The 57,671-nt window shown below is 61.9% G+C and carries 41 protein-coding genes, 1 rRNA gene, 3 pseudogenes and 1 riboswitch (1 of these 46 cut by a window edge); of the genes and pseudogenes, 22 read left to right on the top strand and 23 right to left on the bottom strand.

Annotated features, from left to right (window positions below):
- Window positions 1-92: 92 nt before the first annotated feature.
- Complete coding sequence (tlpA, locus tag HCN50_RS21340) at window positions 93-770, bottom strand: thiol:disulfide interchange protein TlpA (RefSeq protein ID WP_376700307.1); 678 nt, start codon at window positions 768-770, stop codon at window positions 93-95.
- Window positions 771-911: 141 nt separating this feature from the next.
- Between tlpA and argH the strand changes: the two genes are divergently transcribed.
- From argH to HCN50_RS21320, 4 genes are all read left to right on the top strand, one after another.
- Window positions 912-2,303, top strand: a complete 1,392-nt coding sequence (gene argH, locus HCN50_RS21335) for an argininosuccinate lyase (RefSeq protein ID WP_171711644.1) — start codon at window positions 912-914, stop codon at window positions 2,301-2,303.
- A gap of 107 nt (window positions 2,304-2,410) precedes the next feature.
- A complete protein-coding gene (gene lptM, locus HCN50_RS21330) occupies window positions 2,411-2,677 on the top strand; it encodes an LPS translocon maturation chaperone LptM (RefSeq protein ID WP_171711643.1) in 267 nt (88 codons plus the stop codon).
- A gap of 13 nt (window positions 2,678-2,690) precedes the next feature.
- Complete coding sequence (gene lysA, locus HCN50_RS21325) at window positions 2,691-3,956, top strand: diaminopimelate decarboxylase (protein ID WP_171711642.1); 1,266 nt, start codon at window positions 2,691-2,693, stop codon at window positions 3,954-3,956.
- Between the two features lie 9 nt (window positions 3,957-3,965).
- Window positions 3,966-5,075 (top strand): hypothetical protein, encoded by a 1,110-nt coding sequence (locus HCN50_RS21320; RefSeq protein ID WP_171711641.1) that lies wholly within the window; start codon window positions 3,966-3,968, stop codon window positions 5,073-5,075.
- Between the two features lie 40 nt (window positions 5,076-5,115).
- On the opposite strand, the gene HCN50_RS21315 is transcribed toward HCN50_RS21320, so the two are convergent.
- The 4 genes and pseudogenes from HCN50_RS21315 to HCN50_RS21300 form a co-directional block, all read right to left on the bottom strand.
- Entirely contained in the window at window positions 5,116-6,135 is a 1,020-nt protein-coding gene (locus HCN50_RS21315; RefSeq protein WP_311968091.1) for an N-acetylmuramoyl-L-alanine amidase family protein, read from the bottom strand.
- Window positions 6,136-6,487: 352 nt separating this feature from the next.
- Entirely contained in the window at window positions 6,488-7,981 is a 1,494-nt protein-coding gene (locus HCN50_RS21310; RefSeq protein WP_171711640.1) for a L,D-transpeptidase family protein, read from the bottom strand.
- Between the two features lie 107 nt (window positions 7,982-8,088).
- Entirely contained in the window at window positions 8,089-8,997 is a 909-nt protein-coding gene (locus HCN50_RS21305) for an NAD(P)-dependent oxidoreductase (RefSeq protein ID WP_171711639.1), read from the bottom strand.
- 170 nt (window positions 8,998-9,167) lie between these two features.
- Window positions 9,168-9,547, bottom strand: a pseudogene (locus HCN50_RS21300) (carboxymuconolactone decarboxylase family protein).
- Between the two features lie 183 nt (window positions 9,548-9,730).
- On the opposite strand from HCN50_RS21300, the gene HCN50_RS21295 reads away from it, so the two are divergent.
- Entirely contained in the window at window positions 9,731-12,340 is a 2,610-nt protein-coding gene (locus HCN50_RS21295; protein ID WP_171711638.1) for a TIGR02302 family protein, read from the top strand.
- Between the two features lie 134 nt (window positions 12,341-12,474).
- Here the strand turns inward: HCN50_RS21295 and HCN50_RS21290 are convergent, their stop codons facing one another.
- Entirely contained in the window at window positions 12,475-12,852 is a 378-nt protein-coding gene (locus HCN50_RS21290; RefSeq protein ID WP_171711637.1) for a response regulator, read from the bottom strand.
- A gap of 41 nt (window positions 12,853-12,893) precedes the next feature.
- A complete protein-coding gene (locus HCN50_RS21285) occupies window positions 12,894-13,778 on the bottom strand; it encodes an MJ0042-type zinc finger domain-containing protein (protein WP_171711636.1) in 885 nt (294 codons plus the stop codon).
- A gap of 204 nt (window positions 13,779-13,982) precedes the next feature.
- On the opposite strand from HCN50_RS21285, the gene ftsE reads away from it, so the two are divergent.
- The 3 genes from ftsE (at window position 13,983) to HCN50_RS21270 (ending at window position 16,435) form a co-directional block, all read left to right on the top strand.
- Entirely contained in the window at window positions 13,983-14,642 is a 660-nt protein-coding gene (ftsE, locus tag HCN50_RS21280) for a cell division ATP-binding protein FtsE (protein WP_171711635.1), read from the top strand.
- The gene (locus tag HCN50_RS21275) at window positions 14,635-15,606 is read left to right on the top strand and encodes a cell division protein FtsX (RefSeq protein WP_171711634.1); all 972 of its coding nucleotides are present in this window, start codon (window positions 14,635-14,637) and stop codon (window positions 15,604-15,606) included. Before ftsE ends, HCN50_RS21275 begins: the two co-directional genes overlap by 8 nt.
- Before the next feature lie 115 nt (window positions 15,607-15,721).
- Entirely contained in the window at window positions 15,722-16,435 is a 714-nt protein-coding gene (locus HCN50_RS21270) for a YdcF family protein (RefSeq protein WP_171712020.1), read from the top strand.
- Window positions 16,436-16,502: 67 nt separating this feature from the next.
- Here the strand turns inward: HCN50_RS21270 and HCN50_RS21265 are convergent, their stop codons facing one another.
- On the bottom strand, window positions 16,503-18,335 hold the full coding sequence (locus HCN50_RS21265; RefSeq protein ID WP_171711633.1) for an adenylate/guanylate cyclase domain-containing protein: 1,833 nt from the start codon (window positions 18,333-18,335) through the stop codon (window positions 16,503-16,505).
- 428 nt (window positions 18,336-18,763) lie between these two features.
- Here HCN50_RS21265 and HCN50_RS21260 point away from each other — a divergent pair, with 428 nt between their 5' ends.
- Window positions 18,764-22,027: an AMP-binding protein gene (locus HCN50_RS21260; protein ID WP_171711632.1), complete on the top strand. Its 3,264-nt coding sequence runs from the start codon at window positions 18,764-18,766 to the stop codon at window positions 22,025-22,027.
- The gene (locus HCN50_RS21255; RefSeq protein WP_171711631.1) at window positions 22,024-22,419 is read left to right on the top strand and encodes a hypothetical protein; all 396 of its coding nucleotides are present in this window, start codon (window positions 22,024-22,026) and stop codon (window positions 22,417-22,419) included. The genes HCN50_RS21260 and HCN50_RS21255 overlap by 4 nt, the downstream gene beginning before the upstream one ends.
- Window positions 22,420-22,691: 272 nt before the next feature.
- Here HCN50_RS21255 and HCN50_RS21250 read toward each other — a convergent pair whose 3' ends face one another.
- The 3 genes from HCN50_RS21250 to HCN50_RS21240 are packed head-to-tail and all read right to left on the bottom strand — an operon-like array spanning window position 22,692 to window position 24,164.
- Complete coding sequence (locus HCN50_RS21250) at window positions 22,692-23,120, bottom strand: nuclear transport factor 2 family protein (protein WP_171711630.1); 429 nt, start codon at window positions 23,118-23,120, stop codon at window positions 22,692-22,694.
- A 22-nt stretch (window positions 23,121-23,142) separates the two neighbouring features.
- Window positions 23,143-23,916, bottom strand: a complete 774-nt coding sequence (mddA, locus tag HCN50_RS21245; protein WP_171711629.1) for a methanethiol S-methyltransferase — start codon at window positions 23,914-23,916, stop codon at window positions 23,143-23,145.
- Between the two features lie 50 nt (window positions 23,917-23,966).
- Window positions 23,967-24,164, bottom strand: coding sequence for a hypothetical protein (locus tag HCN50_RS21240; protein WP_171711628.1), 198 nt, complete (start codon window positions 24,162-24,164; stop codon window positions 23,967-23,969).
- Window positions 24,165-24,374: 210 nt separating this feature from the next.
- Here HCN50_RS21240 and HCN50_RS21235 point away from each other — a divergent pair, with 210 nt between their 5' ends.
- A complete protein-coding gene (locus HCN50_RS21235) occupies window positions 24,375-25,991 on the top strand; it encodes a bifunctional AfsR/SARP family transcriptional regulator/alpha/beta hydrolase (protein ID WP_171711627.1) in 1,617 nt (538 codons plus the stop codon).
- A 431-nt stretch (window positions 25,992-26,422) separates the two neighbouring features.
- Entirely contained in the window at window positions 26,423-27,382 is a 960-nt protein-coding gene (locus tag HCN50_RS21230; RefSeq protein WP_171711626.1) for a Bug family tripartite tricarboxylate transporter substrate binding protein, read from the top strand.
- Between the two features lie 255 nt (window positions 27,383-27,637).
- Here HCN50_RS21230 and HCN50_RS21225 read toward each other — a convergent pair whose 3' ends face one another.
- Window positions 27,638-31,048 (bottom strand): AAA family ATPase, encoded by a 3,411-nt coding sequence (locus HCN50_RS21225; protein ID WP_171711625.1) that lies wholly within the window; start codon window positions 31,046-31,048, stop codon window positions 27,638-27,640.
- Between the two features lie 640 nt (window positions 31,049-31,688).
- Between HCN50_RS21225 and HCN50_RS21220 the strand changes: the two genes are divergently transcribed.
- Both HCN50_RS21220 and HCN50_RS21215 read left to right on the top strand, forming a co-directional pair.
- On the top strand, window positions 31,689-32,207 hold the full coding sequence (locus tag HCN50_RS21220; protein ID WP_171711624.1) for a hypothetical protein: 519 nt from the start codon (window positions 31,689-31,691) through the stop codon (window positions 32,205-32,207).
- 119 nt (window positions 32,208-32,326) lie between these two features.
- Window positions 32,327-33,244: a hypothetical protein gene (locus tag HCN50_RS21215; RefSeq protein ID WP_171711623.1), complete on the top strand. Its 918-nt coding sequence runs from the start codon at window positions 32,327-32,329 to the stop codon at window positions 33,242-33,244.
- A 131-nt stretch (window positions 33,245-33,375) separates the two neighbouring features.
- On the opposite strand, the gene HCN50_RS21210 is transcribed toward HCN50_RS21215, so the two are convergent.
- Window positions 33,376-33,975 (bottom strand): gamma-glutamylcyclotransferase, encoded by a 600-nt coding sequence (locus HCN50_RS21210; RefSeq protein WP_171711622.1) that lies wholly within the window; start codon window positions 33,973-33,975, stop codon window positions 33,376-33,378.
- Between the two features lie 111 nt (window positions 33,976-34,086).
- Between HCN50_RS21210 and HCN50_RS21205 the strand changes: the two genes are divergently transcribed.
- A complete protein-coding gene (locus HCN50_RS21205) occupies window positions 34,087-35,274 on the top strand; it encodes a DUF2125 domain-containing protein (protein WP_171711621.1) in 1,188 nt (395 codons plus the stop codon).
- A 180-nt stretch (window positions 35,275-35,454) separates the two neighbouring features.
- Here HCN50_RS21205 and HCN50_RS21200 read toward each other — a convergent pair whose 3' ends face one another.
- From HCN50_RS21200 to HCN50_RS21190, 3 genes are read right to left on the bottom strand one after another with little or no spacing between them, the layout of a single operon-like run.
- Window positions 35,455-36,396 carry a prephenate/arogenate dehydrogenase family protein gene (locus tag HCN50_RS21200; protein WP_171711620.1) on the bottom strand — a complete coding sequence of 314 codons (942 nt, stop codon included), beginning with the start codon at window positions 36,394-36,396 and terminating at the stop codon, window positions 35,455-35,457.
- Window positions 36,393-37,490, bottom strand: a complete 1,098-nt coding sequence (gene hisC / locus HCN50_RS21195; protein ID WP_171711619.1) for a histidinol-phosphate transaminase — start codon at window positions 37,488-37,490, stop codon at window positions 36,393-36,395. The genes HCN50_RS21200 and hisC overlap by 4 nt, the downstream gene beginning before the upstream one ends.
- A 29-nt stretch (window positions 37,491-37,519) precedes the next feature.
- Window positions 37,520-38,398: a chorismate mutase gene (locus tag HCN50_RS21190; protein ID WP_171711618.1), complete on the bottom strand. Its 879-nt coding sequence runs from the start codon at window positions 38,396-38,398 to the stop codon at window positions 37,520-37,522.
- A gap of 161 nt (window positions 38,399-38,559) precedes the next feature.
- A riboswitch (SAM riboswitch) is annotated at window positions 38,560-38,639 on the top strand.
- An 87-nt stretch (window positions 38,640-38,726) separates the two neighbouring features.
- On the opposite strand from HCN50_RS21190, the gene metX reads away from it, so the two are divergent.
- Window positions 38,727-39,917 carry a homoserine O-acetyltransferase MetX gene (gene metX, locus HCN50_RS21185; RefSeq protein ID WP_171711617.1) on the top strand — a complete coding sequence of 397 codons (1,191 nt, stop codon included), beginning with the start codon at window positions 38,727-38,729 and terminating at the stop codon, window positions 39,915-39,917.
- A gap of 9 nt (window positions 39,918-39,926) precedes the next feature.
- Window positions 39,927-40,595, top strand: coding sequence for a methionine biosynthesis protein MetW (metW, locus tag HCN50_RS21180; protein WP_171711616.1), 669 nt, complete (start codon window positions 39,927-39,929; stop codon window positions 40,593-40,595).
- Window positions 40,596-40,693: 98 nt separating this feature from the next.
- On the opposite strand, the gene HCN50_RS21175 is transcribed toward metW, so the two are convergent.
- On the bottom strand, window positions 40,694-41,566 hold the full coding sequence (locus HCN50_RS21175; protein WP_171711615.1) for an alpha/beta fold hydrolase: 873 nt from the start codon (window positions 41,564-41,566) through the stop codon (window positions 40,694-40,696).
- A 256-nt stretch (window positions 41,567-41,822) separates the two neighbouring features.
- Between HCN50_RS21175 and HCN50_RS21170 the strand changes: the two genes are divergently transcribed.
- Window positions 41,823-42,686 (top strand): TIGR02594 family protein, encoded by an 864-nt coding sequence (locus tag HCN50_RS21170; protein ID WP_171711614.1) that lies wholly within the window; start codon window positions 41,823-41,825, stop codon window positions 42,684-42,686.
- Between the two features lie 79 nt (window positions 42,687-42,765).
- Here HCN50_RS21170 and HCN50_RS21165 read toward each other — a convergent pair whose 3' ends face one another.
- Window positions 42,766-43,614, bottom strand: a complete 849-nt coding sequence (locus tag HCN50_RS21165; RefSeq protein WP_171711613.1) for a phosphatase PAP2-related protein — start codon at window positions 43,612-43,614, stop codon at window positions 42,766-42,768.
- Between the two features lie 654 nt (window positions 43,615-44,268).
- Here HCN50_RS21165 and HCN50_RS21160 point away from each other — a divergent pair.
- Window positions 44,269-46,510 (top strand): annotated as a pseudogene (locus HCN50_RS21160) (TonB-dependent siderophore receptor).
- Between the two features lie 108 nt (window positions 46,511-46,618).
- Window positions 46,619-47,911 carry a siderophore utilization protein FsrB gene (gene fsrB, locus HCN50_RS21155; protein WP_171711612.1) on the top strand — a complete coding sequence of 431 codons (1,293 nt, stop codon included), beginning with the start codon at window positions 46,619-46,621 and terminating at the stop codon, window positions 47,909-47,911.
- A gap of 691 nt (window positions 47,912-48,602) precedes the next feature.
- Here fsrB and HCN50_RS21150 read toward each other — a convergent pair.
- Complete coding sequence (locus tag HCN50_RS21150) at window positions 48,603-49,388, bottom strand: MOSC domain-containing protein (protein WP_171711611.1); 786 nt, start codon at window positions 49,386-49,388, stop codon at window positions 48,603-48,605.
- Window positions 49,389-49,607: 219 nt separating this feature from the next.
- Between HCN50_RS21150 and clpB the strand changes: the two genes are divergently transcribed.
- Window positions 49,608-52,247: an ATP-dependent chaperone ClpB gene (gene clpB / locus HCN50_RS21145; RefSeq protein WP_171711610.1), complete on the top strand. Its 2,640-nt coding sequence runs from the start codon at window positions 49,608-49,610 to the stop codon at window positions 52,245-52,247.
- A gap of 71 nt (window positions 52,248-52,318) precedes the next feature.
- Here clpB and HCN50_RS21140 read toward each other — a convergent pair whose 3' ends face one another.
- The 4 genes and pseudogenes from HCN50_RS21140 to HCN50_RS21125 form a co-directional block, all read right to left on the bottom strand.
- The gene (locus HCN50_RS21140) at window positions 52,319-52,582 is read right to left on the bottom strand and encodes a hypothetical protein (protein WP_171711609.1); all 264 of its coding nucleotides are present in this window, start codon (window positions 52,580-52,582) and stop codon (window positions 52,319-52,321) included.
- Between the two features lie 74 nt (window positions 52,583-52,656).
- The gene (locus HCN50_RS21135; protein WP_171711608.1) at window positions 52,657-53,013 is read right to left on the bottom strand and encodes an SPW repeat protein; all 357 of its coding nucleotides are present in this window, start codon (window positions 53,011-53,013) and stop codon (window positions 52,657-52,659) included.
- A 132-nt stretch (window positions 53,014-53,145) separates the two neighbouring features.
- Window positions 53,146-53,466: pseudogene (locus tag HCN50_RS21130) on the bottom strand (NHL repeat-containing protein); the annotation flags it as partial.
- 91 nt (window positions 53,467-53,557) lie between these two features.
- On the bottom strand, window positions 53,558-55,627 hold the full coding sequence (locus HCN50_RS21125) for a M23 family metallopeptidase (protein WP_171711607.1): 2,070 nt from the start codon (window positions 55,625-55,627) through the stop codon (window positions 53,558-53,560).
- Window positions 55,628-56,472: 845 nt separating this feature from the next.
- On the opposite strand from HCN50_RS21125, the gene HCN50_RS21120 reads away from it, so the two are divergent.
- Window positions 56,473-57,671, top strand: a 16S ribosomal RNA gene (locus tag HCN50_RS21120); it runs 290 nt beyond the window's last position.

Raw genomic sequence — 57,671 nt, 5'->3', positions numbered from 1 at the left:
GCGTCTCGAACGTGGCCCGGCTGGTGCCATTCATCCTTCGAGACGCCGCTCACGCGGCTCCTCAGGACGGGGTCCGACAATCGTCGCGACCGCTAACTTCCCGCCTTCATCGGCTGCAGGGCGGCCTTGATCAGCTTGATGGCGTCGTCGCTGGCCCATTCGGCGGGGCCGGCGAGGTTCGCGATCTCGCAGCCCTGGGCGTCGACCAGCACCGAGGTTGGCATGCCCAGCGCCTTGCCTATGTTCTTAAGATCCTGAAAAACCTTGGCTTTTGAGTCGGAAAAATAGCCGAGCCGGGTCAGGTTGGCCTCTTTCAGGAAATTTTTCGGCTTCTCGGGATCGCGGGTGTCGATATTGACGGCGACCACCTCGAAATCCTTGCCCCCGAGCTTGGCCTGCAGGCTGTCGAGCGCGGGCATCTCTTTTCGACACGGCACGCACCAGGTGGCCCACAGGTTCAACAGCACGGTCTTGCCGCGCCATTCCGACAGTTTCCGCGGCTTGCCCTCGGCGTCTTCAAAGGCGAGATCGGGCAGCCGCAGGGGCGTCGTTGCCATGGTCAGTGCGGCGACCTCGCCATGCGCCAGTGGCGCGATCTTGCGGGCCAGCTCGACGGCCCCGCTGCAGGCCGGATCGCCGCCCATGCCCCGCTTGAAGCTGCCGAGCCCGTAAAACGCGCCTAATCCGACCACGCCCGCAGCCACCACCGCGCCAATGGCGATCGGGATCCGGCGCGTCTTGGCCGGGCGGGGCGGGGACATTTCGGGCATATCGTTTGTCATCCTGTGTCAGATACGGCTATGCAGGGCGCACGATTACGGTCGAGTTACGGTCGAAACCGGCGCGGCGTTTCGCGGCCGATACGACGATCTAGATGGCAGGGCTTGATAGATGACAAGGCTTGGGAAGTCATGAGCAACAAGATGTGGGGCGGCCGGTTCTCCGAGCGCCCCGATGCGATCATGGAGGAAATCAACGTCTCGATCGACGTCGACCGCCATCTCTATGCCCAGGACATCACAGCGTCCAAGGCCCACGCAGCGATGCTGGCGGCGCAGGGCATTATCACCGCGAGTGATGCGAAAAATATCGGCAAGGGTCTAGACACGATTTTGTCAGAAATCAGCAAGGGCTCCTTCGATTTCAAGCGCGCGCTCGAAGACATCCATATGAATGTCGAGAGCCGGCTTTCCGAACTGATCGGGCCGGCCGCGGGACGGCTGCACACCGCGCGCTCGCGCAACGACCAGGTCGCGACCGATTTCCGGCTCTATGTCCGCGACACGATCGACGCAACGGACGCGGCGCTGGCCGCCTTTCAGCATGCGCTGGCTAGCCGCGCGCTGGAACATGCCGCGACTGTGATGCCGGGTTTCACCCATCTGCAGACCGCCCAGCCCGTGACGTTCGGTCACCATCTGCTCGCCTATGTCGAGATGGCCGCGCGCGACCGCGGCCGCTTTGCCGATGCGCGTCGGCGGCTGAACGAATCGCCGCTGGGTGCCGCGGCGCTGGCCGGAACCTCGTTTCCGATCGACCGCACCGCCACCGCCACGGCGCTCGGCTTCGATCGTCCGATGGCCAATTCGCTCGATGCGGTATCGGACCGCGACTTCGTGCTCGAAACACTGTCGGCGGCGTCAATCGCCGCCGTGCACATGTCACGCTTTGCCGAGGAGATCGTGATCTGGACCTCGCCGCTGGTCGGCCTTGTCCGGCTCTCCGACAAGTTCACCACCGGCTCCTCGATCATGCCGCAGAAGCGCAATCCGGATGCTGCCGAATTGGTGCGCGCCAAGACCGGCCGGGTGATCGGCGCGCTCAACGGGCTCCTGATCGTGATGAAGGGCCTGCCGCTCGCCTATCAAAAAGATATGCAGGAAGACAAGCAGGGTGCGATGGAGGCGTTTGCCGCGCTCTCGCTCGCGATCCGGTCGATGACCGGCATGGTGCTCGACCTCGTCCCCGACGAGGCGCGGATGAAGGCCGCCGCCGGCGAGGGCTATGCCACCGCCACCGATCTGGCCGACTGGCTGGTCCGGACGCTGAAAATGCCGTTCCGCGATGCCCATCACGTCACCGGGCGTATCGTCGCCCTCGCATCGAAGCAGGGCGTGGCACTGCATGAATTGCCGCTGCAAGCGATGCAGGAGGTCGACCCCAGGATCACCGCGGATGCCCTGCAGGTGCTGTCGGTGGAAGCTTCCGTCAAAAGCCGGACCAGCTATGGCGGCACCGCGCCGAAGAACGTGGTTTCGCAGGCCAAAGCCTGGCTGAAACGGCTGGAAAAAGAGCGAAAATAGGCTGGAAGAGAAAATTTCGCTGCAATTTCATGGTGGTCCGTGGCTCATCGGCACTCGCCAGACCCGGGCAATCTTTGTATGGTGCGCCGCGCATTGGGGATTTCGTCGTGATCAGTAACTACCGCCCGTCATCGTCGGGATGGGCCATCATCCTGCTGAGCGTGACCGCGCTCGCGCTCGGGGGCTGCGGCCGCAAGGGCGGGCTCGATCTGCCGCCAAACGCGGCGGTGCCGCAGGGTCAGGCCGCATCGGACACGGAGGCCGAGCGCGCGGCGCAGCCCGGCGTCTTCAATTCGACCTACGGAACCGAGGCAAGCCCCAACGCGCCCAAGGGCAGCAAGAAAAAATTCGTTCTCGATCCGCTGCTGGACTGAGACTGAGCGCGCTATGAATCATTTCGACTATCGCAACGGCGTGCTTCACGCCGAAGCCGTCAGCCTGTCCGAACTCGCGGACGCCGTCGGCACGCCGTTCTATTGCTATTCGACGGCGACCCTGGAGCGTCACTACCGCGTCTTCACCGAGGCCTTTGCCGGCGAAAAGACGCTGGTCTGCTACGCCATGAAGGCCAATTCCAACCAGGCGGTGCTGCGTACGCTGGCAAAGCTCGGGGCCGGCGCCGACGTCGTCTCGGGCGGCGAATTGAAGCGCGCGCTGGCCGCCGGAATTCCGCCCAACAAGATCTTGTTCTCCGGCGTCGGCAAGACGGAGGCCGAGCTGCGCGCGGCGCTTTCGGCCGACATCCTCTGCATCAATGTCGAGTCCGAGCCCGAGCTGGAACTGCTGTCGAAGCTCGCGGTCGAGACCGGCAGAACCGCGCGGATTTCATTGCGCGTCAATCCGGATGTTGATGCCGGCACCCATGCCAAGATCGCCACCGGCAAGTCCGAGAACAAGTTCGGCATCCCTCTTGTGCGGGCGCGCGAGGTCTATGCCCGAGCGGCCAAGCTGCCAGGCATCGAGGTGACCGGCACCGACATGCATATCGGCAGCCAGATCACCGATCTCTCCCGGATGGAGACCGCGTTCCGGATTCTCTCCGATTTCGTGCAGACACTGCGTGCCGACGGCCACAGAATCGAGCATATCGATTTCGGCGGCGGGCTCGGCATTCCCTATCATGCCGACCGCGAGGCGCCGCCCCTGCCGTCAGCGTATGCCGCGATGGTCAAGCGGGTGACGCATAATCTCGGCTGCACGCTGATGTTCGAGCCCGGCCGCATGATCGTCGGCAACGCCGGCATCCTGGTCTCCCGCGTCATCTATGTGAAGCCAGGCGAGGCCAAGAACTTCGTCATCATCGACGCCGCGATGAACGATTTGATCCGCCCGACGCTCTACGAAGCCCACCACGATATTCTTCCCGTGCGCGAGCCAGCAAACGGCACGCCAACGATCACGGCCGATGTGGTCGGGCCGGTCTGCGAAACCGGCGACTATCTCGCGCTCGATCGCAATCTGCCCGAACCCAAGGCCGGCGATCTCCTCGCAATCATGACCGCCGGCGCCTACGGCGCCGTGCAGTCCGGCTTCTACAATACCCGGCCGTTGGTGCCGGAGGTCCTGGTCAAGGACGACCAGTACGCGATCGTCCGCCCGCGCATCGAGGTCGACGAATTGATCGCGATGGATCGGCCGGCGCCGTGGTTCTGAGGTCGTAGGATGGGTGGAGCGAAGCGATACCCATCAAAAGCGAGCCGATGGGTATCGCTCGCCGCGGCCGCCATTGGCAATCTCAGCTTCATGTTGCCTGCGATGGGTGAGCCGGCCGCACTCACGAAACGACAGTCGGATGCGCTCACCACATACAACAATTCACGAAGCCGCTTTGAGCAGATCCTGCGCCAGCGGCGCGCGCAGATCGAATCCAACCAACGGCTGCCCAACCTGCCGGGACAGGCCCTCTACCTTGCACGCAACAATATGATGAGCGCGTACAAGGACCTCACCGACGCGCTTCCGTCCAGAATAGGCAGGCCCAACAAATACGGAATCCCGCCGGCATATTTTAGCGCTGACAATGAACCGCTCCTCGATGAGTACAGGAGACTCTTCGACCTCATGCAAGCGCCGCCCGCCAACGCGCAAAAATCAGATACTCCATTCAAGGACGTTGTCGATCTGGGCACTGCCATTGCGCGAGCCAGGGGCCTTGGTGCGGCTAACGCCGAAGTGGCAGGCCGCATCAGCCTGGGGCTGTTCTTTGCCGAGACAAACGGCAATCAGAACATCGGGAATGCGCGCTCGAACAAATACAAGGGCAGTCTGCAATCAGGCGTATCCGAAGATCAAAATGGGCAAAGGAAATGGGCAGCAATAAAGAAGTCGATAGCCGCCTTTGATCCCGCACTGAACGCTCGCGACGACAGGGAAGAGGCGCGCGTCGGTAATCTGGATCGTCGGTTCAACCACTGGACCGCTGTGCGGGATGCCCTCATGAACGCACACGCGGATATTTTTCCGCAAGTACCGGCGATCGTGAAAACGCTGCCAAACCCGATCGATCAAATGAAGCTGTTTGAATTGATCCAGATTATTCCCAGCCCGACGAGGTCCGCACTGGGTTCACGCAACCTGGTCGACTACAGAATTTCCGACCCGAAGGTGATGGCATATCTGCGCAACAACAGCATTTTCACCTTTGGACAAGCCGACAGGGCGAAAACATCCGCAACGTTCCGCGAAATTCTTGACGCGATGTGGCTGTTCAACGACAAGTTTGAAGGAGCGCTTTCCAAGTTCGACGAGATCAAGACGCAGTCCAAGAGTTGAAAATCGGCGGATTGGAATTGGATGCGAGGTGGGGCCGCCATCAGAGCGGACCGAGAATGCCCCATCGAGGCTCACAGAATTCCTTGACCGCCGCTACGACACTGCTGCTGATGATGTCCCTCCGTTCAGGCGAACTCATCTTGAGTTCTTCATCTCGGTTGATGATCGAGCCGGCCTCCAGCAGGGCGGCAGCCATCCGGGTCTTTCTCAGCACGATCAGCTCATCGTAGCGATACACGCCGGTTTCCGCATTCAGCAGCGGGCGCTGGTGCCGGCCCATGATCGGCTCGGAATATTGTTTGGCATAATCAAGGCCCTGGGCCTTCATTTCCTTGCCGATCAGTTCGGCGAACGAGAGGCTTGTCTTGAAGTCCGGATTGTTGCGGGAGACGAAGACCGAGTATCCGCTGAACCGGTCGCTGAAACGGCTTTTCTTTCCTCCGAATTCCCAGTCCTCGAGGAATTTGTTGGGCACGGAATCATGGTGGATCGACAGGAAGAGATCTGCGCGCAGATCGTTGGCTGTCGCGACGCGTTTGAAGAGGCTGCGCTTGGCCTTGCCCTCGGTCAGCAGCAATCTGGTCTCGACAAAGCCTTCGGCCTTCAGCTTCTCCTCGATCTGCTTTGCAAGGCGCAGATTGAAGACAAACTCGGAGACGTTGCGGGCGCTGATCGCGCCTTCCGATTCGGCCGTATGTCCGACATCCAGCAGGATCCGGAGCTTTGCGGGATCGCACCGGGTCGCGACCGGTTTCAGAGCGGCAGGACTCAGGTGAAGCGGACCCAGCGCGGCCAGCTTTACGGCGTGGCGCTTTGGCGCGGCAGCCCGCCTCGCCAAAGCGGCTGGCTTTGGCGACGTGACGTGCTTCGGCGGCCTGGCTTGTTTTGCTGATCTGCCTTGCTTCGGAGAGCCTTTAATGACATCCGACAGCCAGCCGGCATCGCTGGCCTCGATCGGCAGCAGCACCATTGCAGCCATTGCGACGACCATGGTGCGGCGGCCGAGCCAAAATCCCCATGCGACACTGCCGAGAACACAAGTGAACCCGCGGCGCTTCATGCTCGCTCCCCTGGATGCCATCATAGCATCAGAGGTCGCGATGGGGGAGAGGGTCGGTGATGTCTATTCCGGGTTCTCCATGGGCGGAGCGAACCTGCCCGAGGTCATGGGCGCCAAAATCGCGCGAGGTCAGCCGAGGCGTTGCGGCCCCCCGCTACATTTCAACGCCGACGGATCCGCAGGGCTTTAAGGTTTGGAGCGAGCGCCCGTGCAAGCATCCCTCATGTTTCTGGGCGTAGGCAAGCACGCCCATGACAATCAAAGCCAACACGACCAATCCCGCTACTAGATTCTGCACCATGGCTGCCACTCCAGACGACTCTGAACGAGGTGACCGGCGCGAAGAACGGGTTCACCAGGTAGGAAAGGGAGCTCCGAATGGCGAGCGCCAGAACGGCAGGCCACGGGAGAACTCGCTGCCCGGACTGCGTCGCCGCTTCTTGATGCCGCCTTGCGGCTCGCCGCTCAACAGCACCACGAATTCCGTTCCCTTTCCGGTTTCCGAGCTCGGTGCCTCGTCGGTGACGATCAGCGAGGATCGCGGCGCAACGGCGACGATGCGATCCAATGCTTCCTGCGGAATGGCGATGCGGTCAAGCGCGGCCTTTGCATTGCCCAGGTCCGTCGGCACCGGCTCAACGTCGCGACCACCGCTGCCGCGCGCGCGGCCGTGTGGCTGAACCGTGCCGTCAGTCGCATGCTTGCTGCCCAATAACGACACGACGCTCCATCGCAAGTTGGCGTCGTCGGAGGTGCGCTCCACGGCGGTAAAGACATGCGTGCCGATTGGACGATCGGGTTCTGCGATCGTGACCGGACTTTCAAAGACCGGCTCGAATGCCTGCCGGACATAAAGCCGCTGGGACTTGCGGCTGATCAACACGGACACCGGCTGCAGTTCGCGCGCGATCTGGCGGGCCGCCTCGGCTGCCTCAACCCGCGCCGCCTCCGCCGCCGCGGCGGCTTCACGCGCCGACGCGACGATATCGCGCTTCTGTTGCAGATCCGCCCTGGCCGCTTCCCATTGCGCCTGCAGCTCTGCGAGTTTCGCGACTGCCTGCGCCTTGGCGCCTTCGGCCAGCTCCTTTTCTTCCGCCGACTTGGCCGAGCCAAGTGCCGTCTCGGCGGCCGCCAATTGCGCCTCGGCCTTGAGCTTCAGATTTTCCGCTGATCGCACCGGCGCCGTGGCCAGCGCGGCCTCCCGCGAGGCCGTCGCAGCGGCGAGCTTCACATTGACGGCTTTCTTCACTGCCTCCTGTGCCTCTGCGGCACGGGCGGCGGCCAGGACGGCAGCACCCGGTTTGGGTTGGAACAGAAGCGGATGGGTGATCTCAACGGGCGCTACGTCGGTTGGCGCCACGATCACCCGCATGCCAATCCTGGTCGCGTCGAACAGGCGTTCGGCGAAGTCGAATGGCAGCCGAATACAGCCATGCGACGCCGGACGCCCCGGCAGGACGCCGCCATGAAGTGCAATGCCCGACCAGGTGATGCGCTGCATGTGGGGCATGTAGGCGTCGTCATAAATGTTGGAGTAATGCTCCGCCACTTTCTGGATGATGCTGAAGATTCCGGCGGGCGTCTCGCGTCCCTTGGTGCCGCTCGATACCGGCGCCCGCAGGATCCATCCCTGGGAGTCATAGATCGTGATCCGCTGGTTGAGGAGCGAGACGATAGCCATGACCGGATCGCCGGCGCTGCGCGATTGAATGGCTTCGATCGGGCGTTCGCTCCGGCCGCCTCTGGCGGTGGCATTACCTCCCGCCGCGATCAACACGAGGGCGGCAACGGCAAGATATGCGGCCCACCGCCACCTACACTTCGGACCTACGCAACGGGGCGTCATGCGCGTCCCACTGGTTAATCGGATCAACGCCAGCTTCTAGCCTGTACAATCCGAAACTAGCGCCAGTCGGTCGCAATTGCCAACTAGGAACCTGGCAAATGCTTACGCTACTTCGCCGCGTGGCCGGCCCTCGCGCCGCCGACCACAACGCCTGCCGCCTTCTCAATCGGCCTGATCGCCACGGTGAAATCCGACTCTGCGCCCTCGTCGCGGATGATGACTTCCCAGAGCCGGCCGACGGCTTCGGCGACTTCCATCGACAGCCCAAGCGATTTCATCTCCTCTAGCGCCAGCCGCACGTCCTTTACCATCAGCCCGGTGGCGAAGCCGAAATCGAAGCTGCGCGGCAGAATCGAGCGCGGAAACTTGTCGCGGCTCGCCGTGTTGAGGCCGGAACCTGCATTGATGACGTCGATCATCACGCCCGGATCGAGCCCGGCCTTGACGCCCATCACCACCGCTTCCGACGTCGCCACCATGGCAGTTGCCGAGAGGAAATTGTTGGCAAGCTTCATGGTCTGCGCCGAGCCCGGCTTCTCGCCGATGAAGAACACCTTTCCGATCACGTCGAGCGCGGGTTTTGCGACTGCGTAATCGGCGCCCGGGCCGGAGACCATCACGGCCAGCGTTCCCTTCTCGGCGCCGCCGACGCCGCCGCTGACGGGGCTGTCGATCTGCACGATGTTTTTAGCCGCCAGCAAACCGTGAATGCGCACCGCCATCTGCGAGCCGACGGTGGAGAGATCGACGAAGCGTTTTACCCGTTTGCCCTCGATCACGCCGCCCGCGGCGGTCGCAACCTCGAGCGAGGCTTGCAGCGAGGGCAGGCTCGCCAGTACGGTCTCGCAGCGATCGGCGACGGCTTTGGGCGATGATGCCGCCTGCGCCCCGAGTGCGACGAGCTTGTCGATGGCTTCCTTACGGATGTCGAAGACGGTGAGCTGATGCCCGGCCTCGATCAGGCGGCGCGCCATCGGAAAGCCCATCTTCCCGAGGCCGATGAATCCGATTTGCATGACGGTGTTTCCTGAACGTTTGGAGATGGTCCTCATCCCTGAGGAGCGGCCCCTTCGCCGCGTCTCGAAGGATGAAGGCCCGCCTGTGGCCTCATGGTTCGGCCGGCGATGCGCAGCATCGTCTGGAGACGGCGCTGAAGAAGTGCCTCCTCACCATGAGGGGCGAGCCCTCAGCCCCGATCCAATTCCGCAAATACCTCGCGCGCGATGCGAAAGCTGTCGACACCTGCCGGAATGCCGGCATAGATCGAAACCTGCATGAAGATCTCGCGGATTTCGTCGCGGCTGACGCCATTGGTCAGCGCGCCCTTGATATGCGCCTTCGGTTCGTGCGGCCGGTTCAGGATCGAGATCATGGCGAGGTTGAGCATGCTGCGGATCTTGCGCGGCAGTCCTCGCGGCCCCACACCGCTCCCCAGCAATATTCGGTGACGAGTTCCTGGAACGGCTTGTTGAAACTGTCGGCATTCTTCAGCGCGTTATCGACATAGGCCTCGCCAAGTACCGCTTTGCGGATTGCCAGTCCCTTGTCGTGCGTCTTCGGGTCCATATCGTTTCCTCGTATTTTTTCGCTTCCTCGTATTTTTACGGTTCGGCGCGGACGTTACGGGGCGGCAGGCCCGCAGTCACGCCTTCGTGTTATGCGTATTTCCGGGTGTAGGTTACTCGGGGAACAGGTGCCTCATTGCCGCCGTTGTGCTAGGGTGATTTCTGGGCAACCCGGAGAGATTGGTTGAACGGCGCTCCCCCCGACCCCACGAAATCTGCCCGCGAGCCGGACGCTGCCGCGCGGCTCCAACTGTCGCAGGCCCTGCAACGGGCTCAGTACGCGATTGGGTGGGAGCGCGCTTGGCCGGGCTTCGCCCGGCTTTTGAGCGTTATTGGATTGTTTCTGGTGGTGTCCTGGGCCGGACTTTGGCTGGCGCTGCCATTTCTTGCACGCGCGATCGGCATCGGCCTGTTCGCCCTCGCGGCGCTGGCAGCATCGTTCCCGCTGGTACGGTTTCGCTGGCCGACACGTGAAGAGGGGCTGAGCCGGCTCGACCGCGGCACAGGCGTTCGCCATCGCCCGGCAACCGCGCTGACCGATACGCTTCAATCGAGGGACCCGATCGCGCAGGCACTGTGGCGGGAGCAGCGCGAGCGCACGCTGGCCTCGATCAAGCGCATCCGCGCCGGCCTGCCGTCGCCGCGGCTCGCGATCCACGATCCCCGCGCGCTGCGTGCGCTCGTCGCGGTGATGCTGGTGGCCGCCTATGTCGCGGCCGGCGACGAGCGCGCGCTGCGCATTGCCGCGGCGTTTGACTGGAACGGCGTGCTGGCGCCGGCCAATGTCCGGGTCGACGCCTGGGTTACCCCGCCCAACTACACCGGCAAGCCGCCGATCATTCTGTCCGCCGCCAACAGGGATGCGGCTTCGCCCGATAGCGGGCCGTTGTCGGTTCCATCCGGCAGCACGCTCCTGGTGCGCTCGAGCGGCGGCAATATCGATGTTGTGGTCGGCGGCGGCGTGACCGAGATCGCGCCGACCGAGCAGGCGCCGAAGGGCACCAACGAACGGCATTTCAAGATCGCGGGCGACGGTACCGCGCATGTCCGTGCCCCGTCCGGCCAGCCGCTGTGGCGCTTTGCCGCGACCGCCGACCGCGCGCCCACCATCTCCTTGGCGAAGGATCCGGAACGCCAGGCCCGCGGCTCGCTGCAAATGTCCTACAAGCTCGAGGACGATTACGGCGTCACCGAAGCCCGCGCCCAGTTTGCCGCCCGCGCTCCCGATGCGGCCAAGGAAGGCAAGAAAGAAGGGAACAAGGACGGCACGAGCAAGGACGCCGAGAAGGAGCCGCGGCCGCTGTTCGAGCCGCCGCAGTTTGCGCTGGTGCTGCCGAATGCGCGCACCCGCAACGGTGTCGGCCAGACGGTCAAGGACCTCAGCGAAGATCCCTATGCCGGCGCTGACGTCACGCTCACGCTGACGGCGAAGGACGAGGCTGGCAATGAGGGCAAGAGCGAGCCGTTCAACATGCGGCTGCCGGAGCGGCTATTCACCAAGCCGCTTGCCCGCGCCCTGATCGAACAGCGCCGGATTCTGGCGCTCGACGCCAACCAGAACTCGCAGGTCTATACCGCGCTCGATGCGCTGATGATCGCGCCGGAGCTGTTCACGCCGGAGGCTGGCCACTATCTCGGTCTCTACAGCGTGTCGCGGCAGTTGGAGGCGGCGCGCACCGACGACGCGCTGCGCGAGGTCGTCGCCAGCCTGTGGGCGCTGGCGGTGACCATCGAGGACGGCAACATCACCGACGTCGACAAGGCGCTGCGCGCGGCGCAAGAGGCCCTCAAACAGGCCCTGGAGCGTGGCGCCACCGACGAGGAGATCAAGAAGCTGACGGACAATCTGCGCGCCGCGCTGGACAATTTCCTGCGCCAGCTCGCCGAGCAGTTCCGCAACAATCCGCAGCAACGGGACCGTCCGCTCGATCCCAATACGAAGATGCTGAGCCAGCAGGATCTCAAGAGCATGCTGGACCGGATGGAGCGGCTGTCGCGTTCCGGCGACAAGGATGCCGCCAAGCAGCTATTGGAACAGTTGCAGCAGATGCTGGAAAACCTGCAGATGGCGCAGCCCGGCCAGGGCGACAACGACATGGAGCAGGCGCTGAACGAACTCGGCGACATGATCCGCAAGCAGCAGCAATTGCGCGACAAGACCTACAAGCAGGGTCAGGATTCCCGGCGCGACCGCATGCGCGGCAAGCAGGGCGATCAGAGCATGGGCGATCTGCAGCAGGATCAGCAGGGCCTGCGCGACCGGCTGAAGAAATTGCAGGAAGAACTCGCCAAACGCGGCATGGGACCGGGTCAGCGTGGCCAGCAGGGCCAGCGCGGCGACCAGCAGGGCCAGGGCCAGCAGGGTCAAGGCGGCGAGCAGGGCGACGGCGAGGACGGGCTCGATCAGGCCGATTCCGCGATGGGTGATGCCACCGGCCGGCTTGGCGAGGGCAATGCCGACGGTGCGGTGGATTCGCAAGGCCGGGCGCTGGACGCGCTGCGCAAGGGCGCCCAGAGCCTGGCCGAAGCCATGCAGCAGGGTGACGGCGACCAGCCGGGCGACGGTCCCGGCAACCCCCGAGGACGCCAGCAGGGTGCGGCCAACTCGACCGATCCGCTCGGACGGCCGATGCGCCACAATGAATTCACCGACGATTATACGGTGAAGATCCCCGGTGAGATCGACGTGCAGCGGGTGCGCCGCATCCTGGAAGAACTGCGCCGCCGTCTCGCCGATCCGTCCCGACCGCAGATCGAACTCGACTACATCGAGCGGCTGTTGAAGGATTATTGAGCGGTCCCGCCCTCGCCATTGTCATTGCGAGCGTAGCGAAGCAATCCATAGCTCGGCTCGGGGATAGATGGATTGCTTCGCTGCGCTCGCAATGACGGAGAGGTAGCGGCGCAACACTCAGACCCCTTCCTTCACTACCCGGCCTTCCTCGCCGCCAGCGCGTCGGCCACAGCGGTGCGGATGTCGTGCACGGAAAACGGCTTCGTCACCACGTCGTGCACGATGGCGTCGAGGCCGGAGGCGCGTTCGCGCTGGTCGGCGAAGCCCGTCATCAACAGGATCTTCAGGCCGGGAAAATCGCGCGCCGCCGTCAGCGCCAGCGCGATGCCGTCCATCACCGGCATCTGGATGTCGGTCAGGAGCAGATCGAACATGCCTTGCTCGCGGGTCAGGATATCGAGCGCTTCGGCGCCGTCCTCGGCGGTCACGGTCTCGTGGCCATCCATAGCGATGGCGCGCGAGACCAGCAAACGCATGGAGTCTTCATCATCGGCAACCAGCACGCGTGGCATGAAGTCGTGTCTCTTAAGCCTCGACGGAACGGCGGCCCTGGTCAGGCGTGACCGGCCAGATCCCGCTTGTTGAAAAAACGTACGTCAATATTGCGGCCTTCGGGCGGCGGAGAGGCCAGCCGCGACTTGAAATAGGCGCGCTCACCGGGCTTGAGCACCGGCTGCTCGAGCACCGCGTTCCAGGCGTAGATCTCGGTGCCCTGCGCGTCGCGCACGGAAAAGCGTAAGCGCGGCAATTCGACCGGCTTTTTGGTCTCGCCGACGATCGTGCCTTCGATGACCAGCACCGGCTTGCCGTCCACGGTCTCGTTGGTGACCTTGATATCCTTGAACGTCAGTCCGCGCAGGTTCACGTCCAGTCCGACTATCTTGTAGAACGTCGCGGTCTGCGGTAGCAGCCGCACGACGTCAGTCCGCCAGATTATCAGCGCGAGTATCAGCGCGCCCATCGCCGCGCAGGCGGTCGGCAGGCCAATGGAGGGCATGAATGGAATGCGGGGCAGGGAAGGCAGCCGGAAAAGGCGGGCCAGCCGCTCGCGGTGCGTGGTGATGGGGATCTCCTCGTGGTCATCCGCGTCCCGCCGGGCGGCCGACGGCCAATCGCTGTTGCCGCCCAGGTGCGAATTTGTGTGCGAATTGTCGCCTTCGGTCGGCCAGCCGGCCGAAATTGAAGGGCTGTCGACGACAGGGGTGTGCTGCGCCTCTTCCTCGCGCGCCATCGCCTCCCATTCGGCCGCGGCGTCGTTCGCCGCCGGCTGGCTCGATCGCCCCATCGCCGGCATGGCGGCTGCCAGTTCGATCGCATCCTCGGGCCGGGCCAGCCAGGTTTCCTTGCAGCGGGAGCAGCGGACGGTGCGGCCGCCCACGCCCAGGGTGGCCGGATTGATGGCGTAAGATGTTGTACAATGGGGGCAAACGATATGCATGGAGCCCAACTCACCAGTGTCTATGTCCGGATGCTACATAGCGACCGTTAACGAATCGGAAACCATAACGGCCGCAAAACCGTTTTATTCGGTTCGCGTCCAAACCAGCCGGCCACGAACCCAAGGCTTAGGCTCGGGCACAGGTTCGGGTCCAGGTTCAAGTCCGCGGCCTCCGGCCACGGCCCATATCGAGCGGAGCTGAGCTTGGTTCGGTTCGAAAATGTCGGTTTGCGTTACGGGCTCGGCCCGGAGATTTTGCGCGACCTCTCCTTTGTGATTCCGGCGCATTCGTTCCAGTTTCTCACCGGCCCCTCTGGTGCGGGCAAGACCTCGCTGCTGCGGCTGCTGTTTCTATCGCTGAAGCCGACGCGCGGCCTCGTCAATCTGTTCGGCCAGGACGTCTCGCTGCTCGGCAAGGACCAGGTCGCGGACCTGCGCACGCGCATCGGCATCGTGCTGCAGGATTTCCGCCTGCTCGATCACATGACCACCTACGAGAACGTGGCGCTGCCGTTCCGCGTGATGGGCCGTGACGAGTCCAGCTATCGCCGGGAGGTGATCGACCTGCTGAGATGGGTCGGACTTGGCGAGCGCATGGATGCGTTGCCGCCGATCCTGTCGGGCGGCGAGAAGCAGCGCGCCGCGATCGCACGCGCCGTAATCTCGCGGCCGCAATTGCTGCTGGCGGACGAGCCGACCGGCAGCGTCGACCCGACGCTCGGCCGGCGCCTCCTGCGGCTCTTCATCGAATTGAACAGGCTGGGCACCGCGGTGATCATCGCGACCCACGACATCGCGTTGATGGACCAGTACGAGGCGCGGCGGATGGTGCTGCACCAGGGACGGTTGCACATCTATGAGTAGGGTCGGTGACGAGCATGGGCCGCTGGTCGACCTCGGCAACGAACGTCCGCAGGTGCCGGCGCGCGCGCGCAACATGTCGCCGATCGTGCCGCGGGCATCGATCTCCGGCCGCGCGCTGGTCGCCGTCGTCGCCATCATGACGTTCCTGGCTTCCATCACCACCGGCACCGTGTTCCTGGTCAGCGCATCGGCGGCGGAATGGCAGTCGGAAGTTGCCAGCGAAATCACCGTTCAGGTGCGTCCGCAGGCTGGGCGCGATCTCGAACGCGACGTGACCGCGACCGCCGAGGCGATGCGGACGCAGCCTGGCATCGTCCAGGTCAAGCCGTTCAGCAAGGACGATTCGGCGAAATTGCTCGAGCCATGGCTCGGCAGCGGGCTGTCGATCGAGCAATTGCCGGTGCCGCGCGTCGTCGTCGCGCGCGTGCAGCCCGGCACCTCGCTCGATCTTGCGGCCTTGCGCAGCCGGGTAACCCAAGTGGCGCCGTCGGCGAGCGTCGACGATCACCGCGCCTGGATCGAGCGCATGCGCTCGATGACCGGGGCGACCGTGTTTGCCGGCATCGGCATTCTCGCGCTGGTGATCGTGGCGACGATCATTTCGGTTTCGTTCGCGACCCGCGGCGCTATGGCGGCGAACCGCCCGATCGTAGAGGTCTTGCACTTCGTCGGCGCCGGCGACCGCTATATCGCCAACCACTTCCTGCGGCATTTTCTCAGGCTCGGCCTGGAAGGCGGGGTGATCGGCGGCGGCGCCGCGATGCTGGGTTTCGGCTTCTCCGAATCGATCGCGAGCTGGTTCTCGGGCACGCCGGTCGGCGATCAGTTCGCTGCGCTCTTAGGGACATTTTCACTGCCGCCGTCGGGCTATCTGGCGCTCGCGGTGCAGGCCGTCGCGATCGCCGCCATCACCGCCTGGGCGTCGCGGCGAACGCTGTTCGCCACGCTCGACGATATCGATTGAGCCGGCCGGTGGCGTTTCGGGTGAAGCAGGTCACGGACGCTGCCCCGGGGACCGGGACTCCACTTCGCCTGAAAACGTTCTAGAATTATCCGAGGGACGACGGTTGCCGGACGAGATGGATTTGCAGCACGACGATAGCACGCCGAGAACGCGGGCCACGCCACCGCGGGGATGGCTGCGCGCGGTCATCGTCGGCGGCATGGCGATCCTGTTTGTCGGCGCGGCGATCGGCTTCGTCGCCTTTCTCTCGCAATTGCGCGGCGTCGAAATCAAGCCGGCGCGCAGTGCCGATGGGATCGTGGTGTTCACCGGCGGCTCGTCGCGGGTGTCGGATGCAATGGAATTGCTTGCCGGCGGCTATGGCAAGCGGCTCCTGATTTCGGGCGTGCATCCGACCAACGCCGCGAGCGACATTTCGCGCTCGCTGCCCGACAACCAGTCGCTGCTCGGCTGCTGCGTCGACCTCGACCGCTCCGCCGTCAACACGCGCAGCAATGCCGCGGAGACGCGGCGCTGGGCTCGCGAGCGCGGCTTCAAGTCGCTGATCGTGGTGACATCGAATTACCACATGCCGCGCGCCATCCTGGAATTGTCGCATGCGATGCCTGACGTCACGCTGATTCCGTTTGCGGTGATCGGCGACCGCTGGCGCGACGAGCCATGGTGGACCAGCGGCGCGACGCTGCGCCTGTTGCTGTCGGAATACGCGAAATATGTCGCCGCCGAAGTGCGCGTCCGGCTGGCCAATGCCGGCGTCGGTCTGGCGCCAGAACTGTCCGATCAGCCCACGCCGGCGCCGCGCCGTCCGGCGACGGCGCAGGCCAATTAGGACTGGTACGAATAAATGCAGATGGTGCGTCCGGCCTCATGCCGGCTTTACCCGCCGAAAGCGAACATCAGTCAGACGGGTCGGCATGTCCGCTTTGAGCCATCAGCGGACGTGGCCCTTCGGGTACGCCGGACAGGCGCATGCCTGAATACAGGCGTTCGCGACCGGCCAGGAATGTCGGATTGTCGCTTGGCTGGGAGGCGCGCAAGCGGCGGATGGTGAAGCCCGGGTTGAGCGCGAGTCCCGCGGCTGCTGCCGTCCGCGCCTCATCCAGTGAGCCCTGCAAACCCAGCGCGGCGGCCAGCGCGAAATGAGTGAAAGGAGAATTGCGGTTGGCTTCAATGCTTCGTCGAAACCAGGCGGCGGCTTCGGCATCCGCACCGAGCTGTATCTTGGCCATGCCTAAAAAGTGCATCCATCGGTGGGCAAAGATGTCGCGTGGCGAGAGACGGAACGCCTCGAATATGTGGCCTTCAGTCTCGGCAGCGCTGCCCAGATAATATTTGGCCATCCCGATAACGGCGTGAGCGTCCGCCAAATTTCGATCAAGCGCCAATGCCTGCTCGCACTCCGCTATCCCCAGGGCAGAGCGGTTTGTCATGTTGTAGATGGTACCCAAAACCCTGTGGGCCAGCGCCCGGTCCGGGTCCAATGAAAGCGCCCTGATCGCACTTGCTTCGGCTGTCGAGAGTAGCGCGGACCGGTCGTCAGTCAGCACGTAGGCCCCCAACGTCGCATCGACGCTTGCCATGCCAACCAGCGCCCCGACATTTCGGGAATCGATCAGCAGGGCACGTTCGAAAAAGCTGCGTGCCTGGGTCAGGTGCTCGGCGGTCGGCCCCTTGTAGACGCACGCAAAACCTTGAAAGACGAGGTCGAGTGCACCGGGATCCCGGGAACGTTCGGCGCGTCGTGCTTCGGCTACAACGAGCTGGGCATCCAATGCTTGGGCAAGCCTTGCTACGATTTCGTCCTGCATATCGAAAAGATCGACAATCCGCTTCTCGAAGCGTTCGGCCCAAAGATGCTTGCCGCTTTCCGTATCGATCAACTGCACGTTCACGCGAAGGCGCTTGCCACCGCGCTGCACTGAGCCCTCGAGCACGTAACGGACGTTCAACTCGCGCCCGACCTGCTTCACATTGACGGCCTTGCCCTTGTAGGTGAACGCGGTATTGCGGGCGATCACGAATGACCCGCTGATGCGCGATAAGTCCGTGGTCAAGCTCTCGGTCACCCCGTCGACGAAATAGTCCTGCTCGGGGTCGTTGCCGAAATTTGCAAATGGCAGCACGACGATCGATAGAGGTGGCGCCGATGCCCTGCTGCGCATTGCGGCTTCCAGCGTCCCCGTGCCAGACCCGGCCGGAACGGCGGCATAGGCCCGTATCGGACGAACGATATTCTTGAGGTTCTGCTCTCCCAGATCGGTGAACTCAACCGCGAGCTTGCCGCTCACCTGATCGTAGGCGGAATGCGAGATGCAGATGCCGCCCGGTTCTGCGATGCTCTCAAGCCGCGCCGCGACATTCACGTCGTCGCCAAAAATGTCATGCGGCTCAACAATGACGTCGCCGATATTGACTCCCACACGGAAAAGAATGCGCCTGTCCTCCGCATCGTCGACTGTCAGTTCGTAGATGCGGTTCTGAAACTGCCACGCAGCTCGAACCGCTTCGACAGCACTCGGAAACTCCGCCAGGAACCCGTCGCCTGTGTTTTTCACAATACGCCCGCCGTGCTCCACGATTGCCGGGTCGACGGCGTCTGCCAGAAGCGCACTCAGACGTGTGTGCGTCGCCTCTTCGTCGTCATGCATGAGCCGCGAATAGCCAGCCACGTCAGCGGCCAATATCGCCGCCAACCTGCGTTCGATCCGAGACGAGCGCTCTTGCACCATTTGTAAGCAAATCCGTTTTCGCAATGACTCTTACGATAAAATCTGTTGCGGCGCCACGAGCCACCGATGGCTTTGCGACGGGTGGGTATACGGAGGTCACATACCTGCCCGAATAGCACCCGTAGGCTTACGGCGGTGGCTTAGTGCGTCAGACTCGTTGCGCACCTCGATGATACCGGCTTGGCAACGGCGTCTGCTGCTCCATAATCTCTTTTCAAAGAGCGCAATTTGGCCGCTATGATGGCGGCTCGTGAACGTTGGAGGTGCGCTTGCGACGCCTACAGCTGAGCTACCGCCCTGCCGATTCGTTTGGTGACTCGGAGAAATGGCGAGTCCTCAGCTCGTCTGGTTCGGTGCAAGCGCACAATGGCATGATAACTCTCAACGGCCCTGGAATACGCACGCAACGGTGACAATGGGGAGCGGGCTTGTCGAAGATCGTCAAGAAACTGCAACATAAAGCCGGGCACAAAAGCGCCGGACCACCTTCCTTTGCCTGCCTCCCGGACCTTCTTTCTTATTATGCAGGACAAGCGCCCCATCGACGCGCCATTCTGGCTCCTGGGTGCTTCCCGATGACATATGACGCGCTGTGGTCGCAGACCCGCGATGTCGTTCGCGGGCTGCGTAGCCTCGGTATCGGTCGAACTGACAGGGTCGCGGTGGTGTTGCCGGACGGACCTGAAGCTGCGGTGGCAATGGTCGCGCTTGCCGCCGGCGCGCAGTGTGTCCCGCTCAACCCGGGCTTCACCTATGACGAATACCGGCGTTATTTCGGCGAATTGCACCTGGCGGCGCTATTGACGCACGCTCAATCGAGTTCGCCCAGCCGACGTGCTGCCCACACCTTGGGCATAACGGTCATCGAAGTCGTGCCGCGGCCTCACGACGGGGCCGGCGCGTTCAGCATTGTTGGTCAAGCGCCGCAACGCGCGGAAGGCGACGAGTTTGCATCCGGTGCTGACGATGCGTTCATCCTTTTGACATCGGGCAGCACCTCGCGGCCAAAAACGGTCCCTCTGACCCATGCGAGCGTCTGTCTCTCAGCCCGTAACGTTGGCACCGCCATTGAACTTGCGGTTCGGGACCGCTTGCTGAGTGTGCTGCCTCTATTCCATGGGCATGGCCTGATCTCAGGGCTTCTGGCCGCGCTTGCTGCCGGCTCAAGCGTGGTCTGTACATCAGGCTTCAATGCAAGAGCGTTCTTTGGCTGGCTGACTGACTTTCGACCAACCTGGTACACGGCGGTACCTGCAATCCATCAAGCGATATTGAGGGAGGCCGATCTGCAGAAAAGGCGTGCGCGGCGATCCTCCCTGCGGCTCGTTCGTTCGGCTTCCACGTCGCTGGCGCATGATGTGCTCGGCGGACTGCAAGCCCTGTTTGGCGTCCCTGTTATCGACACCTATGGCATGACGGAGGCTGCCACCCAGGTTGCCGCGAATTCCTTGCAACGGCAAAAGCCGGGTTCAGTCGGCCGGCCGGCAGGGCCCGAGATCGTGATTCTAGACAGTGAGGGTCGACGATTGCGATCCGGCAGACGTGGAGAGATCGCGCTGCGGGGTCCTACGATCACCAGGGGATATGACAACGATGCCGCCGCGACCGCGTCCGCATTTCGGGACGGCTGGTTCCGAACTGGCGACCTCGGGTATCTGGACGCGGAGGGGTATCTCTTTATCGTCGGTCGGATCAAGGAGATCATCCATAAAGGAGGGCAGAAGGTTGCCCCCGCCGAGGTAGAGGGAGCGTTGCTGAGCCACCCGGATGTGATCGACGCCGCCGTTTTCCCTGTGCCCCACGGGCGACTTGGCGCAGACGTCGCTGCCGCGGTCGTACTGCGTCAGGATGCGAAGGTGAGCACGCAGAGGCTGCGAGACTTTGCCCGCGAAAGGTTGGCCGGATTTAAGGTCCCCGGCCTTATCCGCATTGTGCCGGAGATACCGAAAGGCGGCGGCGGAAAGGTCAAGCGCGACGAGCTTGCGGCCGCGTTCTCGAAGGCTCCGCCGGCGACGGACAAACGCGGCGACAAGATGGTCTCGCCCCGCTCGGAACTGCAGCGTCAACTGGCCGGGATATGGGCAGACCTGCTGGACATCGATCAGGTCGGCGTTGACGAGGACGTCTTTGCGCTCGGCGTTGATTCACTTGCGATGACACAAATGATCTTGCGTCTGGAGGAGCGTTTTGGCGTCGATTTCTCATTCGAGGATATTTTCAGCGCACCGACCGTCGCGGCTCTCGCGCTTCGCGTCGAGTCATCAAAAAAACATTCCACGGACTCGTTACTAAGTTCAAGCGATCCGACCATTGAAACGGTGCGCGTGAAGGGAGATGGCCCCCAGCCGGTTTCCATTGTGCAGGAGCGCATGCTGCGGATCGAGCGGAAACTCCCGGGACTACCCCAGTTCAACCTTCCCTTCGCTTACCGGCTGCAGGGCCCGGTGAACATTCTCGCGCTCGAGCGGGCCCTTGCCGATGTCGTGCGCCGTCATACCTTGCTGCGCACGGCATTTACCTGGCAGGAGGAGGTCCCCCTCGCTCGCGTGATGCCGGATGTTGATGTCGCATCCATTCTGACCGTGAAGGATCTTGCACCGCGGACGCGTGCCAGAAACGGCCGGGTCAGGGAGCTCCTGCTCACAAAGGCAAAACTGGAAGCGGAGCAGGTATCCCTGGAGCCGATCGACATGAACCATGCGCCCCTGTTTCGGGCGTATCTCTTTCGGCTCGACGCCAAAGATCACATTCTGCTTCTGGTCGTGCACGATATCATCATTGATGGCTGGTCGATGGTGATCTTCATGGAGGATCTTTCGGAACTCTATTCCGCTGCGATTACCGGCAGGAAGGCACAGCTGCCCGAACCGAAGTTTCAGTTTTCCGAGTTCGCTCGTTGGCAGCGTGTTTGGTCGACCAGCGCTGCCGCAAACAGACAGTTCGCATACTGGAAGGGGCGCCTGGACAAGGTCTCGCCTCTGTTTGCGACTCCAAAAATCAACATCGGAGGGGAGCTGATTTCGAGCGTCATCCAGGAACCGTTTCAAATGTCGAATGACCTGGTGGCGCGCCTGAGAGGCTTGAGCCATAGCCGCGGTGTAACGCTGTTCATGACTTTGCTCGCCGGGTTCAAAACGCTGCTGCTGCTCCGAACCGCGCGCACCGATTTTTGCGTGGCGACCTTGATGGCCAATCGCGCACAGCTGAGGAGAGAGCGCGTCATCGGCCCGTTCGCCAATACCGCGCTCATCCGGACCCGAATTGATGCGGATCTGACCTTTGGTGAAGCGCTCAATCGCGTGCGCGAGGCCGTTTGGGAGGCATACGCCCAGCAGGAGCTTCCCTTCGACATCATTGCAGCCCGGCTGGCGGAAGAAGCCGGTTTGTCCCCGGCGTCACTCGTTCAAATCTATTTCATTCTCCAGGTTGCGTTTCGCCGGCCGCCCAAGCTGCCGGATGTGACGGTCCGCCCCTTCGGTTACCAGGAAGGACGGACGGCCATGCCGATCGATCGTGCGTGGCTTTCAATGGCCCTCAAGGAGAGCTCCTCGGGGATTACTGGCCTATGTGGGTACAAAAGCGACTTATTCGAGCCGAACACCGCCCAGGATTGGATTGCGGACTACACGGCAATCCTGGCCAAAGCGGCGGCCAACCCTGACAAGGAGCTTGGCCGGTTGTCCGATCTTTGAGTGATAGGATCGGCATCGCCACGCCGGCGAAGAAGAAATCGGCGCGCAGCTTGATACTCACGTCCGATTTACACGCAAGCGCCGACATGTTGGATGACTTGAGGATCATCCGGCTTGATTATCCTCTCGATATTGTCAACACTCCGTTACTGGCGTCCTGGATAAGGGATTTGATTAAATCTGATTGTCTGTCGGAGGAAGCGATGTGTGGATTTACTGTAGATCTGATCGACTTTGACCAACTGAGTGACGCGCAGAAGAAAACGCTCTTAAGAAAACTACAGAGAAAACAGAAAAACCTTCGGTCGCAGCTCGAGGATGTCAATGAATCACTCAAGGGCATCACCCGAGCAATCAGGGAGGTTGAGAGAAAATCGAAGCCCCGTCGCTGAACAAATTGCCGCCGGCAGGTTGCAAGGAAATCCAATGTTTCAGTGAAAAACGCCCATCGAGATCGGGTAGTTCTGTCTCATACATCAAAGCATCGGGCGGTGTGCTCAACGGCTAGGGCCAATGTCCGTTCAGGGTCATAAGCGCCGTTTTGCCCATCCGCCAAGGATTTCCGATCTACCCCAATCACCCGACGCACGCGTTGCGCGTCGGCAGTTCTCACAAGATCAAAACTCGACCGCTGCAGGACGGTCCATAGGGGCAAAGCAGTCATTCAGGCCAAACTGTTCGGGCGAATTTCGTGACGGGCAACATAACAACTGTAAGTTCGCAGTCGAAAGATGAGGCCATCGCGAAATTCAAACACCTGTGCGAGTTGGGCTCTCATCCTGTCGCCGGGGGTAAGCGGATCCAGGTCGGCCGCCAGCGTTGCATTCCAGATTATTTCAAGAAGCACGCAATTGCCGGATGCGACAGCATTGACGATCTCGAAGGACTGCTGCTCGATGGTATAACGCGTTTTGTCGTGGGCTGCCCGCAAATTGATGAAATCGCGGACTGCTCCGTCGGGCAGGAGGAGGTTTGGAAACTCCTCCTGGATGACGTCTTCTGCGTAAAAGGCCTCGATGGCTTCGCGCGGCGCCGCCGCAGCGACGGCTGCGACGAACGCTTTCGCGCGGTCGATCAGGTGCTGTTCCTTCAAGAGGGCGTCCCCTGCGTCTTGTTCAGAACAGTCCCGGCAGCAGCATCGCGACGCGCTGCCGATACTTCCGGTATTCGTCACCGAACAGCGCTACCAGGTCGCGCTCTTCAAGGTAGATTCCGACGAAGATGTAGGCCGTCGTCACCGCCGCAAACAGCAGATGGCCCACCGTCATGCTCGGTGTCGACCAGAACGCAATGATAAAGCCGAGATAGATCGGGTGGCGGATCAGCCGGTACAATCCCGGCGTCTTGAACTTCATCGGTGCAGCCATTCGCCCCGCGAAATGCGTGACCACCTGGGTAAGGCCGAACAGCTCGAAATGGCTGATCAGGAAGGTGCTGTAGAGCACGATCAGCCAGCCCGCAAAACCGATCGCGGTGACAACATTGGCGAGCACGGGCCTCTCGATGTTCCACACCATCCTCGGCATGGGTTGCCATTGCCAGAACAGCAACAGCAGGATCAGGCTGGCGAGCAAGACGTAGGTTGAGCGCTCGATCGCCGGCGAGCCAAATCGGACGAACAATCTCTTGAATCCCTGCCGCGCCATGCCGCTGTGCTGGACGGCGAACGCCGACATCAACAGCAGGTTGATCAGCAATGCTGTTGGCGTCGATGCAGCGGCGCCGCTGTCGATAGTCTTCGGCACGACATATCGCGTGACGAAGCCGATGGCGTAAAGAAATGTGCCGAGGAAAATCAGGTAGGCGACCGCGCCGTAGCCGAGGGCAAGGCTCCTCGCGGCAAACGAAGCGAGCGGGGATGGTGAAGCAGTGTCAGTCGTAATGGACATCGTTGGCTCCTGATTATTTGCTGATGAATTCTAAAATTGGCCGTGCGGGTTCAAGACGGACGCAGGCGGCGCGTCAGCTCGCGGGCGACCCTTTCGAACACACCATCGAAAGGTCCGCGATAAGCGTTCTTCCATTCCATCGGGCGGAGATGATCCGGCGCGACCATCCCCGTCTGGCGTTCGCGGTGCGCGATGGCGGCCGCAACCCAGCCGTTCACCGCGCGCCTGAGCCTTGCCGCAACAAGCATGATAACTCTGCGGCTGAAGGGCCGTATGTGAGATGGTCGGATGGCAAAGGTTGTAGTCATTAGAGTTTTCCTGAAATTCAGCGTTCATGGCGCGTGTGCCTTCTCTAAGGACCGCGGGTGATCGGAGCGTCAGCGCCGGCGTGAAAAAACCGTCAAAAAGGCGACCGCGCCTGTTAAAATGGTCCTCGCCGGACGCCGGAGAGGACTGAAATGCCGAGGCTGAGCCTGCTGGGCCCCTTCTCGATCGAACGGGATGGCCCCGTCGTTTTGCGCAACAAGAAAGCACAGGCCTTGGTGGCCTATCTCGCCATGGCGCCCGGCGTCGTGCACGCGCGGGAGCGGCTCGCCACGTTGCTGTGGCCCGACAGCAGCGAGGAAGCGGCACGCCAAAGCCTGCGCCAATGCGTCAGCGCGTTGCGGCGCGAGCTTGCCGATCTACCACTCTCCGTCGATCACGACCTGCTCGGCTTTGAAGCTGGCCGGATCGCGACCGATGTGGATGAATTCAAGGCCGCGTTGATCGATCCCTCACTGTCAAACCTGAGGCGTGCTGCCGCGCTCTATCGTGGCGATCTGCTGGAAGGCCTGAACGCCAGGTCGGACCTGTTCGACGAGTGGCTGCTTGGTGAGCGAACCCGGCTGCGGAGCGCCGCGATCTCGGCGTTGCATGCGCTGCTGCGAGAACTTCAGGGTGCTGGCGCGCGAGAAGAGGCCATTGCCGTGGCGCTTCGCCTCCTGGCTATCGACCCGCTGCAGGAGGATGTCGACCGTGTTCTGATGCGGCTCTACTTCGAGCAGGGACAGACTGCGCTCGCGCTGCGGCAGTACAAGCGTTGCGAAGCCATCCTGCGCCAAGAACTCAATGTTGAGCCGGATCAAAACACCAAGGCGCTGTATCGGGAACTGCTGCGGCACCGCACGCGGCCAAGGGCGGTCGACGAACCGGCTACGTTGTCGCAACCAGGTCGGGCCTTCGACAAGCCGCTGCGGCAGCGCATCAACATTTGCCTCGCACCTGACGGCGTGCGCATCGCCTACGCGCTCGCCGGTACCGGCCCACCGCTCGTCAAGGCCGCGAACTGGCTCAATCACCTGGAGTTCGACTTCGAAAGTCCGGTTTGGCGACACTGGATCGAGGCTTTCACGCACGACCATACTTTTGTGCGCTACGACGAACGAGGTACCGGGCTTTCGGATTGGGACGTCTTCGATATTTCCTTTGATGCATTCGTGCGCGATCTCGAGACCGTCGTCGATGCCGCGGGGCTCGAACGCTTTCCTTTGCTCGGGCTTTCGCAGGGCTGCGCGATATCCATCGCCTACGCCGTCAAACATCCGGAGCGGGTCAGCCATCTCGTGCTCTATGGGGGATATGCGCGGGGTTGGGCGCACCAGGATGATCCCGCAGAGTTGGCGCGCAGAAACGCGTTGTCGACGCTTATTCTGGAAGGTTGGGGGCAGGAGAATCCGGTGTTTCGGCAGATTTTCACGTCCCTGTTCATCCCCGATGCGAATCCAGAGCAGACCCGATGGTTCAACGACCTTCAGAGAATTACGACATCGCCGCAGAACGCCCATCGCCTGTCGCGGATATTCGGCGACATTGACGTCCGGGCTCTGCTGAAAGATGTAAACGTGCCGACTTTGGTGTTGCACGCGCGGAATGACGCACGCGTTCCCTTCACGCAGGGACAAGAACTGGCGGCCGGCATCAATGGCGCGCGTTTCGTACCACTCGAAAGCGGCAATCACGTATTGCTGAGCACTGAACCCGCTTGGCCGGTATTCCTGCGCGAGGTGAAGGCTTTTCTGACTTCTATAAAATAGCCATCGCATGACGCCAGCTCGCTCCGCAAAGCGAACATCGAAGGAACGCCAGCTCGGCTAAGGATCATTTGCATTGATTGGCTGGCTCTCGGCGATGTCCGATCTACGCTCATGGGCGGGAGCCTGGTCAAGGGTCAGGGTTGTTACCCTACGGAGGCAAAGCGGACCTCGAAGGCAAGGCATGTGTGTCAATGACAATTGCTGACTCGTGAAAGTGACAACATGGCTCCCAATTCATGCTTCCGCCGGTTGTGCAATTGAGGTAGCCTGATCGGGAGCTGCAGAGCGGGCCGTGCCGAAGTCCCTTTTATTTAGCCGCAGCGCTCATGCCGTCGTCAGGCGCGCATCAAAATCAAACTGACATCTTGAGTGTATGCGGGTCCCGTGCGGCTCCGCAGGGCTTCGCATCCCAGCAATTTCGGGAGGCCGCAATGAAAATTCCGCGCCGTCAATTCCTGAATCTGGCAGTTGCCGCTTCCACGCTCCCAATATCAATCCGGTTCGCCGTTGCGCAAAGTTACCCGACGCGATCGGTGCACCTGCTCGAAGGCTTTGGCGCCGGCGGAGCGCCGGACATTATCGCGCGGTTGATCGGTCAATCGCTGTCGGATCGACTTGGGCAGTCGTTTATCATCGAGAACCGCAGTGGCGCTACCGGCAATATCGCGACTGAGGCGATCGTACGGGCCCCTCCGGACGGCTACACGTTGCTGTTGGTTAACGCATCAAATGCGATTAATGCCACCATGCACAATCTCACCTTCGACACCGTCCGCGATATCGCGCCGGTCGCAGGTATCGTTCGTGTGCCCTTGGTCATGGAGGTACACCCATCGATTGCCGCCAGGTCAGTCGAAGAGTTCATCGCCTACGCGAAAGCCAATCCCCGCAAGATCAATATGGCGTCAGCCGGAATCGGATCTCTGCCCCATGTGGCCGGCGAAATGTTCAAAACGATGGCCGGGGTCGATCTCTTCCACGTGCCTTATCGAGGCGCGCAGGTTTTTCCTGCGCTTCTCACCGGCGAAGCGCAGGTCTATTTCGGCCCGCTGCTCTCATCGATCGAATATATCAGGGCCGGCAATTTCCGCACCTTGGCGGTAACCACGGCGACGCGCTCGCCAATATTGCCGGACGTTCCAGCTCTGGGCGAGACCTTGCACGGTTACGAGGCCAGTGCATGGTACAGCCTTGGCGCTCCACAACGCACGCCGGAAGAAGTCATCGAAAAATTGAACAAGGAAGTCGCCGATCCGAAGTTCCAGGCCCGGCTTGCCAATATGGGCGGCACAGCGCTTGGCGGATCGCCCGCTGACTTCGCCAAGCTGATCTCTGACGAAGTCAAGAAGTGGAGCAGGCTGATTTTGGCGGCCGATATGAAACGGGGATGAGCAGCGCAAGGTGTTCGGCGGGCCGCAATTGTTCGATCTAAGCGGAGCCGCACCATGTCAGAGTTGGGTTGTCAAGAACGAGGCCCGCTGCGCGGGAGCAGTAATCTGCTGCTCGTCGGTTGCTACTCTTGCTGAATCCGATTCAGTTAATCGATAACAGCGAGAATGCGCGTTCGCACGAGGATTGCGGGCTTTGCTCTGGCCCGGCCATCCTCCAACAAAGCGGATCAACGGCGTGAGACAGATTGGTAACACTTAGCCCAGCCTGCCGGAATCAGTGAGACCCAGCTGAATATCGCGCGCACGCATCAGGTCCTTAGTATCATAGCCTTCATCGAACCAGCGATAGATCGGTCCAATCAGATCTCGTGCCTCATCAAATCTCCCTTGCGTTCGCCAAATCTCGGCCAAGGTGGTCGCTGCTCGCAATTCCAATGACTTGGCGCTTTGACGACGCGCAACCTCAATAGCCTGCCTCAAATCTGCTTCAGCTTCGCGGGCTCTTGCTGGATCGAGTGCCAGAAGAATTCGCGCTCTTTGATGATGCAGTTCAGCTTCCCATGACCGGCCCGTCCGATCACTCGTATTGGCTATTATTTGCTCGACAATCGACAAAGCGGTTGCATGATCGCCGGACTGAGCATGCGCGTCAGCCAACCAGCTGTTCATCATGGGAAGAAAGTAGCCGACGCCTTTCTTGCGCGCTTCCTCGAGTCCCAGCTTGATTTGGGTCTGAGCCTCCGCAATTTGGCCGAGACCGGCAAGTGCATGGCCGCGAGAAATCTGAGAGAGAAGGATATATAGCGAGAACCGTTGCTCCCATGACATTTCGAGACTTTGCTCAGCGCTGGCAAGAGCGCGACCAGGCTCGCCGCGGAGGAGATGTACGACGGACGTCATGTAATGGGCGAAGGCTATGGTGTACGGCTGCGCGAGTTCACGGGCCAGGGCAAGCGCTTCCGAAACGCGCGATAGCGCCTGATCCGGATAGCCCAGAAACCACAAATCCCAAGATAGAATTAGCAGTGAGGCCACCTGGGGTTCCACCATGTAGAGGCTGGACAGCCGTTGGCCTTGTTGCTTCGAAAGCGCAATGGACTCCTCGAAGTGATGCTTCGATGACTGGAACTCACCGACCGTCAGTAGTGTGCTTCCCATGACCCGATGAGCCATCATCAACGGAACAGAATCGGTGGATTCCCGCGATCTCGACAGAAACTCATTGGCCATGCTCAGCGCTTCATCGTTCTTGCCACCCATCCACCGATTTCCCCATTCACCAAATAGCGCTTGGAAATACTCAGGACGGCTATCCAGCTTGAGGCATAGGGTACGGGCCCGCGCGAACGCGTCGCGCGTTTCATCGGCTGGATATCCTCGAACAGCGATGAGCGGGATACCCAGCGCCAACTGAATCTCAATCTCCTGCTTGTCGCGCGCAGGCGATTCCGGCAAAGCGCTCAGGGCCTCCAAGGCCTTCCGATAATGAGAAATCGCTTCGACATTGGCGGAATAGGCGAGCGCGTGCTGCCCGGACTTGAACCACCAACGCACCGCCAACCCATTGTTTCCTCCTTCACTATAGTGATAGGCCAGTATCTCGGGTCGATTTTCAACGAACTCGCCAAATTGATCGGCCAAAATCGCCGCAATCTCCCCATGGATCTGTCGTCTCGAGCTCCTTAGCAGGGAGTTGTAGATTGCGTCACGCAACAAGGCATGTTTGAAGGCGAAACGGATGAAAGGCGAAATGCCGACCCGATAAATGATGCCAGCCTCTTCGAGCCGCAGGAGGGATTGATGCAACTCGTCTTCGCTAATCCGCAGTGCCACTGATAAGAGATCATAAGAAAACTCACGCCCGATCACCGCGGCGATTTGTGCCAGTCTGCGTCCCTGCGGGACACGATCGAGCCGTTCGATCAGGGCATCATGCAGTGTCTCCGGAACACTTGGCACAATTGGCGGTGCCGCCGTTCGCTCAACATCGCCTTCTACAGGTCGGCTTTGTGTCGGCGCGCTCAGGATGCTGCTTGTCAGTTCTTCGATAAACAGCGGTACGCCGTCGGATTTTTCGATGACTTGATTGAGAGTCTCTTGGGGAATGCTTTGGCCCCTCAAGATATCCCTGATCATCCCCGTCACCTCGCTGCGCGACAATCGAGTGAGGGAGTGCATAGCCACGTTCGGATGAGTGGACCACGTGGGTCGGAACTCGGGCCGGTGGGAGACAATAAGCAGGACGCGAGCATGATCGATCTGGTTTATGATCAGCTCAAGCAACTCGAGGCTTGTGGGATCTATCCAGTGCACATCCTCGAAAATGCACAGCGTCGGGCGCTGGGCGGAGAAAGCCAGGATCATGTCGACAAGCTTGCTCACTGTCCTGTTCTTGATTTGTTGCGGCGTAAGCTCCGACAGCTCGTGGTGGCTTTGAATCGGAATTGACAACAGGTTGGCGATCAGCAGCGCTGTCTCAATCGAATCGTCGCCGGAATCGGCAAGGTAGGCTTTGAGCTTGGCAAGTTTCTCCGTATCCGAGTCGCCAGCCGTCAATTTGGCAGCCTGTTCAATGCGCTCGATGACTGGAAAGAATGCACTTTGACTATGATAGGCCGAACACTGATGCTGCAGCACAAAGCATGGTTCGTGCTGGATGTTCGACTTTAGCTCGTGGATGAGGCGGGATTTTCCAACCCCCGGGATACCCGAAACCAAAACGACTTGCCCGTCGCCCTCCTTGGCTTTCCCCCATTTATCGAGCAGTAGGTTCAATTCGGTTGAACGCCCGGCGAGTGGCGTGAGGGAGCCTCCATGCGCCGCCTCGAAGCGGCTTGCCGTATGCATCGCGCCCAGGACGCGGTACACGTGAAGAGGCCTGGTTACGCCCTTGAGTTCCTGGGGGCCAAGGTCTTGAAGGTCGAAGGCTGCCGACACGAGACGTTTCGTCGACTCCGAGATCACTAAAGCGTTGGGCGAGGCAAGTGCCTGCAAACGCGCGGCAATATTCGGCGTCTCTCCCACCGCATCCATCCAATCCCTCGTCGTTGCAGTACCGCTTCCTGCGATTTCGCCAACGACGACTGGGCCCGAGCTGATGCCCACCCGCGCAGCCAACGTGACTGGTCCCGGGATATTCGTGATTGCGGAGAGCATCTCCAGCGCAGCGTGCACAGCACGAACGGGGTCGTCCTCATGTGCACGGGGATAACCGAAAAATGCCATCACACCATCGCCGAGGTACCTGGCTACGTGACCTTCATAGCGCCTGATCGCCGCCGTGCACGCGCTCCGATAGACGTCAATAAGCACCTGAAGATCTTCGGGGTCCAATTTCTCTGAAAGCTGCGTCGACCCCACCAGGTCACAGAACAACACTGTAATCTGACGGCGTTCTGCTTCGCGATGCTCCGACGGAAGGAGTGCCTCCGTAGCAGGCTGCGCAGTGGCCGTTGTCGTGCTCGCCTGGCGCGCTACCGCCAACGTTTCGATGGCCCTGAGCAGCGTCTTGCGGTGACCCAAGGAGACCCCGAGGTTCTTGAGGTCATTCTCCGTCAAATCCGGCAATACGTCGTAGTCGATATTGTTTTCGATGAACGTTTGAGCGTACCGAGCCAGACCGTGCTGGTCCAACCACTCGGCTACGTCTGTGGTTGTTCTCGTCACGGCAAATGCCCTTACCTGTTCACGTAGTTCGCGCTACAAGACGAGACCAGTTGCAATGCACAAACATATCACAACTTGCCGCGCCCGGAACGACGCGAAAGCGTGTTCCGGAGTTCGGGGCGGCCGGTACTCCAATACGTTGAGCCAGCTTGATGGCCCTGCCGCTTTGCGTTGCATGGCCAACCGCCACGTTATGCTTCCCATCCGAGTTGCGGTTCTCCCGGTTCATGCAAACGATCCGCTGCTCACTATCGTTTGTTGCTGCGCGATCGAAGAGGCGCTGAACGAAAGAAAGTACTAGGGCGGACTCAGCCTTGTTTTTGACATCTTGCAACCCGAAGGTGTTCCTGTCGTTGCGCTGATCGGATCAGTATAGGGAGGCCATTATGCCCCCACTGGAAGCAGACGACACTGATGAAGGAAGCCGCAGCCATGCTGAGATGGCGGCTGCCAGGCTTGCTTCGTATTCCTCCGTCGAACTGTACCCTGCCGCAAAGCCAATTGTGCTGACTCGTCGCTGCGACGACGACGGGGGCCGATACCACACCACAGACTGTGATTGACGGTTTCGTACAACCGAGTGGCGCCGTAGCGCCTGACGACAAGATACCGAACTGATTTCAACAAGGAGGGATTGATCATGGCCTCGCAGAGCAAGTCGCAATCGAATTCGGGCTTCAATCGGCGTTTCTTCCTTGCAGCAGCCGCCGCCGGCGGCGCAATGATTCCGGTAGCAGCGCAGGCAGCACCGAAGAAACGCGGCGTTTACACCGACCCGAAACCAAATTTAACGGACAAGGTGGCTGATTTCTCGTACCAAAATGATGTCCTCGCACAATGGATCGTCGATATATGGACGGGTCCCGCCAACAATCCCCTGATCTGGCCTACAGGATCCTCGGCGACCACGTCGGACTACAAAAACCGCTCGGATGCGGCAAAATCAGCTCTTGAGGCTCGGGGCATCTATTTGGCAAAGCCCATCGTGATTACAGAAGACGAGTACGACGACGGTTTCAGTTTGGCAGACGCAAACATACCGGCAGATACCGGAGTCGTCCTTGTGGTGCCGAGATACGCCCGTGCTACCAATACGCCTCCGAAACCTCTGCTTGAGACGGCCAAGATGCTGATGGCTGTTACCCCGAACGGGATCTAAGGCTGTTGCGACATGGTTTGACGCGAAACGATTAACTTGAAGCGAGCTCGGCCCGCATAACAAAACGCATCCTCCAAGAAACGAGCGCGGGCGAGCGATCGAAAAACGGGAGGTTTCGAATGGAACGGCCGGTCACGGAGTGGGTCAATGTCACGGGCGATATTTCAATCATCGCTCGCGAATCGGGAGAGGTCTGGTTTCATACGCTGAGCGGCGCGAAGGAAGACATGGATCCGTTTGCGACGCTGATGACGGGCGCAGGCTCGAAGGGCAGCACGGTCGGTCTGCTCGACGGCGCGATCAATCTCGGCTTTGCCGGTATAGAACAGAGCCTCGCGCGGCCGGAGCCGACACTCGTCGGCTATGCCGTGGCGTTGGTCGGCGCCTACCACACGTCGGTCGATACGCCTCGAAATCTCCGACGCGCGGCTGGGCGATTCGTGGAATTGGGCAGGCCAGAGGTCGCAGCCTACCTTGAAGAGCGCGCGCGCGAGGAGACCGGTCATGACCGGCTCGCCCTCAAGGATCTGCGCGCGCTGGGTCTGCCTGCTGAGCGCCTTGTCGCCAATTACATTCCGGAGGGGATCAAGCCGCTCTGCAAGCGCTTCGACGACCTCTGCGTCGAGGACTATCCGATTGGCTGCATCGGCTATTCCTACTGCCTGGAGCGCATCGCCGCGCTCAAGCAGAAGACCGATGTCGAGAAGGTGCAGGCAATGTGCCCGGACGGCATTGATGCGACCCGCTTCCTCAGAAGTCACAGCTCGCTCGGAAGCGAGGCCGCGCACGTCGAAGAGACAATCGAGTTCGTCGCGTCACTTCCTGCGAACGACCGTATCAGGGTCGTTCAGGAGACATATGAATCTGCATTGATCATGGCGGAAGGATATAATCACGAGCTTCTCAAATCCGAGGCGGAGATGCTCGAAGAGCTTCACCAGGCCATCGGTGAGGCGCTCCCGTTTCGTCCCGATTTATCTGCTTCGCGAGGCGAAACGCGCAGCGCTCGGACCGAGATGAGCGAAATGATGCCCTGACATCCCTAATCGTCAGCCTTATCGATGGCAGCAGGTGTCGCCTCTCCGTGACCGATAAGACCAATGGCGGATACTGGCCTATCGCGGCCACTTGGCTCCATTTCAGTCGGCTTATACGTACACATCTCAGCCTAACGGTCGCTGTTCTCTGCGGGAAGCGGCACCGAATGCTGGTCGTGCAGCATCGCTGCGAGCCGGTGCAACTGGGAATCGCGAAAGCCCTCCGCCTCGATCGCCTTCACGGTGGCCAGGACATAGTCGCGGTTGACGCCCGACTGGCCGTGGCCCTGCAGCACGTGGCGCAGCTGCTCGGTCAGCGACAGCCGCCCGGCATATTGTGCGTGGCCGCGGTCGACCACGTAGACCAGCGCGCTGACGCGCTGGCGCGCCTCGTTCTCCAGCCACACCGAGCGCTTCACTTCGCGGTAGACTGACGTGACCTGCTCGCGCTCGCGCAAATAGGTAATGGTCGCGGCGCGGTTCTTTTCCGCAACCCGGAATGCGATGCCGCGGCAGGCGCCGCCGCGGTCGAGGCCGAGCACGAGTCCGGGCTTCTCCGGCGTGCCGCGATGGACGAAGGAATAGACGCAGAGCGCGCGGTGTTCGCCGATCAGCCGCGCCGGCACCCGTTCGATGAAATCGAAGCCCGGCCGCCACATCAGGGAGCCGTAGCCGAACACCCAGAGGTCACCTGTCGAAAATTCCGTGTCGTTGAGCTTGTTTTCGGACATGCCGGGCGCACCGCTACCAGAACGGAACGGCAAAGCGAAGTGATTTCAATGCCTTTTGTTGTGGGAAGGGGATGCTTACATTCGCCAAAATCGCTAGCCAAAGGACGCCGCATGCCTGACATGACCCCCGCGCCGCGCCGGCGCCCGCTGTGGCGCCTCTTCATCATGCCCGCATTGCTCGTGGTCGCTGCCGCGGCATGGACGGCGTTCTGGTTCTATGCCGCCTCCGAGGTCGGCGTACGTGCCGATGCGTGGGCGGCGCAGGAGGCGAAGTCCGGCCGCGTCTATCAATGCGGCAAGCGTTCGGTGGCGGGTTATCCATTCCGTCTCGAAGTCCGCTGCGACGATGCCAGCGTTTCGCTGGTGTCGCAGACGGCGGGCGCACAGGCGCCGTTCACCGCGCGGCTTGGCGAGATCATGGTGATCGCGCAGATCTACCAGCCCAAACTTTTGATCGCCGAATTCAAGGCGCCGGCGACGCTTTCCGATCGCGGCCAGCCGCCGTCGATGAAGGTGAACTGGACGAGCGGCCGCAGCAGCGTGAGCGGACTGCCCGATATTCCGCAGCGCGCTTCCATCGTGTTCGACAATCCCTCGATCGATCGCGTCAACGGGCCGGTCGAGACGCCGCTCGCGAAGGCCAACCATACCGAGCTGCACGGCCGCCTGGCCGACGGCTCGACCAGGGATCAGCCGGTGATCGAGTCGGTGCTGCAGATATCCGGTGGCAACGTGCAGGAGCTGCACCCGGTGCTCGCCCGGCCGTTCGACGCCGACATTCAGACCAAGTTGACGGGACTGAAAAATTTTTCGCCAAAGCCGTGGCCCGAACGGTTCAGAGAGCTGCAGGCGGCGGGCGGCCATGTCGAGATCGTGCGTTCGCGGATTCAACAGGGCGATCTGATCTCGGTTGCCGCCGGCACGTTGAGCCTCAACGCGCAGGGCCGGATCGAGGGCGAGCTGCAGATGACGGTGGCCGGAATCGAGAAGGTGATTCCGTTGCTCGGCATCGAGAAGATGCTGGAGGAGGGCGTGCCGCAGGCGACGCTCGATCGCGTCGCACCCGGCGTCAGGACGCAGGACCTCAACAATCTCTTCGGCGCGCTCGACAAGGCAATCCCGGGGCTCGGCAAGGTCGTCAAGCAGAACGCCAATGCCGGTGTCACCGCCGGCATCAACGCGCTCGGCAAGGAGGCGGAGCTGGAGGGCAAGAAAGCGCGCGCCTTCCCGATGCGCTTCGTCGACGGCACGGTGTTTTTAGGGCCGATCAAGGTGGGCCAAGTGCCGCCGCTGTTTTGATGCACATTCAACCGTCGTCGCCCGGCTTGACCGGGCGATCCAGTATTCCAGAGACGGTCGTGATTGAAACGAGAGGCCGCAGCGTACTGGATACCCCGCATGCGCGGGGTATGGCGACATCTTGTGGAGCGGCATCTCAACTCCATCGTAACGCCCGAGCTCAACGACGCCGTGTCTCCCTCACTCCGCCTTCTTTTCCAGCGGCGGATGCGGCCGGCCGAAATCGGGAGCTGCCGAATCCTGGCCGATCTCGACGATGCCGCGGCGGATGGCGCGGGTGCGGGTGAAGTGGTCGAACAGCGCCTCGCCGTCGCCGCGGCGGATCGCTCGCGTCAGTTTCGAAAGATCCTCGTTGAAGGTGCCGAGCATTTCCAGCACGGCTTCCTTGTTGTTCAAAAACACGTCGCGCCACATCGTCGGGTCCGAGGCCGCGATACGGGTGAAATCGCGAAAGCCGCCGGCGGAGAATTTGATCACCTCCGATGAGGTCACCTGCGCCAGCTCGTCGGCGGTGCCGACGATGGTGTAGGCGATCAGGTGCGGCAAGTGGCTGGTGATCGCCAGCACCAGGTCGTGGTGGTCAGGCGTCATGGTCTCGACCTTGGCGCCCATGCCGGCCCAGAACGCGCGCAGCGCTTCGACCGCCATCGGATCGGTGCCCTCGGGTGGCGTCAGGATGCACCAGCGGTTGATGAACAGTTCGGCGAAGCCGGAATCGGGCCCCGAATGCTCGGTGCCGGCGACCGGATGCGCCGGCACGAAATGAACGCTCGGCGGCAGATGCGGCGCCATCTCGCGGACGATGGCGCCCTTGACCGAGCCGACGTCGGAGACGATGGCGCCCGCTTTGAGGTGCGGCGCAATCTCCTGCGCGACCGGGCCACAGGCGCCGACCGGGATGCACAGGATCACGAGATCGGCGTCCTTGACGGCTTCCGCGTTGCTCTCCAGTACCCGGTCGACGATGTTGAGCTCAGCTACCCGCGCGCGCGTCTTTTCCGAGCGGGCAGTGGTGACGATTTCGCTGGCGAGCGCTTGCGCCCGCGCCGCACGCGCGATCGAGCCGCCGATCAGGCCGAAGCCGATCAGCGCGACGCGCCGGAAGATCGGTGTCGCGTTCATTTCGCCGCCATGAAGTCGCGCAAGGCATCGACGACGAGGCGGTTGGCCTCCTCGGTGCCGATGGTCATGCGCAGTGCGTGCGGCAGGCCGTAATTGTTGAGCGCCCGCAGTACCAGCCCGCGCCTGGTGAGGAACGCATCCGCCTCAGTCGAGGTTTTGCCCTTCTCGTTGGGAAAGTGGATCAGCACGAAATTCGCCACGCTCGGCGTCACCTTGAGCCCGAGCTTGCCGATTTCTTCCGTCAGCCAGTTGCGCCACTGTTCGGTGAACGCCTTCGACTTCTGGACATGTGCGGTGTCCTCGATCGCGGCGACCGCCGCCAGCATCGCTGGCGTCGAGACGTTGAAGGGGCCGCGGATACGATTCACGGCGTCGACGATGTGCGCGGGGCCAAACATCCAGCCAATCCGCAGCGCTGCCAGCCCGTGAATCTTGGAGAAGGTGTGCGTCATCACGGTGTTTTCGGTGGTCGCCACCAGCTCGAGGCCGAGCTCATAGTCGTTGCGCGACACGTAGTCGGAATAGGCGGCATCGAGCACCAGCAGCACATGCGGCGGCAAGCCGGCGCGCAGCCGCTTGACTTCATCGAACGGCACATAGGTGCCGGTCGGGTTGTTCGGATTGGCGAGCCACACCAGTTTGGTGCGCGGCGTCACGCGCGCCAAAATCGCGTCGACGTCGGCGGTGAAATTGGTCTCGGGCGCGACGACATTCTTGGCGCCGTTCGCCATCGTGGCGATCGGGTACACCAGAAAGCCATGCGTGGTGGAGATCGCCTCATCCCCCTGGCTGAGATAGGTGTGCGCCAAGAGGTTGAGGATCTCGTCCGAGCCGGCGCCGCAGATGATGCGGTTGGGATCGAGCCCGTAGGCGCGGCCGATCGCCTCGCGCAGCACCTTTGAGGTACCTTCCGGATAGTCCTCCAGATGATCAGCCGCTTCCTTGTAGACTTCGACCGCCTTCGGCGACGGCCCAAACGGGGTCTCGTTGGCGGACAGCTTGAACACCTTGCGGCCCGGCTCCGGCACCGGCGTCTTGCCGGGCGTGTAGGGCGCAATATCGAGAATGCCGGGATTCGGCACGGGGCGGTTCATCTTGGACTCCGGAAATTGCGGGCCGGCGTTTATGGCTTGGCCGACCCGTTCGGGGGCACCGTATAGCGCGTTGCGTGGCTGCCGACGAGGGCCGAAGAGCGCACCGAGGCACCGGCCTGGATCAGGGCAGTCTTGATCTTCTCGAAGCCAGTACCGGCGTCCGACACCAGAAGCGCCGCGCCGTCGAAGGCGGTATCGGGCACCGCGACGATTTCGGCGAGCGGGGCGAGGGCGCGGGCGATGTCGGCATTCCACCCCGAGACACGGACGCTCCACATCTGCACCTCCGTCACCATGGCATCGTCGGCGACCCGCGAGATCACGAAGACCGGCAGCGCCGCCGGATGATCGGCGCGTTCGAGGAACGGCAGTCGGGCGATGATCTTCGGCGCGCCTTCCGCCTCGAGCAGATTCCACCACGGCGTGCGGCTGGAAATCGCCGAGACCAGCGCCAGATCGCCTTTCGAGTTCGCCACCGCCTCGACGGCGGCCTGCGCGCTGAAATGGCCCACATAAGGTACGACGAAGCCGAAGTGAAACCGCGCCGAATCCCGCATCGCCGGTTCGCCGACGGAGACGTCGGCGTGCACTGAGAACGGCGCCTGGACATAGGTGAACGTCGAGATGATGACGCGCCAGATGCTCTCGATCGTGTCGAGCGGCAGGATGCCGCGATGGCGCTCGACGAGGCTGCGCATCATGCTGGCCTCGCGCGCGGGCCGGAATGCGGAGCCGACTTCCTGGGTCTGCTTCACCTGGATCAGCCGGTCGATGATGTCGCCGCGTGCGATCAGGAGGCGATGGACCTGCTCGTCGATCGCGTCGATCTCCTTGCGCAATTCCTGCAGCGAGGGCGGAGCCGGGGGAGCCTTCGACCTCTCAGAATTGGACCTCTCAGAATTGGACATCTCAAAACCTTCTGCGCCGGATCGGTTGAAATCACCATCCGGTAAGCAATTGATTAGAAAAGACGGCCGCCGAAAGCAAAGAGAAACGTCATATCCGCCATGAGCCCTGCAAGGTTAACCATGCGTCTGCCTTGACGGAGAGCCGCCTTCGGACTAGCTTTGTTCCATTCCGTGGTCATTTGAGCCGGCCGGCTTGCAGCCACGTTAAACAACTCGCTAAACAGGCCGGGGACAGAAGTGATCCCGGCCGAACCTTTCGTTCAGGCCGGGTTTTTTATGGCCTGATTTCTGTTCCGGAGAGCCTCCGCGAGGAGGCAGATCGCCCGCGATGACACATTTGCAGTCGGTATCCAATCCGTCGATCCATAGCGAAGATCGCGCCCACGAGGCCGATCATCCGAGCTCGCTGCTGGCGAAGTTCGGCACCGATCAGCCGTTGAAGCTCGATTGCGGTATCGACCTTGCGCCATTCCAGATCGCCTATCAGACCTATGGCGAACTGAACGCCGACCGCTCCAACGCCATCCTGATCTGCCACGCACTGACGCTCGATCAGCACGTCGCCAACGTGCACCCGCTGACCGGCAAGCCCGGCTGGTGGGAAATCATGGTCGGCCCCGGCCGTCCGCTCGATACCGACCGATATTTCATCATCTGTTCGAACGTGATCGGCGGTTGCATGGGATCGACCGGTCCGGCCTCGACCAATCCGGCGACCGGCAAGGCGTGGGGGCTGGATTTTCCGCTCATCACCATTCCCGACATGGTCCGCGCGCAGGCCATGCTGCTCGACCGGCTGGGCATCGAAACATTGTTGTGCGTGATCGGCGGTTCGATGGGCGGCATGCAGGTGCTGCAATGGACCGCTGCCTATCCGGAACGCGTATTTTCGGCGCTGCCGGTCGCCTGCTCGACACGTCATTCGGCGCAAAACATCGCGTTTCACGAGCTCGGCCGGCAGGCCGTGATGGCCGATCCGGACTGGCATCACGGGCGCTATTTCGAACGCGACACCCACCCGCATCGCGGGCTGGCGGTCGCGCGGATGGCGGGGCACATCACCTACCTCTCCGACGCCGCGCTGCATCGTAAGTTCGGACGGCGGATGCAGGACCGCGAGCTGCCGACGTTCTCGTTCGACGCGGATTTCCAGGTCGAGAGCTATCTGCGCTATCAGGGCTCGTCCTTTGTCGAGCGCTTCGATGCCAACAGCTATCTCTATCTGACACGGGCGATGGATTATTTCGATATCGCCGCCGATCATGACGGCGTGCTGGCGGAGGCGTTTCGCGGCATCAAGACCCGCTTCTGCGTGGTCTCGTTCACATCGGACTGGCTGTTTCCGACCTCGGAATCGCGGGCGCTGGTGCATGCGCTGAATGCGTCGAGCGCGCGGGTGTCGTTCGCCGAGATCGAAACCGATCGCGGCCACGATGCCTTCCTGCTCGACGTGCCGGAGTTCTTCGACATATCCCGTGCCTTCCTGCAATCCGCAGGCAAGGCGCGCGGGTTAGATTAGGTAACTGACATGGCGTTACAGGAACAGACATTGCCGCTCGGCGGCATTGCGCCCGACCGCACCGGCAAGTATCGCACCGATCATCTGCTCGTCGCCGAAATGATTCCGCACGGCTCGAAAGTGCTCGACGTCGGCTGCGGCGACGGCGAATTGCTGCAACTCCTGGAGAGCCGCGGCATCGATGGCCGCGGCATCGAGCTGTCGCGCGAGGGTGTCAACCGCTGCGTCGCCAGGGGCCTCGCCGTGGTGCAGGGCGACGCCGACACCGACCTCGTCAACTATCCCGACGACGCCTTTGATTACGTGATCCTGTCGCAGACGCTGCAAGCAACACGGCAGCCGAAGGCCGTTCTGGAAAACCTGCTGCGCATCGGCCGGCGCGCCATCGTCTCGTTCCCGAATTTTGGCTTCTGGAAGATGCGGCTGCAACTATTGGTCGGCGGCCACATGCCGCGCACCGAACATCTCCCGGCGACCTGGTACGACACGCCGAACATCCATTTCTGCACCATCAAGGATTTCGTGCAGCTCTGCGACGAGATCAACGTCAAGATGGAGCGCGCCGTGGCGCTGGATCTCTACGGCCGCCCGGTGCCGCTGAACCTGCCCTGGTGGGTCTGGAACATGTTCGGCGAGCAGGGCGTGTTTCTGCTGAACAGGGGCGGAAAGGGGAAGTGACCCGCAGGCGTCATTCCGGGATGGTCCGAAGGACCAGACCTCGGATGCGCAATTGCGCATCGTAGTTCGATGCTGCGCATCGCCCCGGAATGACACCGTCAAACCACCGCCGCCACCATCGACCGCGGATCGCGCGCCGGCCATCGGCCGGCCTCTACCAGCGCGATGAAACGCTCCACCATCTCGTTGAACAGCGCCGGCTCTTCCAGATTGAGCACATGGCCTGATTTCGGAAACAACGACAGCCCGGCCGCCGGCAGGTGCTTCTTCAGAAACAGGCTCGGCCCGATGCAATTGTCGTCCTCGTCCCCGCACAGGATCAGCGCCGGCGTCGGGACGCGGCGGATTGCATCCGTCATGGTGTAGATCGACGGGCGCTTGCCCTGAAAGCTGCGCATCGTATTGGCCGAACCTTTGGCGTCATGCCGCGCCAGCGCGGCGTAGAAATCGGCGTGGCCGCGCGGGTCCTTCAAGAGAAACGGAATCCGGCTCGGCGTCTCGCGCGTCACCTTGGCGACCTCGACCGAGCCGATCGACTCATATTGCTCGGCATTGGCGACGCACTGGGCGCGGAAGGCGTCGAGATGTTCGAGGTCCGAACCGGCGCCGACGGCGGCGAGCGTCATCGACAGCGCCCGCGCCGGCGCATTGAGCGCGACCTGCAGCGAGGAATACGAGCCCATCGACAGGCCGACGAAATGCGCCTTAGCAATGCCGAGGTGGTCGAGCACGGCGAGCGCGTCGGTGTAGAAATGCTCGTAGGTATAGACCTCGGCGGTATCAGGCACGTCGGACGGCGTATAGCCGCGCGCCGAATAGGCCATGCAGCGGTGGCCGCGCGAGAAGTAACGCATCTGCGGCTCCCAATTGGTGTGGTCGGCCGCGAACTCGTGCAGGAAGATGATCGGCGTCCCGCTTCCGGCCTCTTCGAAATAGAGGCGGACGTTGTCTTTGGTGACGGCGTAGGGCATTTCGGATTCCTCTCAATTTTCTTGCTATTTCGTAACTTCATTGCGCGATCAGATGAGAAATTTGCAATTAATTCTCGCGGCTGCAATACGGCAGAACAGATTCATTTTCGCCACGGAATCCGCGCGGAATCACCCCGAAATTGTTACCGCGCTGCCACATGAAATCTTCCTCTCGTCACATCCCGAATCGCAAAACGCCGCCCGCGTTCGTTTGTAGGCGAACGCAAATGGAAGTGGGGTGCTAAAGAGGATCAGTATGAGTCAGTTGTTTGCGTTTCGCCGGTCGCTTCGTTTCATGGCGCTGGCACTGTGTTCGGCTTCCATCTTCGTGTTTGTCTCTCCGGCTTCAGCAAGACCACATCACGGCGCAGGGCGGCACGCTCGCGCCTATCACGCCGGTCATCACGCCAAGCATTATGCGTATCGCCACCACCGCCATGCAGGGTGGATGTCGCGCGGGGAGCGCGGGACTGCGCAGATGCAGGGCGGCGGCTTCGCCGAGATCAATCCGAGCTACGCGCAGGGCAGCGCCGAGATGGTGACGCCCGGCAGCTTCGGCTCGCCGAGCGTCACCGCAGCGGGTGCCGATCGCGCCGGCCGCCGTGCGCGGGCACGGCACGCCGCGCATCAATCGCGCTGGGAGCGTGCGGTCGCGCAAATGCATTCGCGCGGGCTTGCCGATGCCAACGCAAGCGTTGCGCCCACAGCAGCCGTCGCGTCGAATGAGACGGTGACGCCGACCGGCGGCGCAATGGCCTCCGGATACACCTCGTCGAATGTTGTCGCAGAAGCGCGCAAGTATCTTGGCGGCAATCCGACGGGGCGGGGCAGCCTGTGGTGCGCGCGGTTCATGAACATGGTGCTGCAGCATTCTGGCTATCGCGGCACCGGCTCGGACATGGCGAGCTCGTTTGCGAAATACGGCCAGCGTGTTTCCGGCCCGCAGGTCGGCGCCATCGCGGTGATGTCGCGCGGCCGCCGCGGCGGCCATGTCGGCATCATCACCGGCATCGATGCCAAGGGCAATCCGATCATGATCTCCGGCAACAACGGCAACCGCGTCCGCGAAGCCCCGGTCTCGCGCGGCCGCATCTACGCCTACGTCATGCCGACGAGCTGAGCGACGTCGTTGCTAGTCATCGGGTCGCGCAGATGCGCGCCCGATGAGGGCTCCACTAGCACGGAGCCATTCGGATAATTCAGTCAGTCCTGGATTGACCGGTCGGCAATGCTTCATCGCCTACGAGATGCAGCGCGAACGGCTTAGGTGCGGGCCCATGTCCGCTGTCGGCTGGGGCCAATATCTTTCGCCTTGTCCGCTTTGCTCGCGGCGCAGCCTCGCTCTCGGAGGAACGAAACAGCGCGTAGTCGCGACCAAACAGCCAGCAGGAAATCTGAAATATGCCGTGGGTGATGAATAACGCCGCAAGCACATCGATCGAATAGTGATAGTGGCCGAGCAGCACGATTGCGCCGAAGAAGCCGGTCAGCGCGAGGTAGAATATTCGCCATTGCGGAATGTGCCAGAAGGCAAGCGCTGCGAGAAGCGGCAGGCCGGTGTGACCGGAAAAGAACAGGTCGCTGCCGTAGAAAATCGAGTTGAAGAACGGTGCCGGCTGCTGCGGATCGATCGGGCATTGCGCCACGTGGGTGAGGGCCACGAATACGGCGCGGACCAGCAGGAACAGCGCTGCGGCCTTCAGTGCGAATGGCAGCCGGTTCGGCCGCGAGGCCAGCAGTCCTGCGGTGATCACGAACGCCGTGAACGTCCCGTAAATGAACAGAAAACGCACATTGAAAGGCCCAACGCGGCTCAGCACAAAGTCAGTGACGTAGTTGCTGGCGTGGACTGTGGCGTAGGTGACGGCAGCGTAGATGGCAATCGAGCTGGCGGCGAGAAAAAATGCGCCTTCGGAGAGCGAGCGCAGATACGCGCGATTGCCCAACAGTGTTCGGTAGAGCCTTATGGTGTCTTCCATTGCGACCGCCCCTCCGCTCGCAAGCGTATAATGCAGGGGCGCGGCGGTGGCGTATGAACTACGCCACATCCTGGAATCCGGCCCTCGTTGCGTGAAATTAGGTCGGCGCGGCGGATCCCTATGTCCGCGCGGCCTCTCAGTTTCGTGAAGAGGCTTCGCGGGGAGTCTGGAACGTAACAGCAGGACCGCCCGACGAAGTCGTTTTCTCACTCCGACGAAGACATCCTGAAACAAACTAGTGGTTTGATGTCTATTCCCCAACAACCGGAGGCTATGTGAGACTCCCTGGGGCGAGGTTCAGGCTCACCAGAGATTTGCCTGAGGCGATAGGTGTCGTCATGCGCGAAGATTTTGCTTCATCCAGTTTTCTTGCTGTTATCGTCGTAAGCCTGATTGTGGTTTGTACCGGCCTTCTCGCACTTGGAATCTGAACTCCAGTCCAAGGCGATCGCGCGCCGGCGCGACGCTCCGGTGTGCAGCGATCGGCAAAGGTCGGGTGCTTAATCGTGCTTCGGCTTGATCGCGCCGAACGATTTCAGTGATATTCCCATCTGTCTCCCAATCTGGAGCAATTCTAGCAAGCCCCCATCGAACTCCGAAGATGTCTGCGTTAGAGCGAGGCATCAAAAATCCTACCGGCCAAGCCGGCAGATTTCGGGGTATCTAAGGGTGACACTGACAGCATTTCATTCGTTTTCCGCCACTCGATTCCAACTCTTGCGAATGATCTGCCTCGGAGCAGTCAGCAGTTTCACCCTCTCCCTGCCGACAGGCGCCGCGCTGGCGCAGTCCTCACTGCCGCCGGTCACTGTGGACGCGCCGCAGGAGCGCACGCGTCCGGCCGCGGCCCAACCATCCCGTCGCGCCGCGACCACGCGCGCTACGCGCGTCACTCGCGCCGCCGCCAACCCGCAGGCGGCGCCGCCTGCGTCCACATCGGGTCCAGGCGCCGGCGAACGCGCCAATGGTCCCGTACGCGGCTTCGTCGCTACCCGCACCGGCACGGCGACCAAGACCGACACGCCGATCATCGAGACCCCGCAATCGATCTCCGTCGTCACCACCGATCAGGTCAAGAACCAGGGAGCGGAATCGGTCGGCGCGGCGCTGCGCTATACCGCGGGCGTCAGCGGCGACGTCAACGGCGGCTCCGACACGCGCTTCGGCGGGTTGCAGATCCGCGGTTTCGACATGACCATGCCGGGACTCTATCTCGACGGCCTGCGGGTGCCCAGCAGCAACTATGTGCACTTCCTCGGCCTCGAGCCCTACGGCGCCGAGCGTCTGGAAGTGCTCAGGGGTCCATCCTCAGTGATGTATGGCGGCAGCGGCACCGGCGGCATTCTCAACTATGTCAGCAAGCTGCCCACGGCCCACCAGTTCGGCGAGATCTCGGTTTCGGGGCGGCAGCTTCAATCGCTACCAGGGCCAGTTTGACGTCGGCGGCCCCGCCAACAAGGAAGGCACGGTGTTGTGGCGCCTCACCGGTGTCGTCCGCGACGGCGAAACCCAGGTCGATTTCACCAAGGACAACCGCGTCTTCATCGCGCCCTCTGTGACGATCAAGCCGAACGAGGACACCACCATCACGCTGCTGGCCAATTATCAAAAGGATACCGCGGGCTGGGGCCTGCAATTCCTGCCGGCCTCGGGCACGGCGTTTGCCAATAATGGTCGCTTCATCCGGAATACGTTCTTTGGCGGCGAGCCCAATTTCAACCGATTTGATACCGAACTGGCCACGGCCGGGTACCTGCTGTCGCACGACATTAACGAGGCGCTGACGTTCCGGCAGAACCTGCGCTATGCGTGGATGCACAACGAACAGCAGAGCTTCTATGGCACCGGCTATGCCTCGGCGGCCGACGAAGCCGCAGGCCTCATGTCGCGCTATGGCGCAGGCGGTGCATCGACCATCAACTCCTTCGCTGTCGACAACCAGCTGCAGGGCAAGTTTGTCACCGGCATTTTGAGCCACACCACGTTGTTCGGAATCGACTACCGCAATACGTCGTTCCGGGACGCCGCTTCAGGGTACAGCACCGGCAAGATCAACGTATTTGCGCCTGTCTACACTAACGCGTGGACCAATGACGGCCCCTACGACGACAAGGGCATCAAGCAGTCGCAGATCGGCTTCTACGCGCAGGACCAGATCAAACTCGGCCGGCTCTCGTTCCTGCTCGGCGCCCGCCAGGACTTCGCCTCGACTGATCTCGACAATTTTCTCGCCGGATCTTCCGCGAGAACGGATGCCTCGGCATTCACCCGTCGCGGGGCCGTGATGTACAATTTCGATAACGGCATCGCGCCATATTTCAGTTACGCCGAATCATTCCTGCCGGTGCTCAACACCAACGTCTCCGGCGAACTGCTGAAGCCGGAAACCGGCGTCCAGTATGAAGTCGGCGTGAAGTATCAGCCTGTCGGAATCAATGCGCTGATCACTCTGGCGGCGTTCGATCTGACACGGTCCAACGTCGTCACCTTTGCCCCTCCATCGTACTTCGCCGAGCAGACCGGACAGGTTCGGTCGCGCGGCATTGAACTCGAAGGCACTGCTACGCTGGTCGAAGGTTTCAACGTCCGCGGCGCCTACTCTTACATCGACGCCGAGGTCACAAAAGATCCGGTAAACGTCGGCAAGGCTCCGACCACCGTGCCGCTCAACCGTTTCTCGCTGTGGACCGACTACACGCTGCAGGCTGGCCAGCTCGCCGGCGTCCAGGTCGGTGGCGGCATTCGTTATGTCGGCTCGACCTTCGGCGACGATGCCAACACCTTCAAGGTTCCCGCGTCGACTGCGGTCGACGCGCTGCTCGCCTACACCAAAGATAATTATCGCCTGGCGCTCAACGTCACCAACATCGCGGACACCCGCTATGTCGCGGCCTGCTACGGTTACACGAGCTGCTTCTACGCCGAAGGCCGCAAGGCGATCGCGAAACTGACCTATCGATGGTGATAGGCAGTGATAGGCAGCGATATGCTGCGACCGATACATCACCAACGCCGGTCTAATCGACCGGCGGCGATGATGTCTGCCAATAACGCAACAGCACGGGCGAAAGCCATGAGATCGATCTTCGGGCGACTGCATCGCTGGGCCGGGCTTCTCACCGCCGGCTTTCTGTTTTTTTCCGGCATTACCGGCGCGATCATCTCGTGGGATCACGAGATCGACGACCTCCTGAACAAGCACCTGTTCGACGTGACCAGCAGCGGTCCCGCGATTCCCTCCGTCGAGCTTGCCAAGCTGATCGAGCAGCGCGATCCGCGCGCGCGCGTCGTCTACATGTTCATGACCCCGGAAAAGGGCGAATCGCTGTGGTTCTTCGTGCTGCCGCGGATCGATCCCGCGACCGGCAAGCGATTCAACATCGATTACAATCAGATCTTCCTCGATCCCAATACCGGCGCCGAACTCGGGCGGCGCTACTGGGGCGCGGTGTGGCCGGTTACCCGCGCCAACTTCGTCTCGTTTCTCTACAAGCTGCACTACACCATGCACATCCCGGAATTCTGGGGCAGCGATCGCTGGGGGATGCGCCTGCTTGGCGTCATCGCGATCATCTGGACCATCGATTGCTTCGTCGGCTTTTATCTGACGCTGCCGTCCCGTCGCCGCGCCAGGGCGGAGCGAGCGCCTGCCGTTGCGCGCGAACTCAGCCGAGGCTTCTGGGCGCGCTGGGCGCCGGCATGGAAGATCAAGACCTCCGGCAGCGCCTATCGAATCAATTTCGATATCCATCGCGCTTTCAGCCTGTGGACCTGGGCGTTGCTGTTCGTCATCGCCTTCACGGCGTTCTCGCTCAACCTCTATTTCGAGGTGTTCTCGCCGCTGATGAAGACGGTATCGAACTATACTCCGACACCTTACGAGCAGCGTCCGTATCGGCATCTCGACGATCCGATCGAACCCAAGGTCACGTTTGCCGATATCGCCGCGCGTGCGGCGGCCGACGGCAAGAGCCGGGGATGGACCACGCCGGTCGGCGCGATTAGCTACGGCCCGGCCCATGGCGTGTATGCTGCGGCTTTCTTCCACCCCGGCGACGATCATGGCGCCGGCGGCGTCGGCCCGGCGCAGCTTTATTACGACAGCGAGGACGGACGCCCGATCGGCGAGCGGCTGCCATGGGTCGGCACCGCCGCCGATATCTTCGTGCAGGCGCAATTCCCGCTGCACTCCGGACGGATCGTCGGGCTGCCGGGCCGCATCCTGATCTCGGTGATGGGGCTGGTGGTTGCGGCGCTGTCGGTGACCGGCGTCGTGATCTGGTTGCGCAAGCGCCGTGCGAGGGTCCGGGTCCGCGAGGCCGTTGCAACAGGCTCACGCAGGGGACAGCTTGCGCCGGCGGAGTAGCTCCATCGAGCCTGTCGGGGGACTGGCAAATCACTTCTGATTTTCAGAAATCGTGTCAAGCCCACAATTCAAAAATAATCCGCTTTCGTTCTCACCCAAATCAGTCGCATAACTCCGCCGGTCTCACCGCAGATGAGGGGCGCTCGCGAACGTCACGAACGCGCGGTGAGATGCGATGGACGCGGATGGCGCGAGAGACGTTGCGCGCGGTAAGCGTACGGCGAAGTCGTGTGGTTCGGACGCCGCGGTGCTGGCGTTAAGTCCTTTGAGAAGCGAAAGCTGCTCAGGGGCGACGGAGGCAAAAGAGCCGTTCTCCGGGGAGAGCACGAAGTAAGCCGTAAAGCCATTGCGCAGGGAAGGCCGGGATGCTCCCGCTGTACCTGTATGCTCGTGTGCGTTCTTTTTATGCGCAATTGCACACGAGACCGCGGGTGCGGCGCGCACCCGGTCTTCCCTGCGCCCTCTGAATGAGAGGGCGGGCAAAGAAGACGCAAAGCTCGGGCAGTTCATGTCGCGAGAGCGCCGCCGCATATTCAGTCGTCATCCCCGCGAAGGCGGGGGATCCAGTATTCCAGAAGCAGCAGTGATTGAACCGATAGGCCGCGGCGTACTGGATCCCCGCCTGCGCGGGGATGACGGTTGTTGTGCTATTTCAGTACTCGCAACGACGGCACATCCCACGCGAACGGAATCACAACAACTCCGCCTGCTCCGCCGCGATCGCATCGCCGGCGCTGATGCTGCCGCCGGTGATTACCTCGGCATAAATGCCGCAATCGCCGTGGCCGAGCCGGCGCTGCAGCGCCTGCGGGATGGCGAGGTCGCGCTCGGCGGTATCTGGGTCGACATTGACGGCGGCGCAGCGGACGATGCGCTTCACCACCTTCAACCTGACCCCGCCGATCGCCAGCGTCCGGTCGAGCAGGTCGAACTCGTGCCAGGCCGGCCAGCCCTCGACATAGAGGTTGGCGCGGAAGCGCAGCGGATGGACCGGCGCGCCGACGAGATCCTCGATGGCGCGGACGCTGGTGAGATTGATGATGGAGACGACCTTGCGGGCGACATCCGAAAAACTGTGGCCGGGACTTTCGAGGACCTTCGGCGGCCCCTTGATCCGGCCGGCAAACGCGGTGGCGAAGAAGTTCTCGATTATCCGCCGACCCTCGGCCGTGGCGAGGTTACCCTCCGCCGCGATCTCGCCATTCCGGCGAATCGTCAGGACCTCGCTGGTGTCATCAAAATGGGTGCGCAGGCCGGCCAGCCATTCGTCCCGCATCAACATCAGGAAATGCGGTTTCGCCAGCCATTTCGGCTCGGCCGGGTCGAACCCGGACGGGCCGTTCTCGATGGCGTAGCGGCGGTCGGCCAGCAGGGTCTGCCCCGGCTTGAGCTCGGCCTGGGTCAATTGCTCCGGAGTCAGGCCCTTGACGGGGTAGCGGTAGATTTTGGCGATCTTGGCAGGGGCTGTATCAGGCATGCGGCTTATTAAGGTATTCCCTCATCGTGCGCCACTGGTCCCGAATTTGCGCTCCGGCCTCTTCCGTTTTGGCCGGCAGTGCCCACATTTGCGTCAAGCCTGAAAACAGGGCGACGACCCGCGGCCGGTTGAGGAATGTCAACGCGGTCCGCGTACCCCCAATGAAGATGCCGCAATCATGCCTCAGGGGTGGGAGCGGCATGCCGAGGGAAGCAAAAGATGAATATTGAAAAATACACCGAGCGGGCGCGCGGCTTCATCCAGTCTGCGCAGTCGCTCGCCATGCGCGATGGACACCAGCAGTTCTCGTCGTTGCACGTGCTCAAGGTCCTGCTGGACGACAGCGAGGGGCTGGCCGGCGGCCTGATCGACCGGGCTGGCGGTAACTCCCGCGCCATCCTCAAGGCGACCGAGGATGCGCTCAAGAAGCTGCCGAAGGTTTCGGGAAGCGGCGCGGGACAGATCTATCTTGCCCCCGATATGGCGCGCGCATTCGATGCGGCGGAAAAGGCCGCCGAAAAGGCCGGCGACAGCTTTGTCACGGTCGAGCGGTTGCTTTTGGGCCTGACGCTCGAGAAGAACGGCGAGGCCGGCGCCATCCTCAGCAAGGGCGGCGTCACGCCGCAAAATCTCAATGCGGCGATCGAGACGCTGCGCAAGGGCCGTACAGCCGACAGCGCATCGGCCGAAAACGCCTATGACGCGCTGAAGAAATATGCCCGCGACCTCACGCAGGCCGCGCGCGACGGCAAGCTCGATCCCGTGATCGGGCGCGACGAGGAAATCCGCCGCACCATTCAGGTGCTGTCCCGCCGCACCAAGAACAATCCGGTGCTGATCGGCGAGCCCGGCGTCGGAAAGACCGCCATCGTCGAGGGCCTGGCGCTGCGCATCCTCAACGGCGATGTGCCGGAGAGCCTGAAAGACAAGAAATTGCTGGTGCTCGACATGGGAGCGCTGATTGCGGGCGCCAAGTACCGCGGCGAATTCGAGGAGCGGCTGAAGGCCGTTCTGCAGGAGGTTACCTCGGCCGAAGGCTCGATCATCCTGTTCATTGATGAGATGCATACCCTCGTCGGGGCGGGCAAGGCCGATGGTGCGATGGACGCGTCCAACCTGCTCAAGCCCGCGCTGGCGCGCGGCGAGTTGCACTGCATCGGCGCGACCACGCTCGACGAATACCGCAAGCATGTCGAAAAGGACGCCGCGCTGGCGCGGCGGTTCCAGCCGATCTTCGTCTCCGAGCCGACGGTCGAGGACACCATCTCGATCCTGCGCGGGCTCAAGGACAAATACGAGCAGCACCACGGCGTTCGCATCACGGATTCCGCGCTGGTTGCCGCGACTACGCTGTCGAACCGCTACATCACCGACCGTTTCCTGCCCGACAAGGCGATCGACCTCGTCGACGAGGCTGCGGCGCGGCTGAAGATGCAGGTCGATTCCAAGCCGGAAGAACTCGATTCGATGGACCGCGAAATCATCCGGCTGAAGATCGAGCAGGAAGCGCTGAAAAAGGAAACCGATGCCGGTTCGAAAACCCGCCTGCAGACGCTGGAAAAGGAACTTGCCGAACTCGAGAAGCAATCGGCAGACCTGACTTCGCGCTGGAGCGCGGAGAAGAACAAGCTGTCGAACGCGCAGAAGCTGAAGAGCGAGCTCGATACGCTGCGTATCGAGCTTGCCAACGCGCAGCGCCGCGGTGAATTCCAGCGCGCAGGCGAACTTGCCTATGGCCGAATTCCGGAGCTTGAAAAGAAGCTCGCCGAAATCGAAGCCAAGGAAGATGTCGGCGAGATGATGGAGGAGGCGGTGACCGCCAACCATGTCGCGCAGGTGGTGTCGCGCTGGACCGGCGTTCCCGTCGACAAGATGCTGGAAGGCGAAAAGGACAAGCTCCTGAAGATGGAGGACCAGCTCGGCAAGCGCGTGGTCGGCCAAGCCGAAGCCGTGCGCGCGGTGGCAACCGCCGTGCGCCGTTCGCGCGCCGGCCTGCAGGACCCGAATCGGCCGACGGGCTCGTTCATGTTCCTAGGGCCTACCGGCGTCGGCAAGACCGAGCTGACGAAAGCGCTCGCCGAGTACCTGTTCAACGACGAGACCGCGATGGTCCGCCTCGACATGTCCGAGTTCATGGAAAAGCACTCGGTGTCGCGGCTGATCGGCGCGCCTCCCGGCTATGTCGGCTATGACGAGGGCGGGGCGCTGACCGAAGCGGTGCGGCGGCGGCCCTATCAAGTCGTGCTGTTCGACGAGATCGAAAAGGCGCATCCCGACGTCTTCAACGTGCTGTTGCAGGTGCTCGATGACGGCCGCCTGACCGACGGCCAGGGCCGCACCGTCGACTTCCGCAACACGCTGATCATCATGACGTCGAACCTCGGTTCGGAATTCCTGGTGAACCAGCCGGAGGGCGAGGACACGTTTGCGGTGCGCGAGCAGGTGATGGGTATGGTGCGGGCGCATTTCCGGCCCGAATTCCTCAACCGCGTCGACGAGATCATCCTGTTCCACCGCCTGCAGAAGAGCGAGATGGGCCGGATCGTCGAGATCCAGTTCGCGCGGCTGCAGCGGCTGTTGGAGGATCGCAAGATCACGCTGACGCTCGATGCCGCGGCACGCGACTGGCTGGCCGCCAAGGGCTGGGATCCGGCCTACGGCGCCAGGCCGCTGAAGCGGGTGATCCAGCGCAACTTGCAGGACCCGCTGGCCGAGATGATCCTGGCGGGCGACGTCGCCGACGGCGACCGTGTCGTCATCTCGAGCGAAGGCAACGTGCTGACCTTCAACGGCAAGGCGGCGCGGACCGCCGACATCGCCCAGTTCGAGGGGCCGGTGCCGAAACGCAAGCTGAACTAGAAGTGCCGCACGAACGCAAAAGCCCCGAACACCTGATGCTCGGGGCTTTTGGTTGCGGGCTGGCAGCTAGCTCATTCCGATGAGCTGACGACAGGCCCCGGCTCACCGGGATCGTCGTCTTCGGGCTCGAGCTCGGTCAGGATGTCCACAAGCTCGCGGACCCGACCGGTCGCGAGCGGCCTGCCTGCGTTCAGCATCGGCTCGTCATTGGCCATCCACGCCTGAGCTTCCGCGAGCTCCTCTACCGTGGCACCAGTTCCAATGATCTGAGCGATCGTGACCTCATCGGCGCCGCTGACTGCCCTGGTCACGTCCTCCCGGGTAATGCGGTTCATGGGTGATCCCCTTCAAGTCACGCTGATAGCCGCCCGCCGCTGGGAGCGGCGAGCGGTAGGATATGCAAGGCTGGTCAGCGACCCATCGTCAGACGAGGCGGATTCTGGGACATCAGCCAGAGTTCGACGGCGGCAAGCACCGCCACGGCAGCGCCAATCAGCACGTGCACGGTCAGCGCGGTTCCCTGGAAGCCCAGGGCCCAGGGCGAAATCAGCGCCCAGAGGCCGACGATCAGGTTCAGCCATTCCTCCCAGACCGCGAATGCCGCCAGCGCTGCGATTGCAAGGATCGCGATCACGAGACCGGTGATCATGGCGTTCTGAGAGACCTTCCCGGCGTCGAAGCCAAACATCCACGGCGATACGAACAAAACCGCGCCGAGGACGAGGTTTGCGACGTCGCACAATTTGGCATTCGTCCAATTCTCCATGACATCCTCCATTGAAGGTCTGCCAGTACGTAATAAACCGGACAATGGCCGTTCGGGTTCCATAAGGGCCGCAACTGAATGTAAATTAATGAAACCGGCGGGCGCAGTCGGCGACCTAGATGGTGTCCTTGGCCCGTCGGAGACGATGCCGATGCCGCCGGGCAGCGCCAGCTTGCGGATAATGATCTGCCTGGCGGCGCCGACTTCCTGGATGCCGTTGTCGGCCATGTTGGAAACGAAGATACGGTCCTTGTCGTCGATGGCGAGATTGTCGAGCGACGGCTTGAGCTGCGCGACCAGCTCCTTCGCGCCGGTATTCGGATCGACGCGCACCAACTGGCCGAGCGCGGTATCGACCACCCGGAAATTGCCCTTGGAATCGAAATTGACCGCGGCCGGAATCTTGAAGCCGTCGGCAACCACGGAAAGCTCGGCCTTGTCGACATCGACCCGGAAGGAGTCCGTCGGGCGGTGGCGCGCAGGCATTGCCACAATCCCACGACCGACGAGAAAGCGGTCTGGTCCTGAATATCTTATCGAAGGCTCAGCGGCTGACCTGGCGCGCTTGCGGTGTCGTGCCGGTCACTTCGGAAACCCGCGCCGAATTGCCGCGACTATTCATCTGGGCATCGAGCCGGTCGCGCTCCTTTTCGAAGTTCGCCAGCATTGCACCCTCGAGTGAGCGACCGCGCGGCAGCTTGACGCGCATCGGGTCGACGAAGCGGCCGTTCACCAGAATTTCGTAGTGGACGTGGGCGCCGGTCGACATGCCGGTTGATCCGACGAAGCCGATCACCTGGCCCTGGCGGACGCGCTTGCCGGGCTCCATGCCCTTGGCGAAGGCCGACATGTGGCCATAGGCGGTCTCGTAGCCGTTGTTGTGCTTCAGGCGGACATATTTGCCGTAGCCGCCTTCCCAGCCGACCTTCTCGACCACGCCGTTGCCGGAGGCGAAAATCGGCGTGCCGTAGGGGGTCGCCCAGTCCACGCCGGTGTGCATCTTGGTGAAGCCCAGGATCGGATGACGGCGGCCGCCGAAGCCTGAGCGCATGATCGCGTTGTTGACGGGTTTGCGTACCAGGAACTTCTTCGCGCTCTTGCCGGTCTCGTCGTAAAAGTCGACGACGGAATCGTCGGGGGTCTGGAAACGATAGTATTTCTTGGTCTCGCCGCCGACGGTGAGGGAAGCGAACAGCACCTCGGTCTTTTCGCTGTTGCTGGTGCCCTCGTCCTCGCCGGCGAAGTATACGTCGAAGGAGTCGCCCGGCTGCACCTTGCGCTGGAAGTCGACGTCGTAAGAATAGATGCGGACCATGTCCTCGATGACGGCGGCCGGCACCTTGTTGCGCAGCGCGGTCTCGTAGATGCTCTGGTAGAGCCGGACGCCGCTGCCGTCATCCTCGTCGTCGTCGTCATCGTCCTTGCTGGCAGTGGTCTCGGCGACGGTATTCATGCTCTGCACGTCGACCGCGACATATTTGCCGACGTCCGAAAGCGCAGCGACCGCTTCGACCGTGGTCTCGTTGGCCACGACCACGCGGTAGGGTTGCAGGCGGGCGCCCGGACCGAGGCCGGAAGGGGCCATCAGGATGCGGATCTTCTGACCTTCCTTCAGGCCGCCGTCGCGGCCGCGGGGCCCAAGGGTCATTGCAACCGCCCTGGCCTCATCGGGCGTCGCGCCGAGATCGCGTAGGATCGAGGTGATACTGTCACCCTTCTTGACGACGTGAACGCGTTCGCCCGATGGGTTGCCGCCGGTGATCTGGTCCTTGGTCTTGGGCAACAGGGTGACGTTTTCCGGCACCACGCGGGTCTCGAAGCCGGCATAGGGGTCGGAAACATTGCCTTCGGTGGCGTAGGCGAGCTTGAGATCGGACTGCACACCGCTGGCGTCGGCGGCAGCATTGGCAAGCGCCGTGTAGCGGACCCCACCCGAGCCGCGCCAGTTCGCCGCGTCCCGTACCCGCATCAGAACTTCATCGAGCGCGACCACGGCGGCGAGCTTCGCCTTTGGCAGGACCGTCGCGAGATCCTTGGTTACGAAGGACACCTCGGCGTCGGGTTCGACCGCCTCGGGATTGTTCGGATCCTCAGCCGAGGCCTGGGTCGTGCTGCCGACATCGGTGAGCAGGCGCTGGGCATTGTAGGGCGGGATCTTGGCGCTTAGATCGCTCGTCGTCATCGACAGATTGCCGGAGATGCGGACGAACGGCCGCACCCGCATCACGTCGCGATTCCCGACGCGGGTCACGGTCGAGACCCGCATCACATTGCGCGAGGCGGTGGAATCGCCGGGCGGCGGCAGGCGATCGCTCTTGTGCAGGGTGGCGGTGCGATCGTTGGCGCTGAACGCCCCGCGCAGGGCTCCCTCGACGCGTTCTGGCACCTTGGCAAAGGTCATTTCGCCGTCGAGGGACGCAAAAACGGCGCCGCCGATGAGGGCCGCGCCGCACAGACCGGTCAGGATGGTACCGCTAAACCATTGTACGGAGACACGGCGGCGATCGATCACCGCAGCTTCGGAGCCATCGACGGAGAGTGGCGGCTCGTGACCGAGATCAATGATCCCGATCTCGCGTCCATAGCCGCTCCCGCGTGGCGCCTTCTGGCTCAACCCTGTGTCCCCCCAAATTCCATCGATATCCGACAAGACCTTCGCCCGATCCAGACCCCACGTTTCCGTCCTTTTGAAGGAAGGAGCGGTTCCGGAGGATGGCGTGCCGCACGCATGGAAATTCGGGAATCAGAGGCCAGCAGAAGACCGGCCGGAATCTCGAACGTCAATGGTGTGCAGATCTCTCGAAAGCTTCTCGGCCGCGTGGGAAAGGCGACGGGTTCATCGAGATCGCCTGTTCCCGGGTAGAAAACCACCGGCAGCTCCCACTGGCATTCGGTGATTCATTGCTTACCTTATAGTCAGAACGTCGCAGGATTGTGGCTCAAGTGCGGCCAAAGGCCCGAAATATAGGGACTTCTTGGCGTCGCAAAAATCTTCAACGTGATGCGACAATTTGTTGACGATGGGCGTTGACAACCGAGATCGGGCGGGCCTATAACCCGGCCACTGAGCGCGGCGATGCATTGGCCCCGAGGCCAAGGCATCTCTTCGCGCCCCGCAAGCTCCTCATTACGATGAGTGACTCAACAGCCGATACCAATCGGTTGTTATTTGTCGTCGGATGAGATCTTCGGGAACCTTCCAGAGGGAAGGATGGGGTCCCCGCGATCCCGGGCTGTTTGACAAGTGAAGATGAAGAAAGAGAAGCGTGGACGGCGGAGTCCTTGCGTGGTCTCGAATACTTGAAAGCTTCGGCTTTCATCTTTCGAGGCCTGGACGAAAGACTTCGGCGGTACACGTTTAATAGGTTACACCATCGTCGTCAGCGATGTGAATCGTCGGCGATATAAATGGTGGGACCTCGTCAAACGTTGTGATCAGCCGGTTCAAGGTTTCAAGTCCAACTTGAGAGTTTGATCCTGGCTCAGAGCGAACGCTGGCGGCAGGCTTAACACATGCAAGTCGAGCGGGCGTAGCAATACGTCAGCGGCAGACGGGTGAGTAACGCGTGGGAACGTACCTTTTGGTTCGGAACAACCCAGGGAAACTTGGGCTAATACCGGATAAGCCCTTACGGGGAAAGATTTATCGCCGAAAGATCGGCCCGCGTCTGATTAGCTAGTTGGTGAGGTAATGGCTCACCAAGGCGACGATCAGTAGCTGGTCTGAGAGGATGATCAGCCACATTGGGACTGAGACACGGCCCAAACTCCTACGGGAGGCAGCAGTGGGGAATATTGGACAATGGGCGCAAGCCTGATCCAGCCATGCCGCGTGAGTGATGAAGGCCCTAGGGTTGTAAAGCTCTTTTGTGCGGGAAGATAATGACGGTACCGCAAGAATAAGCCCCGGCTAACTTCGTGCCAGCAGCCGCGGTAATACGAAGGGGGCTAGCGTTGCTCGGAATCACTGGGCGTAAAGGGTGCGTAGGCGGGTCTTTAAGTCAGGGGTGAAATCCTGGAGCTCAACTCCAGAACTGCCTTTGATACTGAAGATCTTGAGTTCGGGAGAGGTGAGTGGAACTGCGAGTGTAGAGGTGAAATTCGTAGATATTCGCAAGAACACCAGTGGCGAAGGCGGCTCACTGGCCCGATACTGACGCTGAGGCACGAAAGCGTGGGGAGCAAACAGGATTAGATACCCTGGTAGTCCACGCCGTAAACGATGAATGCCAGCCGTTAGTGGGTTTACTCACTAGTGGCGCAGCTAACGCTTTAAGCATTCCGCCTGGGGAGTACGGTCGCAAGATTAAAACTCAAAGGAATTGACGGGGGCCCGCACAAGCGGTGGAGCATGTGGTTTAATTCGACGCAACGCGCAGAACCTTACCAGCCCTTGACATCCCGGTCGCGGGCCCCAGAGACGGGGTCCTTCAGTTCGGCTGGACCGGAGACAGGTGCTGCATGGCTGTCGTCAGCTCGTGTCGTGAGATGTTGGGTTAAGTCCCGCAACGAGCGCAACCCCCGTCCTTAGTTGCTACCATTTAGTTGAGCACTCTAAGGAGACTGCCGGTGATAAGCCGCGAGGAAGGTGGGGATGACGTCAAGTCCTCATGGCCCTTACGGGCTGGGCTACACACGTGCTACAATGGCGGTGACAA

The sequence above is a fragment of the Bradyrhizobium archetypum genome (assembly GCF_013114835.1).
Classification (GTDB): domain Bacteria; phylum Pseudomonadota; class Alphaproteobacteria; order Rhizobiales; family Xanthobacteraceae; genus Bradyrhizobium; species Bradyrhizobium archetypum.
The sequence above is the reverse complement of the archived record's forward strand: the minus strand, read 5'-3'. Positions and strand labels throughout refer to the sequence as shown.

Excerpts from the sequence above, each read along its gene's own strand:
- tlpA (WP_376700307.1), bottom strand. The coding sequence starts at position 770 with ATGCCCGAAATGTCCCCGCCCCGCCCGGCCAAGACGCGCCGGATCCCG.
- argH (WP_171711644.1), top strand. The coding sequence starts at position 912 with ATGAGCAACAAGATGTGGGGCGGCCGGTTCTCCGAGCGCCCCGATGCG.
- lysA (WP_171711642.1), top strand. The coding sequence starts at position 2,691 with ATGAATCATTTCGACTATCGCAACGGCGTGCTTCACGCCGAAGCCGTC.
- HCN50_RS21320 (WP_171711641.1), top strand. The coding sequence starts at position 3,966 with ATGGGTGGAGCGAAGCGATACCCATCAAAAGCGAGCCGATGGGTATCG.
- HCN50_RS21315 (WP_311968091.1), bottom strand. The coding sequence starts at position 6,135 with ATGAAGCGCCGCGGGTTCACTTGTGTTCTCGGCAGTGTCGCATGGGGA.
- HCN50_RS21310 (WP_171711640.1), bottom strand. The coding sequence starts at position 7,981 with ATGACGCCCCGTTGCGTAGGTCCGAAGTGTAGGTGGCGGTGGGCCGCA.
- HCN50_RS21305 (WP_171711639.1), bottom strand. The coding sequence starts at position 8,997 with ATGCAAATCGGATTCATCGGCCTCGGGAAGATGGGCTTTCCGATGGCG.
- HCN50_RS21290 (WP_171711637.1), bottom strand. The coding sequence starts at position 12,852 with ATGCCACGCGTGCTGGTTGCCGATGATGAAGACTCCATGCGTTTGCTG.
- HCN50_RS21285 (WP_171711636.1), bottom strand. The coding sequence starts at position 13,778 with ATGCATATCGTTTGCCCCCATTGTACAACATCTTACGCCATCAATCCG.
- HCN50_RS21275 (WP_171711634.1), top strand. The coding sequence starts at position 14,635 with ATGAGTAGGGTCGGTGACGAGCATGGGCCGCTGGTCGACCTCGGCAAC.
- HCN50_RS21270 (WP_171712020.1), top strand. The coding sequence starts at position 15,722 with ATGGATTTGCAGCACGACGATAGCACGCCGAGAACGCGGGCCACGCCA.
- HCN50_RS21265 (WP_171711633.1), bottom strand. The coding sequence starts at position 18,335 with ATGGTGCAAGAGCGCTCGTCTCGGATCGAACGCAGGTTGGCGGCGATA.
- mddA (WP_171711629.1), bottom strand. The coding sequence starts at position 23,916 with ATGTCCATTACGACTGACACTGCTTCACCATCCCCGCTCGCTTCGTTT.
- HCN50_RS21240 (WP_171711628.1), bottom strand. The coding sequence starts at position 24,164 with ATGCTTGTTGCGGCAAGGCTCAGGCGCGCGGTGAACGGCTGGGTTGCG.
- HCN50_RS21235 (WP_171711627.1), top strand. The coding sequence starts at position 24,375 with ATGCCGAGGCTGAGCCTGCTGGGCCCCTTCTCGATCGAACGGGATGGC.
- HCN50_RS21230 (WP_171711626.1), top strand. The coding sequence starts at position 26,423 with ATGAAAATTCCGCGCCGTCAATTCCTGAATCTGGCAGTTGCCGCTTCC.
- HCN50_RS21220 (WP_171711624.1), top strand. The coding sequence starts at position 31,689 with ATGGCCTCGCAGAGCAAGTCGCAATCGAATTCGGGCTTCAATCGGCGT.
- HCN50_RS21215 (WP_171711623.1), top strand. The coding sequence starts at position 32,327 with ATGGAACGGCCGGTCACGGAGTGGGTCAATGTCACGGGCGATATTTCA.
- HCN50_RS21210 (WP_171711622.1), bottom strand. The coding sequence starts at position 33,975 with ATGTCCGAAAACAAGCTCAACGACACGGAATTTTCGACAGGTGACCTC.
- HCN50_RS21205 (WP_171711621.1), top strand. The coding sequence starts at position 34,087 with ATGCCTGACATGACCCCCGCGCCGCGCCGGCGCCCGCTGTGGCGCCTC.
- HCN50_RS21200 (WP_171711620.1), bottom strand. The coding sequence starts at position 36,396 with ATGAACGCGACACCGATCTTCCGGCGCGTCGCGCTGATCGGCTTCGGC.
- hisC (WP_171711619.1), bottom strand. The coding sequence starts at position 37,490 with ATGAACCGCCCCGTGCCGAATCCCGGCATTCTCGATATTGCGCCCTAC.
- HCN50_RS21190 (WP_171711618.1), bottom strand. The coding sequence starts at position 38,398 with ATGTCCAATTCTGAGAGGTCCAATTCTGAGAGGTCGAAGGCTCCCCCG.
- metX (WP_171711617.1), top strand. The coding sequence starts at position 38,727 with ATGACACATTTGCAGTCGGTATCCAATCCGTCGATCCATAGCGAAGAT.
- metW (WP_171711616.1), top strand. The coding sequence starts at position 39,927 with ATGGCGTTACAGGAACAGACATTGCCGCTCGGCGGCATTGCGCCCGAC.
- HCN50_RS21175 (WP_171711615.1), bottom strand. The coding sequence starts at position 41,566 with ATGCCCTACGCCGTCACCAAAGACAACGTCCGCCTCTATTTCGAAGAG.
- HCN50_RS21170 (WP_171711614.1), top strand. The coding sequence starts at position 41,823 with ATGAGTCAGTTGTTTGCGTTTCGCCGGTCGCTTCGTTTCATGGCGCTG.
- HCN50_RS21165 (WP_171711613.1), bottom strand. The coding sequence starts at position 43,614 with ATGTGGCGTAGTTCATACGCCACCGCCGCGCCCCTGCATTATACGCTT.
- fsrB (WP_171711612.1), top strand. The coding sequence starts at position 46,619 with ATGAGATCGATCTTCGGGCGACTGCATCGCTGGGCCGGGCTTCTCACC.
- HCN50_RS21150 (WP_171711611.1), bottom strand. The coding sequence starts at position 49,388 with ATGCCTGATACAGCCCCTGCCAAGATCGCCAAAATCTACCGCTACCCC.
- clpB (WP_171711610.1), top strand. The coding sequence starts at position 49,608 with ATGAATATTGAAAAATACACCGAGCGGGCGCGCGGCTTCATCCAGTCT.
- HCN50_RS21140 (WP_171711609.1), bottom strand. The coding sequence starts at position 52,582 with ATGAACCGCATTACCCGGGAGGACGTGACCAGGGCAGTCAGCGGCGCC.
- HCN50_RS21135 (WP_171711608.1), bottom strand. The coding sequence starts at position 53,013 with ATGGAGAATTGGACGAATGCCAAATTGTGCGACGTCGCAAACCTCGTC.